We start from the raw sequence: 55,118 nt of genomic DNA on the forward strand, positions 1-55,118 counted from the left end.
GACGTATGTGTTGAATGTTAAATCGGTATCGCCCGCAAGCCGGCTCCTACAGTGCCTGGTACGCGGTGGCGGCTTCGGCCAGTTCGAGTTCGCTGAAGACTTGCACGCCATGACGTTTGAGCAGCGCCGCAGTGACGCCCTCGCCGCTGACCTTCACCCCACTGAACGTCCCGTCATAGGTCAGCACATTGCCGCAGGACGGGCTGTTGGCCTTGAGCACGGCGATGCGGATGCCGTGTTGCTGCGCCAGCGCCAGTGCCTGATACGCGCCGGACAGAAACGCATCGCTGACATCCTCGCCCTCGGTGGTGATCACCGACGCCTGCCCGTCCAACACTTCGGCGCCCTGCCCGCCCGGAATCTCTGCCGCCGCACGGGGCGTCGGCAAGCCACCGGCGACTTCCGGGCATAACGGTACGACGCGACCTTCGTCGATCCACTGCTGAAGCAGATCAAACGGCCCGCTGGCCTCGCCGTCGTAACGTACGCGGTGGCCCAGCAGACAACGGCTTACCAGGATTTTCTGCATGATCAGAACGGCTCGTTGCCACGGCGCCGGAACCAGCCGGTCAATGACAGGCGATCGCGGGTCGCGGGCAGGACTTCGTGGGGCACGTCGCCCGACAGGAACACCACCAGGCATCCGCCGGTAGGCACCACATCGTATTCGACGCCATCCTTGAGGTACATGCGCAACTGACCGCCGTGCTCCGGCAGCCAGGCGTCATTGAGGTACACCACCGCCGACACCGTGCGCCGGTCGTCGTCGCGGAAGCGGTCGACATGCTTGAGGTAAAAGGCGCCGGGCGGGTACATCGCGAAGTGGCTTTCGAAGTCTTCGAGGCCCAGGTACAAACCGCGGTTCATTGCCTCGCGCAGGCTGTCCATCAACTGCAAATAACTGTCGCAGGCCAGGGCCTGGCCCGGCTCGATCCACTGGATATGGTCGCCGCGAATGCCTTCGCGGATCTCCGATGCCGGCCCGCGGCCCACGGCGGCCGGGGCGAGTTCACCTTCGGCTGCACGTTTACGGCACTCAGCCGCCAACTCCCGGGTCAGACCCAGAGGCAGGAAAATATTCTGCTGCGACCAGCCGTGTTCAGCCAGGTCGTCGACGATACGTAACAGCAGCGGGTGATCAGAGGGTATTTGCATGGCGCGCATAGTATTCCTGCGCCAGCAAATCCGACAGAGCCGCGCAGCGGCTTGATACGAATTCTCGACAAGTCTGTATGCCACACGGAGAATAGTCGCCTGCTGACAGGAGTCCCTATGCGCCGTTTGCTTTTCTCACTGCTGATGTTCTGCGTTTTGCCCGCCTGGGCAGACGGCCACGACCAGTTGTACAAGGTCGCCGGCTGGCCGGAACAACGCGCGCATTTCAACGATGCCCTCTCCGCCGCTCAGCAGCGCTACCAGAACAGCTTGCCGCCCGCGGTGTTTCAGGCGCTGGTGAACAACAGCAACCAGCGCTTTGCCCCGCAGGCCGTCGACCAGCGTGCCGAAGCGCAGTTGCGCAAGACCCTCGCCGATCCGCAACCTGCACTGACTTTTTTCCAGTCGCCCCTGGGCAAGAAGATCGTGGCCGCCGAGTTGCTGGCGACCCGCCGTGATCAATTGGCGAAGAACGCCAAAGGCTTGCCGAAGATTGAAGCCAGTGACAGCCGCATGCTGATCATCGGTCACCTGGCCCAGGCGCTGCCGGCGCGTGAAGCCGGGGCAGAAGTGAGCCTGGCGATTGCCGGCGTCGCGGCGGACAGCTTGAGTTCGATGATCCCCGGCCTGCTCGGTGGTGGTCAGGCGCAGGGCATGTTGAATGGTCAGCGCCAGCGTTTGATGGACCAGATCGGCAGCGACCTGAACAACACGCTGCTGTATGTCTATCGCGACCTGTCGGATAACGAACTGGAAGAATTCGCCACGTTTGCCGAGTCGGCGGAGGGCAAAGCGTATTACCAGGCGGCGTTGGCGGCGATTAGGGCGGGGTTGGCGGTGGGGCAGAGTCCTTCGAACCTCAGCCAGTAATTTTTGGTTCCTGTTAAATCGCCATCGCGAGCAGGCTCACTCCTACAGGGGAATGCATTTCAATGTAGGAGTGAGCCTGCTCGCGATGGGGCACTGACTGGCGCTAAAGATTCCGGCCGTTGATCCGCTTCGTCAAAAACCCGAAATACTCCCCGCGCAACGCCACCGACTCATTCGCCAGATGATGCCTCGCCTCGGGCAACATCAACACCTGCGGCCGATCAAACTTGGCCTTCAGCACCTCAAGGTTGTGCTGCCAATCCACCGTCATGTCTGCCTGCCCCTGCACAATCAGCGGTCGCCGGAAGCTGCGCGGTGACGATTCGATGTACTTGATCCAGCGCGCCAGCGCGCCGACCCAGGCGGTGGGCAAACGCAGCGGCTGCAACGGATCGGCCTGCAGGAACGGCAGGAAATCCGGGTCGTTGGAGTTCTCGCTGAATCGCCGGGCAATGCCTTTGACGAAAGGCTTGAGCAGGTAATAACTGAGCTGCGACCAACCCCAGGCGCGCGGCCGTACCAGCGGCGACAACAGGATCACCTGCCCCTGCGCCGGGCTGCCCGCGCCCGCGTTGAGCACATGATCAATCACAATCGCACCGCCGGTGCTCTGCCCGCACAGGTGCCACGGCTGCGGCAGACCGAGGGCGCGCGCCTCGATGAACAAGCCATGCAGCGTGTCCTGATACTCGGAAAAATCCTTGATGCTCGCCCGTTCGCCGCTGGACAGCCCGTGGCCCGGCAAGTCGCAGGCGATCACTGCAAACCCCTGATCCAGCGCCCACTCGATCACATGCCGGTACAAGCCGGTGTGATCATAAAAACCGTGGAGCAGAAACAGCGTCGCTTTCGCCCGCTCGGGCCACCAGACCTGGCTGACCACTTGATAACTCTCCACATCGAACCGCCCAAGCCCACTGCGCAGCAGACGCCCCGGAAAATCCAGCCCGTAGAACCGTCGATACGCCAGCGCCTCCTCGGACAGCGGCTGCCACTCGACCAAAGGCCGCAGGCTGGCACGCAGATGATCAGGGTCGAAAGTGGCAGACATGAGCAATTCCAAAACACCAAACAGACTTTATGGGCCTGCGATATTCATCTGTCGAGGCAAGCATGGCAAGCTGGGCGACCTTCGAGGATCGAAACCCATGCGTTCGCCCTACCGCGCCACACTGCTCGCCAGCCTGCTCGCCCTCGTGTGTGCCGGTGTGTTGTGGGCGGCTTATGACTGGTTTCAGGGACGCTACCTGCGCGCATACAGCGAGCATACCGCCGTGTTTTCCGGCGACCCGTTGCGCCTGCCTGACGACCTCGCCGGCCCCGGTGCCATCCGCCTGGTGCACTTCTGGGACCCGGCCTGCCCGTGCAACGTCGGCAACCAGCAACACTTGAGCGAACTGGTCGAGCAGTATGTCCCGCAAGGCGTCGAGTTCTACGCCGTGCAAAAAACCGGCAGCCACGGCCAATTGCCGAGCACATTGAGCAGCCTGAAACCCATCACCGTCCTGCCAGGTTCGGATCAGATTCCGGCCAGCCCGGCCGTGGCGATCTGGGACCGCAGCGGCAAACTGGCCTACTTCGGCCCCTACAGTGAAGGCCTGACCTGCAATTCGAGCAACAGCTTTATCGAACCGATCCTGCAAGCGTTGAACGAGGGCCGCGCGGTGAGCGCCACGCACACACTGGCCGTGGGGTGTTACTGCCCGTGGCCGGTGGATACGACGAAGTAACGACAAGCCCGGCCATACGAATCCCTCCTACGGGCGATGGGCCGCTGTGTTGAGTCGTGGTAAACAGTGACGCCAGGGAATTGCTGCCACTCATAACAAGAACAAGGAATCACCATGAAACGTCTCCTGATCGCGTTCGTCCTGCTGATTGCCGTAGCCGCTGCAGGCGCCGGCTGGTACGTCTACAGCAAGCAGCCGACACGCCAGGGCATGGTGGAGCTGCAACATCTTCAAGGCTCCGTCACCGTGCGTTACGACGAGCGCGGCATCCCGCACATCCGCGCCGAAAACGAAACCGACCTGTACCGCGCCCTCGGTTACGTGCATGCCCAGGATCGGTTGTTTCAGATGGAAGTCCTGCGCCGTCTCGCTCGCGGCGAGCTGGCCGAAGTGCTGGGGCCGAAACTGCTCGACACCGACAAACTGATGCGCAGCCTGCGCATTCGCGAACGTGCCGAAACCTACTTCGCCAGCCTGGACAAACAGTCGCCTGCGTTCATCGCCATGCAGGCCTATCTGGATGGCATCAACCAGTATCAGGACAGCCATGCAAAACCCGTGGAGTTCGATGTGCTGGGCATTCCCAAGCGCCCGTTCACGGCGCAGGACACCATCAGCATCGCCGGTTACATGGCCTACAGTTTTGCCGCGGCGTTTCGCACCGAGCCGTTGCTGACCTACGTGCGTGACCAGTTGGGTGCCGACTACCTCAACGTCTTCGACCTCGACTGGCAGCCCAAGGGCGTGCTGGCGAAAAACAGCCACAACCCCGCGCCGCCCCTCGCCAGTGCCGACTGGAAAGACCTCAATGCCCTCGCCCGCCTGAGCGAACAAGTGCTGGCCGACAACGGCTTGCCGCAGTTCGAGGGCAGTAACGCCTGGGTCGTCTCCGGCACCCGCACCAAGAGCGGCAAGCCGTTGCTGGCGGGTGACCCGCATATCCGCTTTTCCGCACCGTCGGTGTGGTACGAGGCGCAGCTCTCGGCGCCGGGCTTTGAACTCTATGGGCACTACCAGGCGTTGATGCCGTTCGCCTCGCTGGGGATGAACCGCGACTTCGGCTGGAGCATCACCATGTTCCAGAACGATGACCTCGACCTGATCGCCGAAAAGGTCAACCCGGACAACGCCAACCAGGTCTGGTATCGCGGCAATTGGGTGGACATGACCACCAGCGAACAGCAGATCGCGGTCAAGGGCCAGGCACCGGTGACGCTGACACTGCGCCAGTCCCCCCACGGGCCGATCGTCAACGATGCACTGGGCAGCGCCGCCGGCAAGACGCCGATCGCCATGTGGTGGGGGTTTCTGGAAAGCCAGAACCCGATCCTTGAAGGTTTCTACCAGCTCAACCGCTCCGACACCCTGGCCAAGGCGCGCACTGCCGCCGCGAAAGTCCAGGCACCGGGGTTGAACATCGTCTGGGCCAATGCCAAGGGCGACATCGGCTGGTGGGCGGCGGCGCAATTGCCCAAGCGTCCGGCGGGCGTACGTCCGTGGTTCATCCTCGACGGCAGCACCACCGAGGCGGACAAGGACGGTTTCTACCCGTTCAGCGCCAACCCGCAGGAAGAGAACCCGGCGCGGGGCTACATCGTCTCGGCCAACTTCCAGCCCGTGTCGCCGACCGGGATCGAGATTCCGGGTTACTACAACCTAGCCGATCGCGGACAGCAGCTCAACCGCCAGCTCAGCGACAAAAACGTGAAGTGGGACCTGGAGGCCAGTCAGAAACTGCAACTGGGCACCACCACGGCCTACGGTCCACGGTTGCTGGCGCCGTTGTTGCCGGTGTTGCGTGAAGTGGTGAGCGATCCGGCTGAACTGAAACTGGTGGAGCAGTTGGCCGCCTGGAAGGGCGACTATCCGCTGGAGTCCACCAGCGCCACCGTGTTCAACCAGTTCCTGTTCAACCTGGCTGACGCGACGATGCACGATGAGCTGGGCAATGACTTTTTCGAAACGCTGTTGTCGACACGGGTGATCGACGCCGCGTTGCCGCGCCTGGCGGCGAACGCCGACTCGCCGTGGTGGGATAACCGCAGCACGCCCGCCAGGGAAACCCGTGCCGATACGGTCAAGATGGCGTGGCAGGCGAGCATGGCGCACCTCAAGACCACGCTGGGCGCGGATTTCGCCCAATGGCAATGGGGCACGGCGCACACCCTGACCCATGGTCATCCGTTGGGGCAGCAAAAGCCGCTGGAGCGGATTTTCAACGTCGGGCCGTTCGCGGCGCCCGGCTCGCACGAGGTGCCGAACAACCTCTCGGCCAAGATCGGCCCGGCGCCATGGCCAGTGACTTACGGGCCGTCGACCCGACGCCTGATCGACTTCGCCGACCCGACGCACAGCTTGACGGTCAATCCGGTGGGGCAGAGTGGCGTACCGTTTGACCGTCACTATGAGGATCAGGCGGAGGCGTATGTCGAAGGGGTCTACTTCCAGGCGCATCTGAATGATGAAGAGGTGACGGCGAATACGCGGAGTACGTTGAAGCTGTTGCCGGCGCGTTAGATTTTTGTTGGCCGGGCGGGCGCTTTCGCGAGCAAGCTCGCTCCCACAGGTCTGCGGTGATCTCCCAATCAACGCATAACCTGTGGGAGCGAGCTTGCTCGCGAAGAGGCCCGCAATCCCCACACAACTTCATGCCTCAAACCATCGCCGCAAAATTCAACCTGAACTGCTGCGGCGTCACACCCAGCCGGCGATTGAACACGCTGCGCATATGCTGGGCATCGCGAAACCCGCACTGATATGCCACGGTCTTCAGCGGCGCCGCAGTGCTCTCCAGCATCACCCGCGCCGCGTCCACCCGCGCTCGCTCGACGAATTCCGCCGGGGTGACTTTCGCTTCCTTGGCAAACACCCGGGAGAAGTTGCGGGCGCTCATGTTGGCGGCGTTGGCCAGGTCGGCAATGGTCAGGTCGCCGGTCAGGTTGGCCAGCACGTAGCGCTGGACCAGCGCCACCGCCGAGGTCGGCTCCGCGTGGGGCGTCAGGAACGGGCTGAACTGTGATTGCCCGCCCGAACGCTGGGTGAACACCACCAGCCGTTTGGCCACGCTGAGCGCGACTTCCGGGCCGTGATCCCGGGCCAGCAGGTACAGCGACAAGTCGATCCCCGCCGTGACCCCGGCCGAGGTGTAGAGCTCGCCGTCCTGCACGTACAGGCGATCAGCTTCGACCTGAGTCGAAGGACACAACGCCGCGAGCGCTGCTGCATCGCCCCAATGCGTCGTCACCGTTCGCCCTTCGAGCAATCCGGCCCGGGCCAGCATGAACGCGCCGTTGCAGATCGAGCCGAAACGTTGCGCCAATGCGCTGGCATCCCGCAGCCAGGCATCGAAAGCTGCGCCGAAATCCATGAACGGCAACTGCGGTCCTCCCGCCACCAGCAACAAGTCGTACGCCTCCAGCGCCTCGCTGAAATGCCGATGGGCATTGAGCGACAACCCGTTGGAGCACGCCATCACCCCGCGCTCGACGCCGATCACGTCCAGCCGGTAGTGGTCTGCAGGCGGCAGGAAGCGATTGGCCTCGGAAAACACATCCATGGGACCGGTGACGTCCAGGGACTGAACGCCGGCGAATACCACGATGGCAACGGTTTTACTCATGGTACGAACGCCTCTAAAGATCACCTATACCTGTGGCGAGGGAGCTTGCTCCCGCTCGACTGCGTAGCAGTCGCAAACCCGTCGGACGCCGTGTGCCTGGCAGAATTCGGTTGCGGTTTTTTGGGGCCGCTTCGCAGCCCAGCGGGAGCAAGCTCCCTCGCCACAAAAGCATATTCACCGGCAGCAAACTTAGCCAATCCGCGCCCAACAAGCGAGGTTGGCGCGATATGCATGCTCATTGGCAAGGATCGCAGCCATGGATCGATTGTTCGGTTTCGGGGGCGGGAACAGACTGGCTCCATCAGCGCCGCCACGGCGTTCCCAACGAGGACAGCACCATGAGCAGCACCATCGCCGGTATCAAAATCCCTGACAGCGCCTTGGCCCGGGCCACCACCGAATACATTCGCGACGTCGAATCAGACCTGCTTTACCACCACTCGCGCCGGGTGTTTCTGTTTGGCGCATTGAGCGGGGAACGCAAGCAACTGGCCTACAACCCGGAGTTGCTATACGTGGGCGCGATGTTCCATGACCTGGGCCTGGTGGAAGGTCATCGCACGGACGACGAGCGCTTCGAAGTGGACAGCGCCAACGCGGCCAAAGCGTTTCTCAAGCCTTACGGTTTCAGCGACGACGACATCGAGCAAGTGTGGTTGTCGATTGCCCTTCACACCACACCGGGCGTGGTGCACCACCTGCGTCCGAACGTGGCGCTGGTAACCGCGGGAGTTGAGATGGATGTGCTGGGGATTGATTACGCCGCGTTCCCTGCCGCGCAGCGCGAGGCGGTGGTGCATGCGCATCCACGGGGTGACGGGTTCAAGGAATGCATTCTGTGTGCGTTTGCCAACGGCTTCAAACACAAGCCCGATACCACGTTTGGTACGGTGAATGCCGATGTGCTGGTGGACAGCGAGCCAGGGTTCAAGCCGATGAACTTTGTCGAGATCATCCGCAAATCGCCTTGGGCTGCGTAGATCCTTGTAGGAGCCGGCTTGCTGGCGATGGTGTGTCAGTCGACATCAACGTTGCTGACATACCATCGCCAGCATGCCGGCTCCTACAATGGGATTGGGGTTGATCACAAAGATGTGATCAACCCATCAGGCTCAAGCCGCTTCCGGCGCCGGTGCGCGGCGCACGTCCGGTTGCTTCCACGAATCGGCAGCGCTTTCTTCGATGGCTTGCTGGATAGCACGCTTGCGCGCTTCTTCGGCACGACGGCTGAAGAACCAGACCAGGAAAGTCATCAGCGACACCGCCAGCAGAATCAGGCTGGCCACGGCGTTGATCTCGGGCTTCACGCCCAGACGCACCGCCGAGAACACTTCCATCGGCAAGGTCGTCGAACCCGGGCCCGACACGAAGCTCGCCAGCACCAGATCATCCAGCGACAGGGCAAACGACATCATGCCGCCCGCACCCAGCGACGGCGCGATCATCGGTATGGTGATCAGGAAGAACACCTTCCACGGCCGCGCGCCAAGGTCCATGGCCGCTTCTTCGATGGACAGGTCCAGCTCACGCAAACGCGCCGACACAACCACCGCCACATACGCCGCACAGAACGTCGTGTGGGCAATCCAGATGGTGATGATGCCGCGCTCCTGTGGCCAGCCGATCATCTGCGCCATTGCCACGAACAGCAGCAACAGCGACAGACCGGTGATCACTTCCGGCATCACCAACGGCGCAGTCACCAGACCACCGAACAACGTACGCCCCTTGAAGTGGGTGATACGGGTCAGCACGAAGGCCGCCAACGTACCCAGTGCCACCGCCGCCACTGCCGTGTAGCAGGCGATTTCCAGCGAGCGCACCACCGAGCCCATCAGTTGGGTGTTGTCGAGCAGGCCGACGTACCACTTGATCGACCAGCCGCCCCACACTGTCACCAGCTTCGAGGCGTTGAACGAGTAGATCACCAGGATCAGCATCGGCGCATAGATGAACAGCAGGCCAAGTACCAGCATCAAGGTAGAGAAACGGAAGCGTTTCATTCTTTGCCCTCCATTTCTATGGCCTGGCTACGGTTGAACTGGATGATCGGCTCAATCAGGATCGCCAGCATCACCACCGCCAGGGCAGAAGCCACCGGCCAGTCACGGTTGTTGAAGAACTCTTGCCACAGCACTTTACCGATCATCAGGGTTTCCGGACCGCCGAGCAGTTCCGGGATCACGAACTCGCCCACCACCGGGATGAACACCAGCATGCAGCCGGCGACGATGCCGTTTTTCGACAGCGGGATGGTGATTTTCCAGAAGCTGTTGAAGGTGCTCGACCCCAGGTCCGAGGCAGCTTCCAGCAGACTGTTGTCGTGCTTCACCAGATTGGCGTAGAGCGGCAGGATCATGAACGGCAGGTACGAATAAACCACGCCGATGTAAACCGCCAGGTTGGTGTTGAGGATCTGCAGCGGTTCGTTGATCCAGCCCATGCTCATCAGGAAACCGTTGAGCAGGCCGTTGTTGCTGAGGATGCCCATCCACGCGTAGACGCGGATCAGGATCGCGGTCCAGGTCGGCATCATGATCAGCAGCACCAGCACCGTTTGCAGCTCTTTGCGGGCGCTGGCGATGGCGTAGGCCATCGGGTAACCGATCAGCAGGCAGAGGACGGTGCTGATCAGCGCCATCTTCAACGAGCCGAGGTAGGCGGCGATGTACAGCTCGTCGTCGCCGAGCATCGCGTAGTTGCCGAGGTTGAGCAGCACCTGCAGCTTCTGGTCAACGAAGTTGTAGATCTCGGTGTACGGCGGGATGGCCACGTCGGCTTCGGCGAAGCTGATCTTCAGGACGATGAAGAACGGCAACATGAAGAACATGAACAGCCAGATGAACGGGACCCCGATGACCAGCTGACGGCCACCGGGAATTATTCGATTGAGGCGGCGTTTGAATTTGCGCATGTTCATGAGCGAAGTACCACGCCGCTGTCGTCTTCCCAGTACACGTAAACCTGGTCACCCCAGGTTGGGCGCTGGCCGCGGCGCTCGGCGTTGGCGACGAACGACTGGACGATCTTGCCGCTCGGCAATTCGACGTAGAACACCGAGTGACCGCCCAGATAGGCAATATCGTGCACCTTGCCGCTGGACCAGTTGTATTCGCAGGTCGGCATGGTCGGGGTCACCAGCAGTTTTTCCGGACGAATCGCGTAGGTCACGGATTTGTCCTGCACCGAGGTGCTGATGCCGTGGCCGACATAGATCTTCCGGTCGAGGTCCTTGCACGTGATGATCGCGTGACCCTCGGCGTCGTCGATCACTTCACCGTCGAAGATGTTGACGTTGCCGATGAATTCGCAGACCAGGCGACTGGTCGGGGTTTCGTAGATGTCGATCGGGCTGCCGATCTGGGCGATCCAGCCCAGGTGCATGATCGCGATACGCTCGGCCATGGTCATGGCCTCTTCCTGATCGTGGGTCACCATGACGCAGGTTACGCCGACGCGCTCGATGATCTCGACCAGCTCCAGTTGCATCTGCGAACGCAGCTTCTTGTCCAGTGCACCCATCGGTTCGTCGAGCAGCAACAGCTTCGGCCGCTTGGCCAGCGAACGCGCCAGCGCCACACGCTGACGCTGGCCACCGGACAACTGGTGCGGCTTACGCTTGGCGTACTGGCTCATCTGCACCAGCTTGAGCATTTCAGCCACGCGGGCATCGACTTCAGCCGCCGGAATCTTGTCCTGCTTGAGGCCGAAGGCGATGTTCTGCGCCACGGTCATGTGCGGGAACAGCGCGTAGGACTGGAACATCATGTTGATCGGCCGCTCGTACGGCGGCATGTCGGTGATGTCCACACCGTCGAGGTAAATTCGCCCCTCGGTTGGTCGTTCGAAGCCTGCAAGCATGCGCAGCAGCGTGGACTTTCCTGAACCCGAGCCGCCGAGCAAGGCGAAAATCTCGCCTTTGTTGATCTGCAAGGACACATCGTCCACAGCAATCGTCTCGTCGAACTTCTTCGTGACCCGATCAATTTTGACCAGCACCTGTTTAGGCTGCTGATCAGCTTCGAGGGCTTTCTTATAGGCGCCGGAGGCAACTGCCATGTGGTGAGACTCCCAACAAAATTTAAAACCCGACCACTACGGCCGGGCCTGGATTCTTCATTTACCCGACTTGACCTTGGTCCAACTGCGGGTCATCAATCGCTGTACCTTGGGTGGCAACTCCGCGTTGACGTAAAGCTTATCAAGAACCTCTTGCGATGGATAAACCGCAGGGTCGGTACGTACCTTCTGCTCCATCAATCCGTCAGCCTTCGGGTTCGGGTTGGCGTAACCGACAGCGTCACTGACCTGAGCGATTACCTCAGGCTTGAGCATGTAATTAATGAAGGCATGGGCTTCTTTGACATTTTTTGCATCACGGGGGATCGCCAGCATGTCGAACCACAAGTTGCCGCCTTCTTTCGGAATCGTGTACGCGATTTTCACGCCTTTACCTGCTTCCGCCGCACGCGCCCGTGCCTGGAACACGTCACCGGAAAAACCTGCGGCCACGCAGATATCGCCATTGGCCAGGTCGGTAATGTATTTCGACGAGTTGAAGTACGTCACATAGGGCCGTACGGCAAGCAACTTGGCTTCTGCTTTAGCGTAGTCCTTAGGGTCTTCGCTGTTGGGTGGCAGCCCCATATAGTTAAGAACGGCAGGAATCATTTCATCGGCAGAATCGAGAAAGGCAACCCCGCAGGTTGCAAGCTTTTTGATATTTTCCGGTTCAAATAACATGGCCCACGAGTCGATCTTATCGACGCCAAGCACAGCTTTGACTTTCTCGACGTTGTAACCAATACCGTTAGTGCCCCATAGATAAGGGACGGCGTATTGATTACCTGGATCGTTTTTCTCCAGACGCTTTAGCAGCGCCGGATCGAGATTCACGTAGTTGGGTAGCTGAGTCTTGTCGAGCTTCTGAAACGCCCCGGCCTTGATCTGTTTACCCAAGAAGTGATTTGACGGCACGACCACGTCATAACCGGTATGCCCAGCGAGCAGTTTGCCCTCTAAGGTTTCGTTGGAATCAAAAACGTCGTACACCGGTTTGATCCTGGTGGCCGCTTCAAAGTCCACCAGCGTGGTTTCGCCGATGTAATCCGACCAATTATAAATATGCACAGTGGGAGCCGCATAAACACTGACCGCCAGGGTCACGCCCAGTCCCGCCAGCAAGGTGTTGCGAAATAAAATAATACGCATTGGAGGGTCCTTTCCAGTGAGGCCTTCAAACTCTGTAGCAGCCAACTTGTTGGCGAGGTTTCAAGCGGTCTGTCTGACACGCCGCCTCGCCAACAAGTTGACCCTACAGAAAGTCGTTATTTACCGGACTTGATGGTGGTCCAGCTGCGAGTCAGCAAACGCAGCGTTGGCGCTGGCAAATCGCTGATGGCGTACAGTTTTGCCTGGATTTCTTCAGGTGGGTAAACGCCTGGGTCACTGGTGATGTCTTTATCAACCAATGGCGTGGCTGCCGCATTGCCATTCGGGAAGTGCACGCTGTTGGTGATGGCTGCCATAATTTCTGGCTTCATGATGAAGTTCATGAATTTGTAAGCGCCTTCAACGTTTTCGGCGTCCTTAGGAATGGCGACCATGTCGTAAAAGCTGCCAGCGCCTTCTTTCGGAATGTTGTAACTGATTTTGACCTTGTCGCCAGCTTCAGCTGCGCGGGCTTTGGCCTGATACACGTCACCCGAGTAACCGACTGCTACGCAGATGTTGCCGTTGGCCAGGTCCGAGATGTACTTCGAGGAATGAAAGTAAGCCACGGATGGACGAACTTTGAGAAACAGCTGTTCAGCTTTTTTGATTTGGTCTTTGTCTTGCGTGTCGGTAGGGAAACCCAGGTAATGCAAGGCGACCGGCATCATTTCGGTTGGCGAGTCGAGGAAGCTGATGCCACAGCCTTTAAGCTTGGCAGCGTTCTCTGGCTTGAAGATCAAATCCCATGAATTCACCGGAGCGTCTGCGCCCAGTGCGGCTTTGACCTTTTCAGCGTTATAGCCGATACCGATCGAGCCCCACATGTACGGGAACGCATGTTTGTTGCCTGGGTCACTGGCTTTGCCGACAGTCGCCAGCAACTTCTCGTTAAGATTTTTCCAGTTCGGCAGCTTGGACTTGTCCAGCTCCAGATACACACCAGCCTTGATCTGCTTGGCGAGGAAGTTGTTGGACGGCACTACAACGTCATAACCCGACTTACCGGCGAGCAACTTGGCTTCGAGGGTTTCATTACTGTCAAACACGTCGTAGACGACCTTGATACCCGTCTCCGCCGTGAATTTTTCGATGGTGTCCGGCGCGATGTAGTCGGACCAGTTGTAAACGTGCAGCACTTTATCATCGGCCTGAACAGCTGCGGCCACGATGCCCATAAGGGATAAGGCGAGGAGAGTCTTGCCAAATAGCTTCATGCGTGGAGCTCCATTGTTTTAAACCCTAACGGTTGGGTAGCGGTGACTGGAAAGCTGAAACAGTCGCTAGTCTGGCGATATCCCGGGCGGGTTTACAAGACCACTAAGCCCGCCTTGCTCAATCTTTATTATTTGTGCCGCCTGGCCCCTAGCCTTGTAGCGCTTGCAACGTCAGGTCCAAACAGGTGCGCGCCTTTTCTACCAACTCGTCAATTTCAGCAAAGCTGATTACCAACGGTGGCGAAATAATCATCGTGTCGCCCACTGCACGCATAATCAGGCCGTTATCAAAGCAGAACGTTCGGCAGATCATTCCCGCTCCTTTGCCGACATAACGCTCCCGCGTGGCTTTGTTCTTCACCAGCTCAATTGCACCCAATAAGCCGACGCCGCGAACTTCACCTACCAGCGGGTGATCGTTCAGTTCACGTAACCGCTTTTGCAAATAAGGTGCCGTTTCGGCTTTTACCCTCTGGACGATTTTTTCATCGCGCAAGATTCGAATGTTTTCCAGAGCGACCGCAGCCGCCACCGGATGCCCTGAATAGGTGAAGCCGTGGTTGAAATCACCGCCTTCGTTGAGCACCTTGACCACTTCATCGCTCACGATCAGGCCGCCCATGGGGATATAGCCGGAGGTCAGGCCTTTGGCAATGGTCATCATGTCCGGTTTGAGGTCGTAAAAATCGGAGCCAAACCACTCACCGGTGCGCCCAAACCCGCAGATCACTTCGTCAGCGACGAACAAGATGTCGTATTTGGCGAGGACTTCTTTGATCTTCGGCCAGTAGCTATCAGGCGGAACGATCACCCCCCCAGCGCCTTGAATCGGCTCGGCAATAAACGCACCGACGGTGTCGACGCCCAGTTCGAGAATCTTTGCTTCCAACTGTTCGGCAGCCCAGATACCGAACGCGTCCGGGGTCATGTCACCGCCTTCGCCGAACCAGTAGGGCTGCGGGATGTGCACGATGCCAGGGATCGGCAAATCGCCCTGTTCATGCATGTAGGTCATGCCGCCCAGACTGGCGCCGGCTACCGTCGAGCCGTGATAACCGTTGACCCGGCTGATGATTACTTTTTTATTCGGCTGGCCCTTGATCGCCCAGTAGTGGCGGACCATACGCAACATGGTGTCGTTGCCTTCAGAACCCGAACCCGTAAAAAACACATGGTTCATGCCCTCCGGCGCGATCTCGGAAATGGCCTTGGCCAATTCCAGCACTGGCGGGTGAGCGGTCTGGAAGAACAGGTTGTAATAAGGCAGTTCGCGCATCTGTTTGCTGGCGGCATCGGCCAGTTCTTCGCGGCCATAACCTATGGCTACGCACCAGAGGCCGGCCATGCCGTCGAGGATCTTGTGGCCTTCGCTGTCCCACAGATAAACGCCCTGGGCCCGAGTGATGATGCGCGGGCCTTTTTCCTGCAACTGCTTGTAGTCACTGAACGGCGCCAAGTGGTGATCGCGGCTCAAGGCCTGCCATTCGCGGGTTTGTGTCGTGTTGTTGCCCATACTGGGTTCTCCGTATTTATCAGACCGCGAACAGCAGGAACTCACGTTCCCAGGAGCTGATCACGCGCTTGAAATTCTCGTGTTCGGCACGTTTGACGGCGACGTAGCCGACGATGAATTTCTTGCCGAGGTATTTCTCGATGGTCTTGCTGTTTTCCATCCGCTCCAGTGCGTCTTCGATGGTCAACGGCAGACGCAAATTACGTCGCTCATAACCACGGCCAACCACGGGCGCGCTGGGATTGATCGCTTCGACCATGCCGATAAATCCACACAGCAAGCTGGCGGCAATCGCCAGGTACGGGTTGGCGTCGGCGCCCGGTAGACGGTTTTCCACGCGACGGTTTTGTGGCCCTGCGTCTGGCACGCGCAAACCAACGGTACGGTTCTCTTCGCCCCATTCCACGTTCACCGGCGCCGAGGTATCAGGCAGGAAACGCCGGAACGAATTGACGTTCGGCGCAAACAACGGCAACAGCTCAGGAATGAATTTTTGCAGGCCTCCGATGTGGCACAGGAACAATTCGCTCATTGTCCCGTCGTCGTTGGAAAAGATGTTTTTTCCGGTGGCGGTATCGATCACGTTCTGGTGCAAATGCATGGCGCTGCCCGGTTCGCCGGTCATCGGCTTGGCCATGAACGTCGCGGCCACGTCGTGCTTGAGGGCGGCCTCGCGCATGGTCCGTTTGAACACCAGAATCTGGTCGGCCAAATGCAGGGCGTCACCGTGACGGAAGTTGATTTCCATCTGCGCCGTGCCGTCTTCGTGGATCAGCGTGTCGAGGTCTAGGTTCTGCAACTCACACCAATCGTAGACGTCCTCGAACAATGGGTCGAATTCGTTGGCGGCTTCTATAGAGAAGGATTGACGACCTGTTTCCGGGCGACCGGAACGGCCAATCGGAGGCTGCAACGGGAAGTCCGGGTCTTCGCAGCGCTTGGTCAGGTAAAACTCCATTTCCGGCGCAACAATGGGCTGCCAGCCCTTGTCAGCATAGAGTTTCAAGACTTTTTTCAATACGTTGCGCGGCGACAACTCAATGGGGTTGCCTTGCTTGTCGTAGGTATCGTGAATCACCTGAGCAGTGGGTTCTATGGCCCATGGGACAAGGAATACGGCGTTCTGATCGGGACGGCAGATCATGTCAATGTCCGCCGGGTCCAGCAGTTCGTAATAGATGTCATCTTCGACATAATCGCCGGTGACCGTCTGCAACAGCACACTCTCGGGAAGGCGCATGCCTTTTTCGGCGATGAATTTGTTGGTGGGTGAAATCTTGCCGCGGGTGATCCCGGTGAGGTCGCTGATCATGCATTCGACTTCGGTGATCTTGTGCTCTTTCAACCAATCCGTGAGCTGATCGAGGTTGCTACTCATAAATACCTCAGGAGGTAGAACCCGAGCGCCGTTATGGGCTCAGGCAGTTTTCGACGCATCTGCGTCGCGTTGTGTTGCCCGCGTTCGGCAGGCGTCGCCGAACGCCTGGAAAATCGCCAGATAATGGGGATTAGAAGTGACTTGCCATTCCGGGTGCCATTGCACACCTAAAGCAAAACCTGCGCCCGCCTCGACCGAAACCGCTTCAATCAGCCCGTCGGGCGCCAGCGCTTCGATGCGTAAGCCCGGTGCCAGACGCTCGACACCCTGCCCGTGAATCGAGTTGACTTCGATTTCACTCGGCAAGCCAAGGCCCGCAAGCACGCCGCCTGGCTGGATATGCATCGTGTGGCTGGGCCCATATTGGACCTCGACTGGCTCGTTGCTATGCTCACGATGGTCCATGAACGTTCCAACCTCATGAACCTGCTGATGCAGACTGCCACCAAACGCTACGTTCATCTCTTGAAACCCCCGGCAGATGCCCAATACCGGGACGCCCGCCGCTACGGCTGCACGAATCAACGGTAAGGTGGTGCGGTCGCGTTCGGGATCATGAGCAGTGCCTGACACACTCACTGCACCACTATAGTGGTAGGGTTCTATATTCGAGGGTGAGCCGGTCAGCAGGAGTCCATCAAGGCTGGCGAGGAGCTCGGCAGGATCGAGCAGTTCAGCCAGTGAAGGCAGTATCAGCGGCAGACCCTTGGCAGCAACAGTGACTGCTCTAAGGTACTTGTCGCCACTGATGTGATAACTGTGCAGACCGATCTGCCTGGTGCAGGCGGTCACGCCGATTAACGGCAGGCGAGACATGGGACCCCCGGTATTATTGCTGTTTTGGGTTGCAATCGAGCTTAGCCTTGTTCATTTTTTTACACAACACCCCCGTAAAAAATAGAACACAGCCTGCTCAAGCCCGCAGGCCCCAGGATCGTAGATACGTTTTTTTTGCCCTAAATTGCCGCAAAAAGCCCCCTACAGTGCTTTTTTGGGGCAAAAAAGGCTCTATTGACTTCATCATGGCTTTCGGATTGACTGAATCCTGAAAAGATCAATGATTGATATTTTTAACAACAAAGGTGTTTCATCATGTCGGTACCCCCGCGTGCCGTTCAGCTTAACGAAGCGAACGCGTTCCTTAAGGAACATCCTGAGGTTCTTTACGTTGACCTTCTGATTGCAGATATGAATGGCGTGGTGCGCGGCAAGCGCATAGAACGCACCAGCCTCCATAAGGTTTACGAGAAAGGCATTAACCTGCCGGCCTCATTGTTTGCCCTGGATATCAATGGCTCAACGGTGGAAAGCACCGGCCTGGGTCTGGACATCGGTGATGCTGACCGAATCTGTTATCCGATCCCCGGCACTCTGTGCAATGAACCCTGGCAAAAGCGCCCTACCGCGCAATTGCTGATGACCATGCACGAAATCGAAGGCGAACCCTTCTTTGCCGACCCTCGCGAAGTTTTGCGACAAGTCGTCAGCAAGTTCGATGAAATGGGCCTGACTATTTGCGCCGCATTCGAACTCGAGTTCTACCTGATCGATCAGGAGAACGTGAATGGTCGTCCCCAGCCACCGCGCTCGCCGATTTCCGGCAAACGCCCTCATTCGACACAGGTTTACCTGATCGATGACCTGGACGAATACGTCGACTGCCTCCAGGACGTTCTGGAAGGTGCCAAGGAACAAGGCATTCCGGCTGACGCTATCGTTAAAGAAAGTGCCCCGGCGCAATTCGAAGTGAACTTGCACCATGTCGCCGACCCGATCAAGGCATGCGATTACGCGGTACTGCTCAAGCGACTGATCAAGAACATCGCGTACGACCACGAAATGGACTCGACCTTTATGGCCAAACCCTATCCGGGTCAGGCAGGCAATGGTCTTCATGTCCACATCTCGATTCTTGATCGCGATGGCAAAAATATCTTCACCAGCGAGGATCCCGAGCAGAACGCCGCGTTACGTCACGCGATCGGCGGTGTGCTCGAGACCCTACCGGCATCAATGGCGTTCTTGTGCCCGAACGTCAACTCCTACCGTCGTTTTGGCGCACAGTTCTATGTGCCTAACTCGCCGTGCTGGGGCCTGGACAACCGGACTGTCGCCTTGCGCGTACCGACCGGAACTCCAGACTCGGTACGTATCGAACACCGGGTAGCCGGTGCCGATGCCAACCCCTACTTGCTGCTGGCCTCGGTCCTGGCGGGCGTGCACCACGGCTTGACCAACAAGATCGAGCCAGGCGCCCCGGTAGAAGGCAACTCCTACGAGCAGAACGAACAAAGCCTGCCCAACAACTTGCGTGATGCCCTGCGCGAGCTGGACGACAGTGAAATCATGGCGCGCTATATCGACCCGAAATACATCGATATCTTCGTCGCCTGTAAGGAAAGTGAGCTGGAAGAGTTCGAGCATTCCATCTCTGACCTTGAATACAACTGGTATTTGCATACTGTTTGATTAGTGTGCTGAAAATAGAGCGCCGTCGGCTTGGGCTGACGGCGTTTTTTTATGGCCGCTGCGCGAGTGATTTCGCTGCAGCAGAAATACACAAACCCACCGCCCCAAACTGGATAACCCTTCATGACCCGCCCCGCCACCACTCGCAAACCTCGCGCTGGCAGCCAATCCCGGATCGATTCGATTCTTGATGCGGCGCGTACGTTGTTGGCTGCCGAGGGTGTGGCCAGTTTGTCGATTTATCTGGTGGCGGAACGCGCGCAGATTCCGCCGTCGTCGGTGTATCATTTTTTCGCCAGTGTCCCGGCCCTGCTTGAAGCATTGACGGCGGATGTCCATGCAGCCTTTCGTGCGTGCCTGCAAGCGCCCATCGAGCACGGGCCGCTCGGCAGTTGGCGCGATCTGTCGAGGGTGGTTGAACTGCGCATGCTGAGCATTTACAACGCCGACGCCGCCGCACGCCAGTTGATCCTGGCACAACACGGATTGACCGAAGTCACTCAGGCTGATCGGCAACACGATATCGAGCTGGGTCACTTGATGCATGAGGTCTTCGACCGGCACTTCCAGCTCCCGGCCCTGCCCGATGATATCGATGTGTTCGCCTTGGCCATGGAGCTGGGCGACCGGGTTTATGCGCGCTCGATGCAGCTGCACGACGAAATCACCCCACGCTTGGCCGAAGAAGGCATGCGTGTATTTGATGCGTATCTGGGGCTGTACCTGCCGCCTTATTTGCCGAAACGCGAACTCGCCGAGAATCCCTAGCTCAATAACCGCGCGGGATCAGCGGCTGTGCGACGACAGAACGGGTAAAGCCAATCGCCTCGCCAACTTGTTGGCGAGGCGATTGAGCAGGCACACCGCACACGGCTTCTCGCCAACAAGTTGGCTCCTACAGATTGATTGCAACTCGCCCTAAATCACTGCCCCGCTTTATGAAACGCCTCATCGAGATCGGCTGAGGCTTTGGCCAGTTTCTGCTGCTGGGTTTTGACCCAGTTTTGATCGTCGATCAAGCTGGCCTTTTCCGCTGCCAACATCCGTTCGACCTCTGCACGCTGTGGGCCGCCGAGACCTTTGCTGGAATCGATCATGTTTTGCGCGGTCAGCGAGGTCCGAAATTGAGCCTGGGTCAACGGGAAGTGCGCGCCCTCAATGTTAAATGCTTTCAGCGCCTCGCCGTAAATCCTTTGCACCTCCGGGAACGGGATGTCCGCAGGTTTCATCTTGTTCAAGCGACCGTAGGTCACCAGATCCGACGCAAAATGGTGGCCCACACGGAACGGTACATCAGAGTCCCGTTGCAGCATGTCGGCCAGTTCAGTCGTGGTCGAATAATCGGCGTCCACCTCCTCAAGCGCGCGGTTTTTATCAATCTGCAAATTGCTCAGCAAATCGGCCAGCATCGTGAACGACGTCGCCGTCTGATCCAGGGTTTTTTCCACTTGATCGCGTTTGTAATCAGGCATGCCTGGCGTTACGTTGTGTGCTTCCAACTGATAGGTCATGGCGCCACCGACCACATCGCTGGCCTGCAAACGCAGCAGGTTCAGGCCATACGGATTGCGCTTCTGCGGCATGATGCTGCTGGTGCCTGTCAGCTTGCCCTCGGTGATCATGATCCATGGATAGGGCTGGTGGTACTGGGTGTGAATGTCCTGAACCAGCAACCCAATCGTCAGCGCGGCATTGCTGGAAATGCCCGTGAGTTCAATACCGGTATCAAGCGCGCCAAGCTGCGCCGCGTCGTAGGAATTTTCCACAACGCCATCGAACCCCAACAGCTGAGCCAGCTGCTTTCGGTCAATGGGAAAGCTTGAGGTGCCTAATGCGCCGGAGCCCAGCGGACTCATGTTCAAGCGGGCATAAGCTTCTTTGAAACGGGTCGCGTCGCGATCAAAGACCGAAGTGAACCCGAGCAAGTAATGCGCATAGGTGGTCGGTTGCGCCTGCACGCCGTTGGTGTACGCCGGCACGATGGTGTCGAGATTGTCTTCGGCGAGCTTCAGAAACTCGGCCTTGGATGTATTCATCTCATTCAGCACATTCAACACGCGCTCGCGCTGCATCAGGCGTCGGGTGGTAGACAAGATATCCTGGCGGCTGCGGCCCGAGTGCATCCGCGATCCATCGGGCCCGGCAATGGCAAGTATCAGCGGCTCGTATTTCAAGTAATCCGCAGGACGTTCGGCGCCCGGTTTATTGCCATTGATGATCACTTGATCCACCGCCGCAACAATTTTCCTACCCAGTTCTGGCGGGACAATTTTGGTGTCGATGACCATCACCGTGGAGGCCTTGTTCATCTCGCCCAAAAAGTAAAAATTATCGTGGGGCTCTTGCTTGTCTGCCGCTTGCGCAATGCCCGCTGCCAACATTAGCAGGGGGATCATCGCCAAACGAAAAGAAAAGATCGGCAGTACGCGCTTGTCTGTTTTCATTATTATTTCGCTCTGGGTGCAGAAGCTCTTAATGCGCTGAGAGAAGCGATGCAGCGATGTGCGGTGATCCTAGCAGGATGGTTATAGGATGAAAAATATCTGATAGTTGGCGGCTCGATACTTAAAAAAATGAAGATGCGTTGGCTGGTTTTCTCGCCAACACGTTGGCTCCTACGGGCCCGGTTCACAGCCTCTTACACCCATAAAAAAAACCCCGAAGGGCTTTTAACCGTTCGGGGTTGTCTGCTGCGCATTGCTCACAGCTTGGCGATGGAAACCTCGGTGGATTTCACGAAGGCAATAACTTCGCTGCCTACGACCAGTTCCAGCTCTTTTACTGAGCGGGTGGTGATCACGGATGTCACGATGCCCGATGGGGTTTGAACATCGATTTCCGACAATACCGGGCCTTCGAGGATTTCTTTGATGGTGCCTTTGAACTGGTTACGGACGTTGATGGCTTTGATAGTCATGATGATATTTCCTGTGTGGGTTAGGTTTTAGATGACACAAACGCGGATCGGCTATTGGGCCCAACGCAGTTGCGTGGGCAACGGTGAAACAGGTTCGGGTTCAGGTGGGGTGCCCGGTATCAGCAACACCCTGTTCAACACTTCGGTTTCCAGCGCGGCCTGACGATGCGAGCCACGGACCCGGGGGCGCGGCAGCTCTACCAGCAGATCCAGACCGACTTGGCCGTCTTCGATCAGGATCACTCGATCAGCAATGGCCACGGCCTCGCTGACGTCATGGGTCACCAGCAAGACGGTGAAGCCATGCTTTTTCCAAAGCCGCTCAATCAGCTGCTGCATCTCGATTCGGGTCAGTGCATCCAGCGCACCCAGCGGCTCATCGAGCAACAGTAAACGAGGCCGGTGAATCAACGCGCGGGCCAGGGCCACTCGCTGTTTTTGTCCTCCCGATAACGCGGCAGGCCACTCATTAGCGCGTTCGGCCAGGCCCACCGCCTCCAATGCTTCCAGTGCCTGTAGACGCCAGTTGCCATGCAGACCAAGACCGACGTTATCGATGACTTTCTTCCACGGCAGCAAACGGGCTTCCTGGAACATTAAACGCGTGTCTTCACGGGCGTCGCTGAGGGGCGCAGAACCCGCCAACAGCTCGCCGCCCGTAGGTTTGTCGAGCCCGGCCAACAACCGCAGCAAGGTACTTTTGCCACATCCGCTGCGGCCAACCACCGCCACGAACTGACCCGCTGGAATGTGTAGATCGATTTCCTTGAGCACTTCGCGCTCATCGAAGGTCTTGCGTAATTTGCGCACCGCCAGCGGAATACCGCGCAGCAGATGTGCCGGTTGCACTGCTTGTTTGAGACTGCTCATACCGCACCGCCCTTGATCGCTTGATAGGCCGGGTGCCAACGCAACCAGACACGTTCCAGGCCGCGCGCCGCAAGGTCTGCCAACTTACCCAGCACGGCATACAGAAGGATCGCCACGACCACCACGTCGGTCTGCAGAAACTCCCGGGCGTTCATCGCCAAATAGCCGATGCCGGAGCTGGCGGAGATAGTTTCAGCCACGATCAAGGTCAACCACATCAAGCCCAGCGCGAACCGCACGCCCACCAGAATCGAAGGCAGTGCGCCGGGCAGAATTACCTGACGGAACAGCGAGAAACCCGACAAACCGTAACTGCGCGCCATCTCGACTAGCGCTGGGTCAACGTTGCGAATTCCGTGATAGGTGTTCAGGTAAATCGGAAACAACGTACCCAGCGCCACCAGGAATATCTTTGCCGACTCATCAATGCCAAACCACAAGATCACCAGCGGTATCAGCGCCAGGTGCGGCACGTTACGAATCATCTGCACCGAGCTGTCCAACAGGCGCTCGCCCCAGGTCGACAAGCCGGTGATAAAGCCCAGCACCAGACCAAGGCCACCGCCGATGGCAAAGCCAAGTCCGGCGCGCCACCCACTGATAGCAAGGTGTGTCCATATTTCACCGCTGCGAACCAAGGCCACACCGGCCGAGATAACTGCACTTGGTGCAGGCAGGATTCGCGTCGACAGCCAGCCGGCTGACACCGAAAGCTGCCATACCGCTAACAACAAGACTGGAAGTGCCCAAGGCGCCAGTCTGTGGAGGATTCTTTGCGAAGCGCTCAGGCTCATGGAGTTGTCTCCTCAAAGGGCCAGTGATTTACGGAGCCTTAGCCACGGTTGCGGAGGGCATCCAAATGACGTCTTTGATGCTTAACGGCTTGGGAATCAATTTGAGCTGATAAAAGCTGTCCGCTATTTTTTGTTGTGCCGCCACCACTTCAGGGGTGATGAACAGTGCGCCGTAACCTTGGCGTTTCACTGAAATCCGAGTGATGTCGGCTGATAAACCGAGCAGCGGCGCGACCTGTCGGGTGACGTCATCCGGGTTGGCTTTGGACCATTCGCCTACGGCGCGCACTTCTTCGATCAGTGCCTTTATGACTTCAGGATGCTGTTGCGCATAAGGCTTGGTCGCCAGGTAAAACTGGTGGTTATCGACGATGCCCGTGCCGTCGCGCAGGGTGCGCGCTTGCAGCTGTTGCTCGGCAGCTGCCTGGTACGGGTCCCAGATAACCCAGGCATCAACACTGCCACGTTCAAATGCCGCACGCGCATCGGCGGGTGCCAGGAATATAGTTTGGATATCGGTATATTTCAGGCCGGCGTCTTCCAACGCTTTCACCAACAAGTAGTGAACATTGGAGCCTTTGTTCAGCACGACTTTCTTGCCTTTGAGGTCTTTCACCGAGGTGATGGGTGAATCCTTGGGCACCAGGATCGCTTCACTGGTGGGGGCTGGCGGTTCGTAGGCGACATACAGCAAATCAGCCCCGGCCGCCTGAGCGAACACGGGCGGTGTTTCGCCGGTCACGCCGAAGTCGATGGAGCCTACGTTCAATCCCTCAAGCAATTGCGGGCCGCCGGGAAACTCGGTCCATTGCACCTGCACACCTTGGGCGGCGAGTCGTTTTTCCAGCGAGCCCTTGGCTTTGAGCAGCACCAATGTGCCGTACTTCTGGTAACCGATGCGCAAGGTTTCTGCCTGAGCAGCGGTAACGGCGCCGAAGGTAACTGCCGCAGCAAACAGGGCGACCAGGCTTCGACGCAAAATAGCAGTGCGCATGGCGCGCTCCTTTGCTGTAACGATTTAGGGTGCACCCGCTTGCCTGTTATCAGGCGAGTAAGGTGAGGCTAGCGATTTCGCTAAGTGGGACAGACCTTAACAGGTGTTTTTTATATCTATAAATCTCTTTTATTCATTTGTTTATTCTTAAATCGAATAAGCGCAAATATAAGATTACGCACATAAAAAAGGACCGCATAAACGGCCCCTTTTTTTGGCAAAGGCTATTAACGATTGGGTTGTGGCGTCAGGCGCAAGTACGGAGTGACGGCGGTGTAACCCTTGGGGAAGCGCCGCTTGATTTCATCTTCATCCTTGATTGACGGCACGATGACTACGTCTTCGCCATCCAGCCAATTGGCTGGGGTGGCGACTTTGTAATTGTCAGTCAATTGCAGCGAATCAATCACTCGCAGAATTTCGTGAAAGTTACGGCCGGTGCTGGCGGGATAGGTAATGGTCAGGCGAATCTTCTTGTTCGGGTCGATCACGAACAACGAGCGTACGGTTAATGTGTCGCTTGCATTGGGGTGAATCAGGTCATACAGGTCCGACACTTGACGGTCAGCGTCAGCCAGGATTGGGAAGTTGACGATGGTGTTTTGCGTACGGTTGATGTCATCGATCCATTTGACGTGTGAATCCACCGGGTCCACTGACAGCGCGATGGCCTTGACGTTGCGTTTGGTGAATTCATCCTTGAGCTTGGCGGTGAATCCCAACTCAGTGGTGCATACCGGAGTGAAGTCCGCGGGGTGGGAGAACAGCACGCCCCAACTATCACCTAACCACTCATGGAAGCGAATATTCCCTTCGCTGGATTCCTGCTCGAAATCGGGGGCGATGTCGCCGAGTCTTAGGCTCATGGTGCGGGTCCTTGGAGTTAAGGTTGGTCTGACACTGTGCCTTCGGTTTATGAAATTTAATAAGAACGAATAGCGCTTTAGGTAGTTGGTTATGGAATAAAACACAGCAGAGGTAGCCGTTTGGAAGGGTATACCGTCGGAACGTTAATGAAATTTTCACAAATGTCATCAAACCGGCCCCTATTTTTCACACTTGTTTCACCTTCCGTTTACGTCTGTCTCGACATAATCATTCCAACGCTGATAAAGCCGGACTCCTCTCCCGTGTTTTATCAATCTGACCGTTGATTCACGTTTCCTTCATACGATCCAACTTTTCGTCATCGATCCAAACGTGGCGCCTGTAGTTAGCGTCGCAGGAGCAGTTCAATGGAGTACCGGCTATGGCTTGCCCGGACCCGGGGTTCGGTAAGCCTTGCCGATCTCTCAAAGTATAAATCCCGCTGGACTGCGCTGCTCTGTGTAGGGGTGGTTGCGTGCGCGGGCGCTGTTTTATCACGCCCCGCCATCCTTCCGAATCTGGCTAAAGCCACTGCCGCCAATCTCATTGACTTCAAAGCGCATTGGGCCAAGGGCGACATGATCGTTCTGGTTCGGCATGCGGAGCGCTGTGACCATTCCTCCGCCCCATGCCTGGGACCTCTCGATGGCATTACAGAGAGAGGCAAAAGCGCCGTTCAAAACGTGGGCCTGCAATTCCAGAAGCTCGGTATGCAAAACGCTGACATCTACAGCAGCCCCCTGACCCGCGCAGCACAAACTTCTGGCTTCATGTTCAATTACGCCAGCGTTGATCAGGGCTGGCTATTCAACTGCAAAAAAACCATGTTGACCGACACCCTTAGCCACAAGGTGAAGGGCCGCAATTTGGTATTGGTTACTCATAGTGAATGCTTTGCTGCCCTTGAAAAGCTCATGGATTTACCCGCTTCCAAGACCCGTGATTACGGCTACTCGTTATTTCTGACGGCAAGCAACGACGGGGGGCGGCCTGTAGTTACCGGCTTTGTCGACGCTACTGACTGGCAGAGCGTGGTCGGTAAGTAATCTCGAATCCCACGCCTTAGAAATCGTAAGCATTAAAAAGCCCCGTACAATGACGGGGCTTTTTTTCAACTCAACTCAGCTATCAAAAGAAAGCGTAGGTGTAGTTGAAGATCAAACGGGTCTGATCGGTGCTGCGGGTGGTGCCGTTACCAACGTGGTCGCTCACGTGGTAGCTACCGGTACGCAGAGTAGTACCGAAGCCTTTCATGACGCCGGTCTGGATTACGTAATCGATACGCGCATCACGTTCCCACTCACCGAACGTTTTATTGCTATTCGCTACCGAACTCTCAATATTCGTACCTTTCAGGTAAGAAATTGCACCGGTCAGACCAGGTACGCCGACACGGCCAAAGTCATAGGAATATTGAGCAAACTGGGTCTGCTCACCTGCACGAATGAAGCTGTTAACCACTGAGTCAGTGAAGAGGTAAAAGCTAGTACCACCGTTGTCTTCGCTGTTGCTGCCATTTGTAGCCGCAGGTTTACCGTCTTTAGTCACGTTACCTTGGTTCAACAGAACAAAGCCGCCGTCCTTACTTACGCTTTGATAGCCGACCAGAAACTTCGAGCCGCCCAATTGGTAGGTGAAGATGCTGGACCAAGTGTTGTTGTCGATTTCACCGCCATTCGCACCGTAACCGCCGTTCTGACCGAAATTATAGCCAGCATCACCGCTACTATTCGCACCATCGGATCGGCTGCGGAAATAACGAAGGTCGGTCTTGAACGACTGGTCGTCACCAAGAGGTAAAACGTGTACCAGACCGAAGAAATCTTGTTTGTAGAAGTCTTCCAGGTTGGCATGGTAGTACTGCAAGGTCAGGTCTTTAGTGACCTTCCAATCTGCGCCACCGAACCGGAACTGGTTGCTGCCTTTAAAAGCACCCGAACCAGAAACGCCCAGCGCAGTACTGTTCGTTGACGCACGACCGGTGGAATGTTCCAGCTGACCAGCAACGAAGGTTACGTTGTCCAAGTCTTTGGAGGTCAGGATGCCACCGTCAAAGTTCTGCGGCATGGCACGGCTGTCGTTTGCCAACAGAATCGGCAATTGCGGGGCCAAGGCACCACCAAGGTGAAATTCGGTTTTCGAGTAGCGGAACTTCACGTTGGCATCGCCCCGCGCCAAGTCGTCCTGGGCACTGCCGTCGCTGTCGCTAGGCCAGAAAGAGTTGCCGGTAGCAACGTGGTGGCCAGGGCCGCCATCGAGTTGCAGGCCGTAGAGTACCTGAGCATCGACACCGACACCGATGGTGCCTTGGGTAAAGCCGGAGAGGTAATCAAGTTTTAGAACTTCGGCCGTTTCGCGTTGGTTGAAACCGCCCGCGTTATGAGCATCGTTCTCGTAGTAAAAAGTACGAGAACTGAGGTTCAGTTTGCTGTCTTCTAGGAATCCTGCAGCGCCTGCTTGTTGAGCGAGTACGCCCAAAGCGACAGCCAGTGCCAAGCTTGACTTGTACATGTTTTGCTCCTCAGTGTTTCTAATTTTTGTCTTCCAGAGCTTGGGGATCTGACGCCCTTTCCACCTGGATGTGCGAATAGCACTAAAGTGTGACCACCAAGTCAACACATTACTGTCACATACCGACCTTGGTCTAATGTCGTCCCAAATCTTGGAAAGAGATTAAATAATATTTCATAATTCGAAAAAGAATTGTTTCATCGTTTTTCAGACGATTATGGAATATTAAATCCTTTTTTCCAAACCAATAGCCTTTTGCCGCCATTTTTATCGCTTTTTATTCGTAAAAGCTATAGAAACGATATTTTTTATTTCCAAATGACTAATTTTCTGTTGAAAACCATGATCCGACTGTTATTCATGGCCACGCATCCAAGTCGCAGCCGGGGGTACATCAAACGTCATCGGCGGGAATTTCTCAAAATTAAGTTACAGTTTGTGTATCTCGTCGAAAAATATGTTTCCAAATTGGTCAGCATCAACAGCTCGCAGCGGTCCCGGATTGGGGCGCATTTCCGCTCATAAGCTAATACCAAAACGTTCTTTATTTACTGGTTCTTAGATCATTTAGTCTTCATTTCCGCCGAGTTTCGGCTGCCTGATTTGGAGCTTCATGATGAAACGGAACACCCCATTACGCGTGCTGGCGGCCATGTCGTTGGCGGCCGCCAGTTTCTTCGCCCAAGCTGCAGACTTCACCGTTGCCTATCAAACCACCGTCGATCCAGCCAAGGTCGCACAGGCCGACGGTGCTTACGAAAAAGCCACTCAGTCGAAAATCGACTGGCGCAAGTTTGATAGCGGTGCCGATGTGATTACCGCCATCGCCTCCGGTGACGTACAAATCGGCTACCTTGGTTCGAGCCCGCTCACCGCCGCTGCAACCCGCAAGTTACCGGTTGAAACCTTCCTCATCGCCACCCAGATCGGTGCCGCCGAAGCCCTTGTCGTACGCAACGGTTCAGGAATCAATTCGCCACAGGACCTCATCGGCAAAAAAATTGCGGTGCCGTTTGTTTCCACCGGTCATTACAGCCTTCTGGCCGCGCTGAAGCACTGGAATATCGATCCATCGAAAGTCACCATTCTCAACCTCGCTCCACCGGCCATTGCCGCTGCCTGGAAGCGTGGCGATATCGACGCTACCTACGTGTGGGACCCCGCACTGGGCGTTGCCAAGGAAACTGGCAAAGTGCTGATCACCTCAGGCGAACTGGCCAAGCTCGGCGCTCCAACGTTTGATGCGTGGATCGTGCGCAAAGACTTCGCTGCCAAGCACCCGGACATTGTCAGCGCGTTCGCCAAGGTCACCCTTGACGCCTACGCCGCTTACCGCAAAGACCCGGCGGCCTGGATCGCTACCACCAGTAACGTCGACAAGCTGGTGAAGTTGTCCGGTGCCAAAGCCACCGACATCCCGGTGCTGCTGCAAGGCAACGTCTACCCGTTGGCTGCCGATCAGGTTGTGGCCCTGGGCGCACCCACCATCGAAGCCGTGACCAAAACCGCTGCGTTCCTCAAGGAGCAAGGCAAGGTCGACGCGGTGCTGGCCGACTACTCGCCGTACGTAAGCGCCAAGTTCATCACTCAGTAATCAGCCGCCACTTCGGAGCGTTTGCCATGGCTTTGCTACAGTTGGAGCGTATCGGCGCACAGTATCCCGGTGCAGTTGAGCCGGTGCTGTCCGATATATCCCTGACCCTGGGGCCGCAACAGCTCTTGGTAGCGCTGGGGCCTTCGGGCAGCGGCAAAACTTCGCTGCTGAATTTGATCGCCGGTTTCGTTGAGCCCAGTGCCGGGCGTATCACTCTGGACGGTGTTCCCGTCAAAGGCCCCAGCGCCGAACGTGGCGTGGTGTTTCAGGATGATGCGTTGCTGCCGTGGCAGGATGTGTTGGACAACGTCTGCTTCGGCCTCCAGCTGGCTGGCATGCCTCGGGCTCAGCGTGAAATCAAAGCTCGAGAGATGCTGGCGCTGGTCGATCTGGCTGACTTTGACCATCGACGCATCTGGCAACTGTCCGGGGGTCAGAAGCAGCGTGTCGGACTGGCCCGCGCATTGGCCGCCGATCCGCGAGTCCTGTTGATGGACGAACCTTTCGGCGCCCTCGATGCGTTCACCCGCGAACAAATGCAGGAGTTACTGCTGCAAGTGTGGAAACGCACCGCCAAGCCGGTTTTTCTGATCACCCACGACATTGAAGAAGCGGTGTTTCTGGCCACTGACCTGATCTTGCTCGCGCCCAATCCAGGGCAAATCGTCGAGCGGCTGAAGCTGGATTTCGGCCAACGTTATGCGCAAGGCGAGTCGGCCCGCGCCATTAAATCCGACCCGAGCTTTATCGAGACCCGTGAACATGTGCTGTCTAAGGTCTTCTCTCAGCGCAGCGTCTCGGTCCGGGAGCAACGCCCATGAGTAGCTACGAACTACAGGCAACCGCTAAAGCGGCTGCAAACAAGCCTTCGGTCATGCCAGTACGGCGCAGCGTGAGTACGCGCTGGATTAGCGTACTGACCTTGATCACCCTCCTCGCGATCTGGTGGGCAGTCACAGCCGCCGAATGGATTGAGCCGCTGTTCTTGCCGCCACCGGCCGCTGTGCTGGAGAAAGGCTGGCTGCTGGCGACCAAGGGTTACATGGACTCAACCTTGTGGCAGCACCTCGGTGCAAGCTTGCAACGCATTGGTCTGGGTCTGTTCTTTGCGGTGATAACCGCCGTGCCGGTGGGTATCGCCATTGGGCATAACCGCATCGCACGGGGCATCTTTGATCCGTTGATCGAGTTTTACCGACCCATTCCGCCGCTGGCGTATTTGCCTCTGATCGTGATTTGGTGCGGCATCGGCGAGCTGTCGAAAGTGCTGCTGATCTATCTGGCGATCTTCGCCCCGGTGGCGATTTCTACCGCTACCGGCGTACGCACCGTGGACCCGGCAAAAATCCGCGCGGCGCAGTCGCTGGGGGCAACACGCTGGCAATTGATTCGCCATGTGATCCTGCCGAGCGCGTTGCCGGACATTCTGACTGGCGTGCGAATCGGCCTGGGCGTGGGCTGGTCAACGCTGGTGGCCGCCGAATTGATCGCCGCCACCAGTGGCCTGGGCTTTATGGTTCAGTCGGCAGCGCAATTTTTGGTTACTGACGTGGTGGTGCTGGGGATTTTGGTGATTGCGCTGATTGCGTTTGCCATGGAGATGGGACTCCGCGTGCTGCAACGTAAGCTGGTGCCTTGGCATGGCCAAGCCCATTAGCCCTGAAAATGCATCACTTTGGTGTCCCGCACCCTTTTAATGCGCAAATTGTGTGCAGGGATTTCGCTATACCCGGAAAGTGAAGTTTTCCGCGCAAGCTCCGAAAAAATTCGAAAACCCCCAAGACGCCATAGCTAAAGGGCTTCTCCAGAGAAAAAGCCTCTATTTACGCTGGAATTTAAAAACTGGCACGCAGCCTGCAATAGGTTATGTAACACCAGTTTTGGGGACCTTGGTACAGGCAGGCCGGGGATTCCCCTCTTTTATTCCTCTCGGAGGCTGACCTCCAGTCTCCAGCGCCCGTCCACTTTTGCACCGTGCCAGTCACCGTGCAAAGGGCGGGCCGCCAGTAGATTAAGCAACAAACCCCCATCCGCGTGTTGCACCCTCCAGCGAACATCTTTGCCGTTGAGTTTGAATTCGCCTTTTTGCGTTTCGCCTTTTGCGTTGAATAGCATTGCCAGCGAACCCGACACTTGCTCACCCAAGACTTTTGGTTCCTGGTTGAACCACAGCACCAGACCGTCCGCGCCAGGTTCAATCTGCTGCAGTTCCAACGGGTCGGGAGCGGTAAGGCGACCGATCATCAAGCCGACCATCACTCCTACAATCGCCATCGAGCCCAATACCTTCGGCCATAGTTTCGGCCTCGGGTCTTCTTCAGGGGTAGAATGCAGCCCGTCTTTCAATTCGGAGCCGTGCATGTTTCACGTCATCCTTTTTCAACCAGAAATTCCGCCGAATACCGGCAATATCATCAGGCTGTGCGCCAACAGTGGCTGCACCCTGCATTTGATCGAGCCGCTGGGTTTCGAACTGGACGACAAGCGCTTACGTCGTGCCGGGCTCGATTACCATGAGTACGCCAGCCTTAAAACCCACGCTGACTTGCAAAGCTGCCTGGAAACCCTCGGTCAGCCACGCCTGTTTGCTTTTACCACAAAAGGCTCTCGGCCTTTTCATGACGCGCGCTTCGAAAAGGGCGACGCCTTTCTGTTCGGGCCGGAAAGCCGTGGCTTGCCCGCCGACATCCTTGATTCGCTTTCAAGCGACCACCGCTTGCGCCTGCCCATGCGCGAAGGCTGCCGCAGCCTGAACCTGTCGAATACGGTCGCAGTGGCGGTGTACGAGGCGTGGCGACAGCTGGATTTCGCTTAGACGGCCCTACGCAGGTCTGTGAAGTAGACTTGCGCACCAAACAAAAAAAGCGCCCCAAAAGGCGCTTTTTCACTTCCGACGTGCCGCTTATTGCACAGTCGGGGCTTCGCCGGACGCTTGCAGGCGGGACAACTCTTGCGCGTACAGCGCGTCAAAATTGACCGGGGCCAGCATCAGCGCAGGGAACGAACCGCGTACAACCAGGCTGTCGATGGTTTCGCGAGCGTACGGGAACAAAATGTTCGGGCAGAACGCGCCAAGCGTGTGGCTCATGCCTGCTGGGTCGAGGCCTTTGATCAAGAAGATGCCAGCTTGCTGCACTTCAACGATGAAAGCCACTTCGTCACCGTTATTCACGGTAACCGACAGTGTAAGAACCACTTCGTAGAAATCGCCTTCCAGCGGCTTCTGGCGTGTATTCAGGTCCAGCGCAACGCTTGGCGTCCATTCCTGGCGAAAAATCGCCGGGCTTTTCGGTGCTTCGAACGATAAGTCACGGACGTAGATGCGCTGCAAGGAAAATTGCGGAGCTTCGGCGTCTTCTGCAACAGCGCCGTTGGTCGATTGGTCAGTCATGTCAGGTCCTTCTTATAAGGTTCTGTAGGATTTCGGATTCAAGCCTGAAGCAGCGCGTCGAGCTTACCGGCGCGCTCAAGGGCAAACAAATCATCACAACCACCGACGTGGTTTGCACCGATCCAGATTTGCGGAACAGAGGTACGTCCAGCTTTCCGGGTCATTTCAGCGCGAAGCTGTGGCTTGCCATCGACCCTGATTTCTTCGAAGGCAATGCCCTTGCTTTCCAGCAATTGCTTGGCACGGATGCAGTACGGGCACCAGTCGCTCGAATAGACGATGACGTCAGCCATTTCACTTCACCAAAGGAAGATTGTCGGAGCGCCAGGCAGACACGCCGCCGGACAGCTTGGCGGCGGTGAAGCCAGCCTTGAGCAATTCCCGAGCGGTAGCGCCAGCGTGCTGACCTTGGGCGTCAACGATGATCAGCGTCTTTGCCTTGTGTTTTTCCAGCTCGGCAACGCGAGAAATCACTTTGTCTTGCGGAAAGCTCAGAGCGCCAACGATATGACCAGCCGAGAAATCCTTGGCCGAACGGACGTCGATAACTACGCCCTGATCACTGTTGACCAGCGACGTCAGCTCACGGGTGCTGAGGCTGCGGCCACCTTTGCTGATTTCTGTCGCGATCAACAACGCGAGCAGAATGGCGAAGGCGCCAGCCAGCAAATAGTGGTTAGTGGCAAATTCAATCAGATGAGCAACCATCAGTAGGTTCCAGGGCGTTAAAATGGCGGCCAGTATACACAGCACCCAAGGTCGGCCAAAGCCCGTACGGCAGTGACGCCGTTTGAACTTGGCCTTAATATGCCGATCTGTTTTTTTACTTCGTTCATTAGCCGCGAGTGGAATCTATGACTGCCACGCCAAAACCTCTGGTTCTGATCATCTTGGACGGCTTCGGCCACAGCGATAGCCATGACGGGAATGCTATTTACGATGCCAAGATGCCGGTCATGGACCGCCTGTACGCGACCCAGCCCAACGGGCTGATCTCCGGTTCCGGGATGGACGTCGGCCTACCGGACGGGCAGATGGGCAATTCTGAGGTGGGGCACATGAACCTCGGCGCTGGCCGTGTGGTTTATCAGGACTTTACCCGCGTCACCAAGTCAATCCGGGACGGCGACTTCTTCAAAAATCCGGCGATCTGCGGCGCAGTCGATAAAGCCGTCAGTGCCGGCAAAGCGGTGCACATTATGGGCCTGTTGTCCCCTGGAGGTGTACACAGCCATCAGGATCACTTGGTCGCCATGGCTGAGTTGGCCGCCCAGCAAGGCGCAGAAAAAATTTACCTGCACGCTTTCCTCGACGGCCGTGACACCCCGCCACGCAGTGCCAAAGCCTCCCTTGAACTGATGGATTCGACGTTCGCCAAACTGGGCAAGGGCCGCACCGCCACGATTATTGGTCGCTACTTCGCCATGGACCGCGACAATCGCTGGGACCGTGTGGCGTCCGCTTACAACTTGATCGTCGACGGTACTTCCGAGTTTCAGGCAGACACCAGCGAAGCAGGCCTGGCTGCTGCTTACGAACGCGGCGAGAACGACGAATTCGTCAAAGCCACCAGCATTGGTGACAAGGTCAAGGTTGAAGACGGTGACGCCGTGATCTTCATGAACTTCCGCGCCGACCGTGCACGGGAGCTGACCCGGGTCTTCGTCGAAGACAATTTCAAGGACTTCGAACGCCCTCGCCAGGCAAAGCTGGCCGGCTTCGTCATGCTCACTCAATATGCCGCCAGCATCCCTGCCCCGTCGGCATTTGCCGCTGGCAGCCTGAAAAACGTGCTCGGTGAATACCTGTCGAACAATGGCAAAACCCAGCTGCGGATCGCCGAAACCGAAAAATACGCCCACGTGACCTTCTTCTTCTCCGGCGGTCGTGAAGAACCGTTTCCCGGCGAAGAGCGCATCTTGATTCCGTCGCCAAAAGTCGCCACCTACGATTTGCAGCCGGAAATGAGTGCGCCGGAAGTCACCGATAAAATCGTCGACGCCATTGAAAATCAGCGTTTTGACGTCATCATCGTCAACTACGCCAACGGCGACATGGTCGGCCACAGCGGGATTCTGGAAGCCGCGATCAAAGCCGTCGAATACCTTGACGTGTGCATTGGTCGGATTGTTACCGCGCTGGATAAGGTCGGTGGAGAAGCGCTGATTACTGCTGACCACGGCAACGTCGAACAAATGTCCGATGAAAAGACCGGCCAGGCTCACACGGCGCACACATCGGAGCCAGTACCGTTTATTTATGTGGGCAAACGCGACCTGAAAGTTCGTGAAGGTGGGGTTCTGGCCGATGTGGCGCCAACTATGTTGCAGCTTCTGGGCATGGAAAAGCCGCAAGAGATGACCGGTCATTCGATCCTGGTCGCTAAATAAATCGCGCTAAACAGCGCAAAACCGGTGCTCTGAAAATCTTCGGCACCGGTCAATTATCCGACTCGCCCCAAAGCAGTAGCCCTGGGGCGTTTTTTTTGCGGCGCGCGGCGGGCATACTAGGCTCTGTTCACTCTTCCTTGGTGTCGCCCGCCCCATGCTTCGCGTCCTGATCGCCCTAGTTTTGATGTGTCTGCTCACTCCAGTGTTCGCCGATGAGCGCGCGCAAACCCAACAGCAGTTGGAGGCAGCCCGAAAAGACATCACCGAGCTGAAGAAACGCCTCGGTGAATTGCAGCAGGAAAAATCCGGCGTGCAGAAAGACCTGCGCGGCACAGAAACCGAGATGGGTAAGCTGGAAAAGCAGGTGGAGGCCCTGCAGAAGGAACAAAAAAAGACTGAAGTCGAGCTGCAACGGCTCGACCAGGAAAAAAAGAAGCTCCAAAGTTCTCGCGTTGAACAACAACGGCTGATCGCGATTCAGGCCCGTGCCGCTTATCAGGGTGGCCGCGAGGAATACCTGAAATTACTGTTGAATCAGCAGAACCCGGAAAAATTCGCCCGAACGCTGACCTATTATGATTATTTAAGCCAAGCCCGCATGGCGCAAATACGCAATTTCAGCGAAACCCTGAGCAAGTTGGCCGGCGTCGAAAAAGACATCGACCTGCAACAAGCTCAATTGTTGGTGCAAAAAAGCAACCTTGAGGACCAGCATCAAGAGTTGGACAAGGTTCGCCAGGAACGCCAGCAAGCACTGGCCAAACTCAATGTCGACGTAAAAGCCCGAGACGTAAAGCTGCAGACCCGCCAGCAAGAACAAAGTGATCTGGCCAATGTGCTGAAAACCATTGAAGAAACCTTGGCCCGACAGGCCCGCGAAGCTGAAGAGGCCCGGCAAAAAGCGTTGATTGCCCAGCAAGAAGCGGAAAAACAGCGTCAGCGTGATGAACAGGCTCGCGCCCTGGCGAAGAACAGCAGCAAAGAAAACGGCCGTGATAACGATGACGAAGCGCCGGTAAAGCGCCCCGTCAAAGCGCCCGGCGTGCTGGTTTCCAGCGCCGGAGTTTCGTATGGCGGGCCTTTTGAGCAAGCAAAGGGAAAACTTCCTTGGCCGGTTGATGGTCGACTACTGGCGCGTTTCGGTGAAACACGCGGTGATGACGCTCGTACCAAGTGGGATGGCGTGATGATCAGCGCCCCTGCAGGCAGCCAGGTACATGCGGTGCACGGTGGTCGCGTGGTGTTTGCCGACTGGTTGCGTGGCGCTGGCCTTCTGGTCATTCTCGACCACGGCAACGGTTTTTTGAGTTTGTATGGGCACAACCAGAGTCTGCTCAAGGACGCTGGCGATATTGTTAAAGCGGGTGAGGCGATTTCCACGGTAGGTAACAGTGGTGGTCAAGAAACACCGGCGTTGTATTTCGCTATACGTCAGCAGGGTCGCCCTAGTGACCCGGCGCAATGGTGCCATGTTCAAGGATAAGCTGGCGCCAACCTCAGGTTTAGGAGTTCGTTCGATGCTGCATTTGTCCCGCCTCACTTCGCTGGCTCTGGCTATTGCGATCGTTATCGGCGCTCCTCTGGCAACCGCCGCAGAAGCTGTCAAACCTGCAGCACCGGCTTCCGCCGCCGCAACCGTCCCAGCCGCCAAAGCGCCTTTGCCGCTAGAAGAGTTGCGCACGTTCGCCGAGGTCATGGATAGGATCAAAGCCGCCTACGTCGAACCTGTAGATGATAAAACCCTTCTTGAGAACGCCATCAAGGGCATGCTCAGCAACCTCGACCCGCACTCCGCTTACCTCGGCCCGGAAGATTTCCAGGAGCTGCAGGAAAGCACCAGCGGCGAATTCGGCGGGCTGGGTATCGAAGTCGGTATCGAGGACGGGTTCATCAAAGTCGTCTCGCCTATCGATGACACGCCTGCGTCCAAGGCTGGCGTTGAAGCCGGTGACTTGATCGTGAAGATCAATGGTGCGCCTACCCGCGGCCAGACCATGCAGGAAGCGGTCGATAAGATGCGCGGCAAGCTCGGTGAGAAAATCACCCTGACACTGGTGCGCGACGGCGGTGCTCCGTTTGACGTGACCTTGGCTCGCGCGACGATTCAGGTCAAAAGCGTCAAGGCGCAAATGCTCGAAAACGGCTACGGTTATATCCGCATCACACAGTTCCAGGTCAAAACCGGCGAAGAAGTCGGCAAGGCGCTGGCCAAACTGCGCAAAGACAACGGCAAGAAAATGAGCGGGCTGATTCTTGACCTGCGCAACAACCCGGGCGGCGTGTTGCAAGCGGCCGTGGAAGTAGCCGACCACTTCTTGACCAAAGGCCTGATCGTATACACCAAAGGCCGCATCGCCAACTCCGAGCTGCGCTTCTATGCCGACCCGGCCGATGCCAGCGAAGGCGTGCCATTGGTGGTACTGATCAACGGCGGCAGTGCTTCGGCATCGGAAATCGTGGCGGGTGCTTTGCAGGACCAGAAACGCGGCGTGCTGATGGGCACAGAGAGCTTCGGTAAAGGTTCGGTGCAAACCGTGCTGCCGCTGGCCAACGACCGCGCCATCAAAATTACTACCGCGCTGTACTACACACCTAACGGCCGATCGATTCAGGCCCAGGGTATCTCGCCCGACATCGAGGTCCGCCGCGGCAAGTTCACCACCGATGTGGACAGCGAGAATTACAAGGAAGCGGATTTGACCGGGCACCTGGGCAACGGCAACGGTGGGGCGGACAAGCCAACCCTATTGACCAAAGCTGCCGCTGCGAAGGCACGTCCCCAAGATGACGACTACCAGCTGAGCCAGGCTCTGAGCTTGCTCAAAGGCCTGAGCGTTACGCGCGGCAACTGACATGCGCTTATGGTTGCCTACGTGGCTGTGGGCGCTTTCGTACAGTTTGATTGGCGTTGCCCAGGCGGCGCCCGTTGAACCGGTCAATACCGGCAATGCGCTCCACGTTGCGTATCTCAGCCTGGTCATCGACGATCTAGGGCAAAGCCCTTCCGGCGACAGTCGTGCCCTGGCCCTACCTGGCCCGGTCACGCTGGCGATAATGCCGGACACACCTCACGCAACAGAATTTGCTCGCGAGGCTCATCGAGCGCGCAAGACCGTCATTCTGCATATGCCCATGGACCCTGCAACCGGGCCATTTGCCTGGCACCCTGAGCTTCCCCTTCCAGAACTTGAAAAGCGTTTGAACGCGGCGTTGCTTGCCGTGCCGTACGCAGCGGGCATCAACAACCACATGGGCAGCCGCATGACGGCGGAACCGGTAGCGATGACGTGGCTGGTGGCTGAATTGCAGCGGCGCCATCTGTTTTTGCTCGACAGCCGCACCAGCGCTAAAACCGTGGCCGCCGCTGAGGCTCAGCGCATCGGTCTGGCAAGCTTGTCCCGGGATATTTTTCTCGATGACGAGCGCACGACAGCGGCCATCACTGGGCAGCTGAATGCGGCCATCGCATTGGCTCACAAACAGGGGTCGGTGGTTATGATCGGCCACCCCTACCCCGTCACCCTCGACGTGCTTGAACGGGAGCTGCCGCGCCTCAAGGCCCAAGGGGTCGTCTGGATAGAGCTGCGCCAGATGATTAGCCTGCGCGGCAACCAGGCAATGGCTGGGCATGGCAAGAATGGCGTTTATCGCTGACTACAGAAGATTAAATTTTCCGTAGGAGGGTTGCAGCGACACTACAAATACCGACCCAATATCTCGTCGACCTTGCCCTCGGCGCGCATCTGGTCCAGGGCTTTTTGCAGTTTCGCGACTATTTCATCCGGTACGTCTTTGTTCAGCGCAAGGAACAACTGGTCACTGTTAAAACGCAGCACGGTTTTGAGGCCGGTGACGCCCTCCTGACGGGCCAGGTAGCGGCCTGCGGGATCACCCGTCGCCCACAAATCAAGCTGACCATCGGCCAGCTTTCTCGCGTTGTCCTGATCACGCAGCACCAACACCGGTTTTAGCCCGTCGGCAGCTAGCTGATCGGCAATGCGATCGCCTTTGTAAGCGCCGATTCGGTATTTTTTGGCCTGTTCAAGGCTGCTTAGCTCGATGCCGCTGCTGGCCTTCGCCAGCATAATCCAGTCGTCCGCGCCAAGCGGGCCTACCCACTTGAAGAGCTTCTCCCGATCAGGCGAGCGCGCCGTAGAGAAAACGCCGTAGCCCGGAGTGTCCATCGCCAGTTTGTAGATACGGTCCCAAGGGAAACGCAAGGTCATGCTATAGCCGACCCCGGCTCGCTTGAAGGTTTCGCGCAGTATCTCGGCCGAGATACCTGCAATCTTCTGGTCTGGAGCAAAGTTTTTGCCGTCAGTCGCCATGTTGTAAGGCGGAAAGTTTTCCGTCAGCAACACCACCGAATAACCTGACGTTGCGCCCACAACAGGCGTATCGCTATCAGCGTTCGCACCATGGGCTACGCCTAGCAGCAAAAAACCAATACCCGTTAGTACAATAAGAACACGCTTAAACATGCGTCAACCCCTGTCCATGACCGCCTCAGAGTGAACGTCGACGCCACCAATATCAAGTGGCCATCAATGCTTATTCAACGCATGACAATACCGCGACTGGCCATGTAGGCCTTCGCTTCAGGAACGGTGTATTCGCCAAAGTGAAAGATGCTCGCTGCCAGCACCGCACTAGCGTGGCCTTCTAATACACCGGCGGCCAAGTGCTCAAGATTTCCGACCCCGCCTGAAGCGATCACCGGAATCCCTAGCGCGTCGCTGATGGCCCGGGTTACACCCAGATCAAAACCGTTTTTCATACCGTCCTGATCCATGCTGGTCAGCAAAATCTCACCGGCCCCCAGTTCTTCCATTTTCTTGGCCCACAACACAGCGTCCAGTCCTGTCGGCTTGCGCCCGCCATGGGTGAAGATTTCCCAGCGGGGCGTTTCGCCCGGTAAAGAAACACGCTTGGCGTCAATAGCGACCACGATGCATTGCGAACCAAAGCGGGCAGCGGCTTCGCCAACGAAGTCGGGGTTGAATACTGCAGCTGTGTTGATCGAGACCTTGTCCGCTCCCGCATTGAGCAGGTTGCGGATGTCTTGCACCGTGCGCACGCCACCGCCTACGGTCAGCGGGATAAATACCTGGCTGGCCATGCGTTCGACAGTGTGCAACGTGGTATCACGGCCGTCGACGCTGGCAGTGATATCAAGAAAAGTGATCTCGTCCGCGCCCTGCTCGTCGTAGCGGCGAGCAATTTCGACCGGATCACCGGCGTCGCGTATGTTCTCGAACTTGACGCCTTTGACCACTCGACCGTTGTCGACATCAAGGCAAGGGATAATGCGTTTGGCCAGGGCCATAGGGCCTATTCTCCGAAAACGGTTGTGGACCTGTAGGAGCTAACTTGTTGGCTCCTACAGAACAGTCAAAGTCTTACGATGGCTTATAGCTGTCACAAAAAGCCTGAGCTTCTGCCACGTCCAGCGTCCCTTCGTAAATCGCCCGGCCTGTGATTGCGCCGATGATTCCGGGTGCCCTGGCATCGAGCAGCGACTTGATGTCGCCCAGGTTGTGAATCCCTCCGGAAGCAATCACTGGAATCCGAGTCGCTGCTGCCAATGCCGCAGTGAATGGAACGTTGCAGCCCTGCATCATGCCGTCTTTGGCGATGTCGGTATAAACGATGGCCGACACGCCGTCCGCTTCGAAACGCTTGGCCAGATCGATCACCTGAATCGTGCTGATCTCAGCCCAGCCATCGGTGGCGACGAAGCCGTCCTTGGCGTCCAGACCGACGATGATTCTGCCGGGGAATGCACGGCAGGCTTCGGCGACGAAGGCAGGGTCTTTCACTGCTTTGGTGCCGATAATCACGTAGCTCACGCCAGCTTTAACGTAATGCTCGATGGTTTCAAGCGACCGGATACCGCCGCCGATCTGGATCGGCAGTTGCGGGTAGCGTTTGGCAATCGCTGTAACCACGTCACCGTTGACCGGCTGACCTTCGAACGCGCCATTCAGATCGACCAGGTGCAGACGACGGCAACCGCCCTCTACCCATTTGGCAGCCATGCTCACCGGGTCATCGGAGAACACCGTGGAATCTTCCATACGGCCCTGGCGCAAACGCACACAGGCACCGTCTTTAAGATCGATAGCGGGAATAATGAGCATGCGTTTTTCCTTCGTCAAAAGAGCGGCAAGCTGCAAGCCATAAGCTGCAAGTCTGCGTATCTACCAATTCTTGCAGCCTGAAGCTTGCCGCTGCCTTTAGTTCTTCTCAAGCGCCCATAGATCGCTTTCGATGCTTTCGAACCTTTCTTTAAGGTGCGCCTGCACATCGAAAATCGCCCGATTGTAATAGTGCGGAGCAATTTCGCGGGTAAACAACTCGAGGATTTCTGCCGCTTCGAACGAACCCAGGCTCAGTTCGAAGCGGTCCTCCATGAAGCGCTTGATCTTATGGTTCGCCTCACTCTCCTGTTCAGGCGTGAGGGTCAGGATCGGCGGCTTGGCCTTCTTGGCCATTACCAGCGACCGTCCCATGCGGCGAAGTTCTGCAGCAGTTGCAGGCCATGGGTATGGCTCTTCTCCGGATGAAACTGCACGGCAAAACGCGAGCCTTCGGCCAACGCAGCAGCGAAATCCAGACCGTAATGACCGCTGCCTGCCACCTGCCGCTTGTTGGCGGCCTCGATGTAGTAACTGTGCACGAAATAGAAACGCGCCAAGTCCGGAATGTTGTGCCACAGCGGATGATCGACGGTTTGGGTGACTTCATTCCAGCCCATGTGGGGCACCTTGAGGTGCTCGCCATCGTCGTGCAAATCCTTGCCGAAAAAGCGCACCTGACCCGGGAACACGCCGATGCAATCAACGCCGCCGCTTTCTTCGCTGCGTTCGAGCAAGGCTTGCATGCCCACACAAATGCCGAGAAACGGGCGGTCCTGGCTGACTTCGCGTACCAGCTCGTCAAAGCCAAGGCGGCGGATCTCAGCCATGCAATCGCGAATAGCGCCAACACCTGGGAACACCACACGGTCCGCTTCGCGGATCACTGTGGCATCGCTGGTAATCAATACCTTGCCGGCGCCAACGTGCTCAAGCGCCTTGGCGACTGAGTGCAGGTTGCCCATGCCGTAATCGATAACCGCAACGGTTTGCATCAGAGCACGCCTTTGGTCGATGGCATTTGTCCGGCCATACGGTCATCCAGTTCTATCGCCATGCGCAGCGCGCGGCCGAAAGCCTTGAACACGGTCTCGATCTGGTGGTGAGTATTGGTCCCACGCAAGTTGTCGATGTGCAGCGTGACGTTGGCGTGGTTGACGAAGCCCTGGAAAAACTCCTGGAACAAGTCCACGTCGAAGCCGCCCACGGTAGCGCGGGTATACGGCACATGCATTTGTAAACCTGGGCGGCCAGAAAAATCGATGACCACACGGGACAGCGCCTCATCGAGCGGCACGTAAGCGTGGCCGTAACGACGAATGCCTTTTTTATCGCCAATTGCTTCGCTAAAGGCTTTGCCCAAGGTAATACCGACATCTTCCACCGTGTGGTGGTCGTCGATAGCCAAGTCGCCTTTGCATTCGATATCCAAGTCGATCAGCCCGTGCCGGGCAATCTGATCGAGCATATGCTCAAGAAAAGGAACGCCGATATCAAATCGGGCCTTTCCGGTGCCATCCAGGTTGATCGAGGCTTTGATCTGGGTTTCCAGAGTGTCGCGCTCGACGGACGCCTTACGTTCGGCCATCACCAACTCCGCAAATCATTGGGCGAAAAAGGCGAGCATTATAGGCCTAGAACAGGCTGGCATGAAGTATCAGATATGCCGCACATCCAGTGGGGCCAAATTCCTTGGCGAAGAGGCCCGGGTCTGGGTCAGAAACATAGTCTGTAGGAGGTTCCTCCACGTCTCCGACGCCGCGCTGTTGCGCAGCTCCAGATTATTTTTAAGCCAATAATTTATGCGTTGTTTGATAAGAGCCAACACGTTGGCTCTTACCGAGGCCGTGAGCTGTTCGTCAGTGAAACAACACTGCGGTTTTCAGCAAGGTGATCCAAACGCCCCACGCCAACGGGATACCCACAACCAACCAGGCCGCGATCACCCATGGTTTGCTGGCGGCGGATGCTTTCCACTCCAGCACGGTGGTGTGATCTGCACCCACGTCGTGCCCGTAAGATTGCTCCACGGCCAACTCGGCGTCCGTCATGAAGTATTTGTCGGCCACCGGACGAACCAGCAGGTTGCAGATAAAGCCCAGGATCAACAGGCCCGCGAGGATGTACAGCGTGATGTCGTAAGCGTCGGCACGTGCTACACCGATGCTTAGTTGATACTCGCGCAAGTAGTTAACTAGCACTGGACCCAATACGCCTGCCGCGGCCCATGCCGTTAACAACCGGCCGTGAATCGCGCCGACCATCTGTGTTCCGAACAAGTCTGCCAAGTAAGCCGGAACAGTTGCGAAGCCGCCGCCGTACATCGAAAGAATCACGCAGAACGCTGCTACGAACAGCGCGACGCTGCCGGAGTGACCCAGGCTCGGTACCGACGCGTAAAGGATAAAACCCAGCACAAAGAACACGAAGTACGTGGCTTTACGGCCAATGTAGTCCGAGAACGTTGCCCAGAAGAAACGCCCGCCGATGTTGAATAAGCTCAACAGACCGGTGAAGCCCGCTGCAATGGCTGCGATCTGGCCCAACTGACCCGCGTCAAGTTGACCGAACGACAGGCCGTTACCCAGCAACTTGCCGGCGAAGACTTCCTGCAACAGCGGCGAAGCCATGCCAAGAATACCAATACCGGCAGACACGTTCAGGCACAGCACCAGCCACACCAGAACGAACTGAGGTGTTTTCCAGGCCACACTTACGTGCACGTGACGGTGAGTAATCATCGCGTTGTTGGCTTTTTTCGCCGGGGCGGTCCAGCCTTCAGGTTTCCAGCCGGTTGGCGGAACGCGATAAGCCAAGGCACCGCCGATCATGAAGACGAAATAAATCGCCGCCATGGCCAAAAAGCTCTGCCAGACGCCCACACCAGTTGGCGAAGCGAAATGACCCATCAGGGCCGCAGCCAGTGGCGCGCCTACCATTGCGCCGCCACCGAAACCCATGATCGCCATGCCGGTCGCCATGCCGCGCTTGTCCGGGAACCATTTGATCAAGGTCGACACGGGCGAGATGTAACCCAAGCCCAGACCGATACCGCCGATCACACCGGAACCCAACCACATCAGCCATATCTGGTGGGTATAAATACCCAACGCAGAGATCACCAGCCCGCCGCACCAGCACAGTGCCGATACCACACCGGCCTTGCGCGGACCCGCATGTTCCAGCCATCCGCCCCAGATCGCCGCAGAGCACCCCAGGAAAATGAAGAACAGGGTAAAGATCCAGCCCAACATCGAAATGGGCCAATCACAATTAGAGGAAAAAACCTGTGTTACAAAGCTCGTGTCCGGCGCGCAGGCAACGGCGGCGCTAATGCCGAGTGCTTTAGACAATGGCAGCCAAAAGACCGAGAAGCCATACGCCATACCGATGCACAGGTGAATAGCTAAAGCGGCAGGTGGAACTAACCAACGGTTGAAACCAGGCTTTGCAATAATGCGCTCTTTAGATAAGAACGCAGGCTGTGCGACGGAGCCGCTCAGCATGGCACTTTGATTCATTATTATTACCCTCAAATGGATACAGCACCCGCAGGTGACATCTAACTACGCCACCAACCTTCCATGCCGGGAGACGTTATTGTTTTTATCGGCAGCAATTCCGAACACACGACAAAAAGACGCAGCAGAACCTGCTGGTTTACAGAGGTTAGCATTCGGCACCAAGATAGAAAGCACTGTGCCATTACTTATTTTGTTACAAATATTTAGCCTGCTACGCTCATGCCAGACGAAGACTGAGGAAACCCAATGCCCATCGTTATCGAACCAATACACTCAGCGACCTATCAGGATCAAGAAGACTTACAGAAGATTTACGGCGACGCCCCCGATTGGCTTTTGGCACCCTTTGGCGATGGTCAGGCGCTCATCGAATCCTGCCTGAGCGAAGGCACATTGTTGGCGGCGCGCTTCAATGATCGACTGCTGGGCGCTGCGCGCGTTCAACGCCAAAGCACCATTTGGCACCTGTCGCAGCTATGCGTTAGAAAACTTACCCGTCGCCGCGGAGTCGCTGAACGCTTGCTGGTCGAGGCGCAGAAAATGGCCCGGCTAGCAGGCTGTGAACTGCGCCTGGTGGCGCCTGTCGGACATCTTGAGGCCCAAGCATTGGCGGCCAAATTCCATCTGATTCTCGATCCCCAGCAGGCTCAAAGCTGAGGAAATGTGACAGCAAAAAAAAAGCGCCCGCGTCACGATTCCGATCTAGAACGTTATACTCGCGGGCTAAATATTGAATGAATCAATCACAAGGATTCGCCCATGAAAGCGTTCGGCAAAATCCTGGGTCTGGTTATTCTCGGGTTGTTGCTGATCATCGTGGCTCTTGGCTTTGCCCTGACCCATTTCTTTGATCCCAACAATTACAAAGACGAGATTCGCCAATTGGCCCGTGACAAGGCCCACCTGGAGCTGACTCTAAAAGGCGATATTGGCTGGAGCCTGTTTCCATGGCTTGGCCTAGAGCTGCACGACGCCAGCGTCGCCACTCTGACTGCCCCGACCAAACCTTTCGCCGATCTGCAAATGCTCGGATTGTCGGTTCGCGTGCTGCCGCTGTTGCGCCGCGAAATCCAGATGAGTGATGTGCGCGTTGAAGGCCTCAACCTGACGCTGAACCGTGACGAAAACGGCCACGGCAACTGGGAAGACATCGGACGCCCAGCGCCGACTACCCCCGCATCAACTCCGGAAAGTGCGACTGCAGACGCCAGCAAACCAGCGCCCGTTGCGTCAGAAAAATCTTCACAACCGCTCAAGCTCGACATCGACAGCCTGACTATCAACAACGCCCATATTGACTACAGCGACGCCAAAAGTGGCCGGCAATTTACCGCCGAGAGCATTCAGTTGAGCACCGGGGCCGTGCATGAAGCGACCAATATTCCCATAAAACTGACTTCGTTCCTCAGCACCAACCAACCTGTGATGCGCGCCAAAACCGAGCTGGTCGGCCAATTACGCTTCGACCGTGCGCTCAAACGCTATCAATTCGAGGACATGCGTCTGTCCGGAGAGACATCAGGCGACCCACTGGACGGCAAGACCTTGACGTTTGCCGCACAAGGCCAATTGCTGGTCGACCTGGCAGCCAACGTTGCGGACTGGAACGGCCTGAAATTTTCGGCGAACCAGTTACGCGCCCTGGGCGAACTGCATGTGCGAGATCTGGACAAGACGCCTCAGGTTAGCGGCGGTCTTTCCATCGCCCAGTTCAGCTTGCGAGACTTCATCGACGGCATCGGTCAGACCTTGCCCGATATCTCGGAAGGCAGTTTGAGTAAAGTGGAACTGGTTGGCCGCTTCACGGGCAGCCCGAACAGCTTCGCCGTCGAAGACCTCAATATGAAAGTCGACGACAGCACCTTCACGGGTCGCGTTGCCGTCGATGACATTGCCAAGCAAGCGATTCGCGTCCAGCTAAAAGCCGATACTTTTGACGCCGATCTTTATCGTCCGGCCAAAAGCGAAGTCGCCAAGAGCGCGGGCGCGGCACGCAAATCTGAAGTAACCGGCACGGAAAACCAGGCGTTCGCCACCGTGGGCGGCACCACGCCGTTGCCCAATCCACCGACCCAGGTCGCGTGGAGCACCGAGCGACTGCTGCCGGTGGAGCGCCTACGCAAACTCGACGTTCAAGCTGACCTCAGCTTTGGCCAACTGACCGTCGACAAATTGCCGATCCAGAATGCCGTGCTTAAAACTCAAGGCGTCGGCGGGCAAATCAGCCTGGACAGCCTGCGCGGTAACATCAATAACGGTGATTTTGAAATCAAAGGCACACTTGATGTGCGCCCCGATGTGCCCTTGGTGAGCCTGCAAACGCGCATCAATAAAATCCCGGTGGAACGCTTCTACCGCAGCGAAGGTAATTCTCCTGTGAGGGGGTTGTTAACCTCGCACAGCGACATGACCAGCAAAGGTAACAGCCAGAAAGTGTTGATCGACGGGCTCAACGGCACCGCCAGCTTCATGTTGAACAACGGTGTGCTGGTCAACGCCAACCTCGAACAACAACTTTGCGTGGGCATCGCCAAGCTCAACCGCCAAACCTTGAGCGGCGAACCCCACGGTAAGGACACGCCCTTCCAACAGCTCAACGGCAATTTGGTTATCCGCAACGGCGTTGCCAACAATCCTGACCTGAAAGTGCAAATCCCTGGGTTGGCCGTCAATGGCAACGGCGATGTCGACCTGCGAGTGTTGGGTATGGATTACCGCATCGGCATCATCGTCGAAGGCGACAAGGGCGACATGCCGGACCCTGCCTGCCAAGTCAACGATCGTTACGCCAATATCGAATTCCCTGTGCGCTGCCGTGGCCCGGTTGAATTGGGCGCCAAGGCTTGCCGTGTCGACAGCGAAGCGCTGGGGGCAGTCGCGGCCAAGCTGGCAGGCGACAAGATCGAACAGAAAATAGATGAAAAACTGGGCGACAAAGTTAATCCACAGCTCAAGGAAGCGCTAAAAGGTTTGTTGAGACGATGAAAGCTGAGCAATTTTCAACGGCAGTACTCGAATGGTACGACCGCCACGGCAGACATGATCTGCCTTGGCAACAGGGGATCACGCCGTACCGGGTATGGGTGTCGGAGATCATGCTGCAACAGACTCAAGTCAGCACTGTTCTGAACTACTTTGATCGCTTCATGGAAGCCCTGCCAACCGTGCAGGCGTTGGCTGAAGCGCCAGAAGACGAAGTCCTGCACCTGTGGACCGGGCTTGGTTACTACACCCGCGCGCGCAATTTGCAGAAGAGCGCAAAAATTGTCATGGCTGAGTACGCTGGCGAGTTTCCCCATGCCGTCGAAAAGCTCATCGAACTGCCCGGTATTGGCTTGTCCACCGCCGGCGCCATCGCCAGTTTGAGCATGGGCTTGCGCGCGCCGATCCTCGACGGCAACGTCAAGCGCGTGCTGGCGCGTTATACCGCCCAGGAGGGCTACCCCGGCGAGCCCAAAGTGGCCAAACAGCTATGGGCGAACGCTGAGCGCTTCACGCCGCATAGCCGAGTCAACAATTACACCCAGGCGATGATGGACCTGGGAGCGACGCTGTGCACCCGCAGCAAACCCAGTTGCCTGCTCTGCCCGCTGGAAAAAGGCTGCGAAGCGCACCTACTCGGTCTGGAGATTCGCTACCCGATTCCTAAACCGCGTAAAACCGTCCCGCAGAAGCGCACGCTGATGCCAATGCTTGCCAACCGTGATGGCGCTATTTTGCTTTACCGACGCCCTTCTACCGGGCTCTGGGGCGGATTGTGGAGCTTGCCGGAGCTGGATCAGTTCAGCGACCTGGAGCATCTGGCCAGCCAGCACGCGCTGGAACTGGGCAAACATCACGAACTGCCGGGGCTGATCCACACCTTCAGCCACTTCCAACTGTCCATCGAACCCTGGCTGGTGCGGGTCGAAGAGTCCGCCCACCACGTGGCCGAGGCCGACTGGCTCTGGTATAACCTCGCCACCCCGCCGCGCCTGGGCCTCGCTGCCCCGGTGAAGAAGCTGCTGAAACGCGCAGCCGACGTATTGAACGCAGGAGAGTTGTGATGACCCGCACCGTAATGTGCCGTAAGTACAAAGAAGAATTACCCGGCCTGGAACGCGCCCCGTACCCTGGCGCCAAAGGCGAAGACATCTTCAACCACGTTTCACAAAAAGCCTGGGCCGACTGGCAGAAACACCAGACCCTGCTGATCAACGAACGTCGCTTGAACATGATGAACGCCGAGGACCGTAAATTTCTTCAGACGGAAATGGACAAGTTCCTGTCCGGCGCCGATTACGCCCAGGCAGAAGGCTACGTCGCCCCCGAGAAATAACCCTTTGCAGGCACTGTGGGTCGTAAGCGACGGTAATAACTGAATATTTTTAAAAACACGCTTGACGACCCCCCGAAAAACAAGTCTAATGCGCCCCGTTGCCCAGATAGCTCAGTCGGTAGAGCAGGGGATTGAAAATCCCCGTGTCGGCGGTTCGATTCCGTCTCTGGGCACCATAAATACCGAAAAACCTCTGCGTCGAAAGGCTCAGGGGTTTTTTATTGGCCGTCGTTTGACCACATCCCGCTTGGCTATTCAAAACGTATGCGTTTCAATAGCGCCCATTAGCAGCATCCGCCTGCAAGGACTTACGCTTATGGCTTCGCCAGACAAACAGCAAAAACGCGCCAAGCGAGCGAAATCCAAAGCCAAACAGAACCGTTCGGGCAAACCGGCCCAAGGGCTGTTTCATCCGGTTCTCGCGTCGCCGCTGGTCAATGAACCGTTCGATGACGTTGAGATTGACCTGTCGACGTTCGATTTCGAAGACGTGCTCGCCAATGGTTTCGACCCGGCCGACTTCGACGATCTGTTCCAGGCCATGAAAGCCGCCGAGTTCATTAGCCAGTTGGCGATGTGTGTGGTGTTCTTGCAATATCCGGTTCTGGAATTGGTAATCGCCGAGGAAGAAGAAGAGAACGCTACCGACTTCCTCATGAGTTTACTCGTCGCCTACCGTGCGAATTTTTACGACGAAGACGAAGACACCGCCGTTGCGTGGATGGAAAGCAAGGCTTTCCAGGCTGACTACAACGAGGCGTCACGTATTCTTGTAGGCAAGAACAACCAGCAGTCGCGCTGAAGTTTTTTTTACCGACTCACACCGTGAGTCGTCGTATTTCCTCTGCATTATTCTTTTTGAGGTTCGTGACATGCGTACAACTCTTTCGGCCCTGACCCTTGCTTTGGGATTGCTTGCGGCTCAAAACGCGTCGGCTGGCGATGCACTCACCTCGGCCCTAGGTGGCGGCGTCGGTGGCGCACTGGGTAACGTTGTAGGTCAAAAAATGGGCGGCGGCAGCACCGGCGCGGCGTTAGGCGCTGGTGTCGGTGGCGCAGCTGGCGGCGCGTTGACCGCCAAGAAAGGCCACAAGACCAAAGCAGCATTGGGTGGCGGCCTCGGCTCAGCCGGCGGTTCGTTGCTGGGTAACAAGTTGGGCGGCAACGGCACCCTCGGTGCGGGCCTCGGTGGCGCAGCAGGCAGCGCATTGATGGCTAAATAACACTGAATGAAAACACGTCCGGACAGCGCAAGCCGTCTTGGATATCAATAAAAGACCCGCCCCGTGCGGGTTTTTTATTGCCGGGATTGCGATGCTACCGCGAACATCAGCATTTGAGATAATGTTGCGCTATTCCATAGCCGGACCCCGCTCACGGAGCAACCGAATGCAGATGTATAAAAAATTTCTTCTGACCGCGATGGCCACCTTGGTGTTCGCGACCGGTGCGGTTGCTGCAGACAAACTGAAAATGGGCGTCCAGGCTGCCTATCCGCCGTTCAACAGCAAAGACGAAAGCGGTCAGGTCGTGGGCTTTGATGTCGACATCGGCAACGCCCTGTGCGCAAAAATGAAAGTTGAGTGCGAGGTAGTCACTTCCGATTGGGACAATATTATCCCCGCACTTAACGACAACCAGTTCAATTTCCTCGTGTCGTCGATGTCGATCACCGAAGAGCGCAAACAACTCGTCGACTTCACCGACCCGTACTATTCCAACAAGCTGCAGTTCGTGGGCCTGATCGCGGCGGGCTCGGACGAATCAATTCCGTTCAAGGACACCCTGGACGGTAAAACCATTGGCGCAGCGCGCGGCACGCTGGCGGCGGCCTGGCTGAAAGACAATCTTGCCCCAGGCGCCACTATTCAGCTGTATGACACCCAGGCAGATGCCTACGCCGATCTGAACGCCGGAAATCTATATGCAGTCCTCGCCGACAAATTCGTCAGCTACGAATGGCTCAAAAGCGAAGCCGGGATCCCTTACGAATTCAAAGGCGAGCCTGTCGTCAACAATGACAAAATCGGCATCGCCGTGCGCAAGGGTGATCCACTGCGCGAGCAATTGAATACTGCGTTAAAAGACATCATCAGCGACGGCACCTACAAGAAAATCAACGACCGCTACTTCCCCTTCAGCATTCTTTGACTTTTGACCAACGTTCTACAGGGCGAGCAGATTGGCAAACGGTTCCGGGAACTCGACGCTTTCCTGATCGCCCATCAAACACTCTGGCGCCCACGTCCTTTTACTCACCGCCTACTGCCGTGGGAGCCTGAGCACGCCGAGTTGGCTACCTGGCTGCGTTCACGCTCACTGGAAAACGCCGAAGCCGCTCACAACCAACCATACTCGCTGCAAGCGCCTGCCCCTTTCACCCAACTGGCGGCGCAGTCCGCTGCACTGAGTGTTTTGGGAGATCTACCCAGCGTGGCACGCGGTGCGCTGCCAACGCGCATGAACACAGACGTGCCGGGCCGCAAACAGCAACAGATCCAAGCATTCGCCGCATCCCTGAACTTTCAACGAGAGCCCAGGCACTGGCTCGACTGGTGCGCTGGCAAAGGTCACCTAGGGAGACATCTGGCTCACGGTGGCCAAGCATTGACCTGCCTGGAAAACGATTCGCAGTTGGTCGACGCGGGCGCCCAACTCAGCCGCCGGATGGGCATTAGCGCCCATCACCTGCAACAGGATGTCCTTGCCGCCAACGCTATTGATCGGATTTACCCTCGGCATACGCCCGTGGCCCTGCATGCGTGCGGCGATTTGCACGTGCAACTGATGCGCCTCACCGCTGACGTCGGTTGTACTCAGTTGGCCATTGCCCCGTGCTGTTACAACCGCACCCGCGCTACGGCTTATCAGCCACTATCATCCCAGGGGAAGGCTTCGGCCTTGCGCCTGTCCCTTGAAGACCTGAGCCTGCCGCTCAGCGAAACCGTCACCGCAGGCGCTCGCGTCCGGCGCCAGCGCGACCAGTCGATGGCCCGACGCCTCGCGTTCGATGTGCTTCAGCGCGACCTGCGCAGTGTTGACGAGTATCTGCCCACGCCTTCCCTGCCCGTCAGTTGGCTGAATAAACCGTTCGTCGATTATTGCCGCGACCTTGCCGCACTCAAGCACCTACCTGCGGTGGGCCAGCAAGACTGGAAAACGCTTGAACACGCCGGCTGGCAACGCTTGGCCGAAGTGCGCAATCTCGAACTAGTGCGCGGATTGTTTCGGCGCCCGCTAGAACTGTGGTTAGTTCTCGATGGTGCTGGCTATTTGCAGGATCGCGACTACTCTGTCCAACTCGGTACATTCTGCACGACCGACATCACGCCACGTAATCTGATGCTTCTCGCTGAGCGCCAACAGGGTGAAATCAAACCACCGCCCTGTGGATAACTCTGTTGATGAAAATCCGACCAGTGCGATAAAAACATAGCTAGCTAGCTAAACGGCTTTGCCGTGTTTTTTTTAGGGGGCATTAAATCTTCCAAAAAACAGCCACTTGCAGCGACCTGAGAACAGCTTCACAAATTTGATGGTTTTTGCTCCAATTCCGACTCCGCTTGTGCATAAGCGTCACAGCGAATCCGAATAACGGCCGCGTTTTTGGTGTGTCCCATTGACCAAATTGGGCGCAGCTGCTGCGCTGTCCGATTTGGAATCGCGCCATCTTTCGCCCGCTACTTAGTTGTGCCTGTACTAATAACAACCAGTAACGCCTCCGCGCTCGATAGCCATCGCGCCACTGGTCGGTGACTTTCTTTTCGCACCACTTCGCCCTCAGTCTCGGGAGAAACCGTCAATCCTCAACGTCGGTTCGCTGGCGAACACCTCAGCCAAAAAATCGATGAACACTTTCACCTTGCCGGACACACGACGCCCACCCGGCCAGACGGCATTCACCGGAAACGCCGGCGGAACGAACCCTGGCAAAACCTTGACCACCCTGCCCTCGGCAATATCGGCGGCGAACAGCCAGGTCAAAGTGTGGGCGATCCCCAACCCGGCTAACACCGAAGCACGCAGATGTTCGGCATCGTTGGTACTTACCTGCGCTTTCGGCGCGATGGTCACCGGCCCGGACGGCGTACTGAACTCCCACGCACGCTGCGCACCGCGAAACATGTAAGCAATGCACTTATGCTGCTCTACATCGCCCGGCACCATCGGCGTGCCGAACGTCTCTAGATAAGCCGGCGACGCCACGCTGCCGTACTCCACACGACCAATCCGCCGCGCCATCAAACTCGAGTCCGACAGATGCCCAATGCGCAGCGCGACATCGATGCCGTCCTCGATCAAACTCACATGCCGCTCAGAAATATCCAGTGCAAGACTGACATCCGGGTACCTGGCAAAGAATTCGGGAAGCCTGGGGATGACGTACAGACGACCAATCCCCGGCGACATCGCCACCCGCACCAACCCCGAAGGCGCGATCTGACCATGACCGATCCGCGATTCAGCCACCTCGACATCGTCCAGCAAACGCACCGCCGACTCGTAATAATCTTGCCCCGCGCTGGTCAGACTCATCCCACGCGACGTCCGACGCAACAACTGCGCCCCCAACCGCGCCTCCAACGCCGCAACCTGCTTGCTGGCCGTCGGCTGACTGATCCCGGCAGCCGACGCCGCCTTGGAAAAACTTCCAGTGTCCGCGACACGGATAAACAGCTGTAGCACGTCAAGCCGATCCATCTTGCTCATCACCCGGCATCAGAAAATGGGCGCCACCGAGGGCGTCTGAAGGGGAAGATTAAACCGAAAACAGGAATTGGATATTTTTCTATGGGAATCAGCTAGCTAGGGGTTTACATCGTAAGAAAACTGGATATACTCTGCGCCCATTAGCCGGTATAGCTCAGTTGGTAGAGCAACTGACTTGTAATCAGTAGGTCCCGAGTTCGACTCTTGGTGCCGGCACCATACAAAGTTCCAGAGAAGGCTTTCAACATCTCTGAACTCCCGAAAAACCCGCCTTCTGGCGGGTTTTTTCGTTTTGGGGTTCCGTCGGATTCCCGTGGATCTTGGTGGATTCCAACCGGTTTAAGGATAGAGCTTGGGGTGAAGGTCACTTCGATAAAAGGGAGTACCTTATGTCGCGCACCACAGCTCCACTCTCTGATTCGGCTTGCCGCTTGGCAAAACCTATGGACCGCGCCTACAAGCTTTTCGACGGCGATGGCCTCTATCTCCTAGTCCAACCCAATGGCCGCAAAGGCTGGCGGCTCCGTTACGTCAAACCTGACGGACGGAAGGACTGACCTCGTTCGGCAACTACCCCGTCATTGGCCTCGCCGATGCGCGCCGCAAGCGCTTGGAAGTCAAGCGAATGCTGGCGGATGGCGTTGATCCCATAGAGACCAAGCACCAAGCCAAGGCGGAAGCCGTAATCAAAGGCAGAACCTTTGAAAGCGTTGCGCTCGACTGGCATACGGAAATGTCGGCCAAGTGGGCACCAGGCCATTCCAAGACAGTGATGAGCCGCCTCAAAACCCACGTATTCCCGCTGATCGGCGCCCGCGCCATTGTTGATCCCGACACCCATGACCTTATGCAGCCCTTGGACGCGATCAAGAAGCGCGGAACGATCGACGTTGCTTTAAGGGTACAACACTACCTGCAGAGCATCATGCGCGAGGCAAA

General features: G+C 57.2%; 54 protein-coding genes, 2 tRNA genes and 1 pseudogene. 26 read left to right on the forward strand and 31 right to left on the reverse strand.

Annotated elements, in window-relative coordinates; translation table 11 throughout:
• Positions 1–46: 46 nt before the first annotated feature.
• Positions 47–529 carry a DUF523 domain-containing protein gene (locus tag JWR17_RS16655; RefSeq protein ID WP_299833036.1) on the reverse strand — a complete coding sequence of 161 codons (483 nt, stop codon included), beginning with the start codon at positions 527–529 and terminating at the stop codon, positions 47–49.
• A 2-nt stretch (positions 530–531) separates the two neighbouring features.
• On the reverse strand, positions 532–1,164 hold the full coding sequence (locus tag JWR17_RS16660) for a 2OG-Fe(II) oxygenase (protein ID WP_299833037.1): 633 nt from the start codon (positions 1,162–1,164) through the stop codon (positions 532–534).
• A 108-nt stretch (positions 1,165–1,272) separates the two neighbouring features.
• Here JWR17_RS16660 and JWR17_RS16665 point away from each other — a divergent pair, with 108 nt between their 5' ends.
• Entirely contained in the window at positions 1,273–2,025 is a 753-nt protein-coding gene (locus JWR17_RS16665; RefSeq protein WP_299833038.1) for a DUF2059 domain-containing protein, read from the forward strand.
• 103 nt (positions 2,026–2,128) lie between these two features.
• Here JWR17_RS16665 and JWR17_RS16670 read toward each other — a convergent pair whose 3' ends face one another.
• Positions 2,129–3,076, reverse strand: a complete 948-nt coding sequence (locus JWR17_RS16670) for an alpha/beta hydrolase (RefSeq protein WP_299833039.1) — start codon at positions 3,074–3,076, stop codon at positions 2,129–2,131.
• 97 nt (positions 3,077–3,173) lie between these two features.
• Between JWR17_RS16670 and JWR17_RS16675 the strand changes: the two genes are divergently transcribed.
• The gene (locus JWR17_RS16675) at positions 3,174–3,755 is read left to right on the forward strand and encodes a DUF6436 domain-containing protein (RefSeq protein ID WP_299833040.1); all 582 of its coding nucleotides are present in this window, start codon (positions 3,174–3,176) and stop codon (positions 3,753–3,755) included.
• Positions 3,756–3,869: 114 nt separating this feature from the next.
• A complete protein-coding gene (locus tag JWR17_RS16680) occupies positions 3,870–6,272 on the forward strand; it encodes a penicillin acylase family protein (protein WP_299833041.1) in 2,403 nt (800 codons plus the stop codon).
• A gap of 136 nt (positions 6,273–6,408) precedes the next feature.
• Here JWR17_RS16680 and JWR17_RS16685 read toward each other — a convergent pair whose 3' ends face one another.
• Positions 6,409–7,374 (reverse strand): DJ-1/PfpI family protein, encoded by a 966-nt coding sequence (locus JWR17_RS16685; RefSeq protein ID WP_299833042.1) that lies wholly within the window; start codon positions 7,372–7,374, stop codon positions 6,409–6,411.
• Between the two features lie 338 nt (positions 7,375–7,712).
• On the opposite strand from JWR17_RS16685, the gene JWR17_RS16690 reads away from it, so the two are divergent.
• On the forward strand, positions 7,713–8,354 hold the full coding sequence (locus JWR17_RS16690; protein ID WP_299833043.1) for an HD domain-containing protein: 642 nt from the start codon (positions 7,713–7,715) through the stop codon (positions 8,352–8,354).
• 132 nt (positions 8,355–8,486) lie between these two features.
• Here JWR17_RS16690 and JWR17_RS16695 read toward each other — a convergent pair whose 3' ends face one another.
• The 8 genes from JWR17_RS16695 to JWR17_RS16730 all read right to left on the reverse strand — a co-directional run bounded on the left by JWR17_RS16695 (position 8,487) and on the right by JWR17_RS16730 (position 17,509).
• Entirely contained in the window at positions 8,487–9,377 is an 891-nt protein-coding gene (locus tag JWR17_RS16695; RefSeq protein ID WP_299833044.1) for an ABC transporter permease subunit, read from the reverse strand.
• Positions 9,374–10,255, reverse strand: coding sequence for an ABC transporter permease subunit (locus tag JWR17_RS16700; RefSeq protein ID WP_299833087.1), 882 nt, complete (start codon positions 10,253–10,255; stop codon positions 9,374–9,376). Before JWR17_RS16700 ends, JWR17_RS16695 begins: the two co-directional genes overlap by 4 nt.
• Before the next feature lie 35 nt (positions 10,256–10,290).
• Positions 10,291–11,433 carry a polyamine ABC transporter ATP-binding protein gene (potA, locus tag JWR17_RS16705; RefSeq protein ID WP_299833045.1) on the reverse strand — a complete coding sequence of 381 codons (1,143 nt, stop codon included), beginning with the start codon at positions 11,431–11,433 and terminating at the stop codon, positions 10,291–10,293.
• 57 nt (positions 11,434–11,490) lie between these two features.
• Complete coding sequence (locus JWR17_RS16710; RefSeq protein WP_299833046.1) at positions 11,491–12,585, reverse strand: polyamine ABC transporter substrate-binding protein; 1,095 nt, start codon at positions 12,583–12,585, stop codon at positions 11,491–11,493.
• Between the two features lie 116 nt (positions 12,586–12,701).
• Positions 12,702–13,802, reverse strand: a complete 1,101-nt coding sequence (locus tag JWR17_RS16715; RefSeq protein ID WP_299833048.1) for a polyamine ABC transporter substrate-binding protein — start codon at positions 13,800–13,802, stop codon at positions 12,702–12,704.
• A 148-nt stretch (positions 13,803–13,950) separates the two neighbouring features.
• Positions 13,951–15,315: an aspartate aminotransferase family protein gene (locus JWR17_RS16720; RefSeq protein WP_299833049.1), complete on the reverse strand. Its 1,365-nt coding sequence runs from the start codon at positions 15,313–15,315 to the stop codon at positions 13,951–13,953.
• 19 nt (positions 15,316–15,334) lie between these two features.
• On the reverse strand, positions 15,335–16,693 hold the full coding sequence (locus tag JWR17_RS16725; protein ID WP_299833050.1) for a glutamine synthetase family protein: 1,359 nt from the start codon (positions 16,691–16,693) through the stop codon (positions 15,335–15,337).
• A 39-nt stretch (positions 16,694–16,732) separates the two neighbouring features.
• Complete coding sequence (locus JWR17_RS16730; protein ID WP_299833051.1) at positions 16,733–17,509, reverse strand: gamma-glutamyl-gamma-aminobutyrate hydrolase family protein; 777 nt, start codon at positions 17,507–17,509, stop codon at positions 16,733–16,735.
• A gap of 276 nt (positions 17,510–17,785) precedes the next feature.
• Here JWR17_RS16730 and JWR17_RS16735 point away from each other — a divergent pair, with 276 nt between their 5' ends.
• Both JWR17_RS16735 and JWR17_RS16740 read left to right on the forward strand, forming a co-directional pair.
• Positions 17,786–19,162 carry a glutamine synthetase family protein gene (locus JWR17_RS16735; RefSeq protein ID WP_297845848.1) on the forward strand — a complete coding sequence of 459 codons (1,377 nt, stop codon included), beginning with the start codon at positions 17,786–17,788 and terminating at the stop codon, positions 19,160–19,162.
• 123 nt (positions 19,163–19,285) lie between these two features.
• Entirely contained in the window at positions 19,286–19,930 is a 645-nt protein-coding gene (locus tag JWR17_RS16740; RefSeq protein WP_299833052.1) for a TetR/AcrR family transcriptional regulator, read from the forward strand.
• Positions 19,931–20,085: 155 nt separating this feature from the next.
• Here the strand turns inward: JWR17_RS16740 and JWR17_RS16745 are convergent, their stop codons facing one another.
• The 6 genes from JWR17_RS16745 to JWR17_RS16770 form a co-directional block, all read right to left on the reverse strand.
• The gene (locus tag JWR17_RS16745) at positions 20,086–21,606 is read right to left on the reverse strand and encodes an argininosuccinate lyase (protein WP_299833053.1); all 1,521 of its coding nucleotides are present in this window, start codon (positions 21,604–21,606) and stop codon (positions 20,086–20,088) included.
• Between the two features lie 257 nt (positions 21,607–21,863).
• On the reverse strand, positions 21,864–22,079 hold the full coding sequence (locus tag JWR17_RS16750; protein WP_297842014.1) for a molybdopterin-binding protein: 216 nt from the start codon (positions 22,077–22,079) through the stop codon (positions 21,864–21,866).
• A gap of 51 nt (positions 22,080–22,130) precedes the next feature.
• Complete coding sequence (gene ssuB / locus JWR17_RS16755) at positions 22,131–22,949, reverse strand: aliphatic sulfonates ABC transporter ATP-binding protein (RefSeq protein ID WP_299833054.1); 819 nt, start codon at positions 22,947–22,949, stop codon at positions 22,131–22,133.
• Positions 22,946–23,737, reverse strand: a complete 792-nt coding sequence (gene ssuC / locus JWR17_RS16760) for an aliphatic sulfonate ABC transporter permease SsuC (RefSeq protein ID WP_299833088.1) — start codon at positions 23,735–23,737, stop codon at positions 22,946–22,948. Before ssuC ends, ssuB begins: the two co-directional genes overlap by 4 nt.
• A 34-nt stretch (positions 23,738–23,771) precedes the next feature.
• Entirely contained in the window at positions 23,772–24,737 is a 966-nt protein-coding gene (locus JWR17_RS16765; RefSeq protein WP_299833055.1) for a sulfonate ABC transporter substrate-binding protein, read from the reverse strand.
• Positions 24,738–24,964: 227 nt separating this feature from the next.
• Positions 24,965–25,603 carry a peroxiredoxin gene (locus tag JWR17_RS16770; protein WP_299833056.1) on the reverse strand — a complete coding sequence of 213 codons (639 nt, stop codon included), beginning with the start codon at positions 25,601–25,603 and terminating at the stop codon, positions 24,965–24,967.
• Between the two features lie 369 nt (positions 25,604–25,972).
• Between JWR17_RS16770 and JWR17_RS16775 the strand changes: the two genes are divergently transcribed.
• Positions 25,973–26,650 carry a histidine phosphatase family protein gene (locus JWR17_RS16775; RefSeq protein WP_299833058.1) on the forward strand — a complete coding sequence of 226 codons (678 nt, stop codon included), beginning with the start codon at positions 25,973–25,975 and terminating at the stop codon, positions 26,648–26,650.
• An 82-nt stretch (positions 26,651–26,732) separates the two neighbouring features.
• Here JWR17_RS16775 and JWR17_RS16780 read toward each other — a convergent pair whose 3' ends face one another.
• Positions 26,733–28,115, reverse strand: a complete 1,383-nt coding sequence (locus JWR17_RS16780) for an OprD family outer membrane porin (protein WP_299833059.1) — start codon at positions 28,113–28,115, stop codon at positions 26,733–26,735.
• Positions 28,116–28,731: 616 nt separating this feature from the next.
• Here JWR17_RS16780 and tauA point away from each other — a divergent pair.
• Genes tauA through tauC form a run of 3 tightly spaced genes read left to right on the forward strand, consistent with a single transcriptional unit; the run spans position 28,732 to position 31,366 of the window.
• Positions 28,732–29,709, forward strand: coding sequence for a taurine ABC transporter substrate-binding protein (gene tauA / locus JWR17_RS16785; RefSeq protein ID WP_299833060.1), 978 nt, complete (start codon positions 28,732–28,734; stop codon positions 29,707–29,709).
• Between the two features lie 26 nt (positions 29,710–29,735).
• A complete protein-coding gene (tauB, locus tag JWR17_RS16790; RefSeq protein WP_299833061.1) occupies positions 29,736–30,530 on the forward strand; it encodes a taurine ABC transporter ATP-binding subunit in 795 nt (264 codons plus the stop codon).
• Positions 30,527–31,366, forward strand: a complete 840-nt coding sequence (gene tauC / locus JWR17_RS16795) for a taurine ABC transporter permease TauC (RefSeq protein WP_299833063.1) — start codon at positions 30,527–30,529, stop codon at positions 31,364–31,366. Before tauB ends, tauC begins: the two co-directional genes overlap by 4 nt.
• 263 nt (positions 31,367–31,629) lie before the next feature.
• Here tauC and JWR17_RS16800 read toward each other — a convergent pair whose 3' ends face one another.
• Positions 31,630–32,070, reverse strand: a complete 441-nt coding sequence (locus tag JWR17_RS16800; protein ID WP_299833064.1) for a hypothetical protein — start codon at positions 32,068–32,070, stop codon at positions 31,630–31,632.
• On the opposite strand from JWR17_RS16800, the gene trmL reads away from it, so the two are divergent.
• Entirely contained in the window at positions 32,069–32,524 is a 456-nt protein-coding gene (gene trmL / locus JWR17_RS16805; RefSeq protein WP_299833065.1) for a tRNA (uridine(34)/cytosine(34)/5-carboxymethylaminomethyluridine(34)-2'-O)-methyltransferase TrmL, read from the forward strand. The genes JWR17_RS16800 and trmL overlap by 2 nt on opposite strands.
• Positions 32,525–32,611: 87 nt before the next feature.
• Here trmL and secB read toward each other — a convergent pair whose 3' ends face one another.
• Genes secB through JWR17_RS16820 form a run of 3 tightly spaced genes read right to left on the reverse strand, consistent with a single transcriptional unit; the run spans position 32,612 to position 33,808 of the window.
• A complete protein-coding gene (secB, locus tag JWR17_RS16810; protein ID WP_299833066.1) occupies positions 32,612–33,100 on the reverse strand; it encodes a protein-export chaperone SecB in 489 nt (162 codons plus the stop codon).
• Positions 33,101–33,138: 38 nt separating this feature from the next.
• Positions 33,139–33,393, reverse strand: coding sequence for a glutaredoxin 3 (gene grxC, locus JWR17_RS16815; protein WP_299833067.1), 255 nt, complete (start codon positions 33,391–33,393; stop codon positions 33,139–33,141).
• A gap of 1 nt (position 33,394) precedes the next feature.
• Positions 33,395–33,808, reverse strand: a complete 414-nt coding sequence (locus JWR17_RS16820) for a rhodanese-like domain-containing protein (protein WP_299833068.1) — start codon at positions 33,806–33,808, stop codon at positions 33,395–33,397.
• A gap of 146 nt (positions 33,809–33,954) precedes the next feature.
• Between JWR17_RS16820 and gpmI the strand changes: the two genes are divergently transcribed.
• From gpmI to JWR17_RS16840, 4 genes are all read left to right on the forward strand, one after another.
• Entirely contained in the window at positions 33,955–35,490 is a 1,536-nt protein-coding gene (gene gpmI / locus JWR17_RS16825; protein WP_299833069.1) for a 2,3-bisphosphoglycerate-independent phosphoglycerate mutase, read from the forward strand.
• Positions 35,491–35,644: 154 nt separating this feature from the next.
• Complete coding sequence (locus tag JWR17_RS16830) at positions 35,645–36,973, forward strand: murein hydrolase activator EnvC (protein ID WP_299833070.1); 1,329 nt, start codon at positions 35,645–35,647, stop codon at positions 36,971–36,973.
• A gap of 34 nt (positions 36,974–37,007) precedes the next feature.
• Positions 37,008–38,342 carry a S41 family peptidase gene (locus JWR17_RS16835; RefSeq protein WP_299833071.1) on the forward strand — a complete coding sequence of 445 codons (1,335 nt, stop codon included), beginning with the start codon at positions 37,008–37,010 and terminating at the stop codon, positions 38,340–38,342.
• 1 nt (position 38,343) lies between these two features.
• Positions 38,344–39,144 (forward strand): divergent polysaccharide deacetylase family protein, encoded by an 801-nt coding sequence (locus tag JWR17_RS16840; RefSeq protein ID WP_299833072.1) that lies wholly within the window; start codon positions 38,344–38,346, stop codon positions 39,142–39,144.
• 41 nt (positions 39,145–39,185) lie between these two features.
• On the opposite strand, the gene JWR17_RS16845 is transcribed toward JWR17_RS16840, so the two are convergent.
• The 7 genes from JWR17_RS16845 to JWR17_RS16875 all read right to left on the reverse strand — a co-directional run bounded on the left by JWR17_RS16845 (position 39,186) and on the right by JWR17_RS16875 (position 45,148).
• Positions 39,186–39,971 carry an ABC transporter substrate-binding protein gene (locus tag JWR17_RS16845; RefSeq protein ID WP_299833073.1) on the reverse strand — a complete coding sequence of 262 codons (786 nt, stop codon included), beginning with the start codon at positions 39,969–39,971 and terminating at the stop codon, positions 39,186–39,188.
• A gap of 74 nt (positions 39,972–40,045) precedes the next feature.
• Positions 40,046–40,816 carry an imidazole glycerol phosphate synthase subunit HisF gene (gene hisF / locus JWR17_RS16850; protein WP_297838643.1) on the reverse strand — a complete coding sequence of 257 codons (771 nt, stop codon included), beginning with the start codon at positions 40,814–40,816 and terminating at the stop codon, positions 40,046–40,048.
• Between the two features lie 73 nt (positions 40,817–40,889).
• Positions 40,890–41,630 (reverse strand): 1-(5-phosphoribosyl)-5-[(5-phosphoribosylamino)methylideneamino]imidazole-4-carboxamide isomerase, encoded by a 741-nt coding sequence (gene hisA / locus JWR17_RS16855; RefSeq protein ID WP_299833074.1) that lies wholly within the window; start codon positions 41,628–41,630, stop codon positions 40,890–40,892.
• Between the two features lie 96 nt (positions 41,631–41,726).
• Positions 41,727–41,984, reverse strand: coding sequence for a DUF2164 domain-containing protein (locus JWR17_RS16860; RefSeq protein WP_299833089.1), 258 nt, complete (start codon positions 41,982–41,984; stop codon positions 41,727–41,729).
• Complete coding sequence (hisH, locus tag JWR17_RS16865; protein ID WP_299833075.1) at positions 41,984–42,622, reverse strand: imidazole glycerol phosphate synthase subunit HisH; 639 nt, start codon at positions 42,620–42,622, stop codon at positions 41,984–41,986. The genes JWR17_RS16860 and hisH overlap by 1 nt, the downstream gene beginning before the upstream one ends.
• A complete protein-coding gene (hisB, locus tag JWR17_RS16870; RefSeq protein ID WP_299833076.1) occupies positions 42,622–43,215 on the reverse strand; it encodes an imidazoleglycerol-phosphate dehydratase HisB in 594 nt (197 codons plus the stop codon). The genes hisH and hisB overlap by 1 nt, the downstream gene beginning before the upstream one ends.
• A gap of 271 nt (positions 43,216–43,486) precedes the next feature.
• Positions 43,487–45,148: an OFA family MFS transporter gene (locus JWR17_RS16875; RefSeq protein ID WP_299833077.1), complete on the reverse strand. Its 1,662-nt coding sequence runs from the start codon at positions 45,146–45,148 to the stop codon at positions 43,487–43,489.
• Positions 45,149–45,397: 249 nt separating this feature from the next.
• On the opposite strand from JWR17_RS16875, the gene JWR17_RS16880 reads away from it, so the two are divergent.
• From JWR17_RS16880 to JWR17_RS16920, 9 genes are all read left to right on the forward strand, one after another.
• Positions 45,398–45,808 (forward strand): acetyl-CoA sensor PanZ family protein, encoded by a 411-nt coding sequence (locus JWR17_RS16880; RefSeq protein ID WP_299833078.1) that lies wholly within the window; start codon positions 45,398–45,400, stop codon positions 45,806–45,808.
• A gap of 102 nt (positions 45,809–45,910) precedes the next feature.
• Positions 45,911–48,136 carry an AsmA family protein gene (locus JWR17_RS16885; protein WP_299833079.1) on the forward strand — a complete coding sequence of 742 codons (2,226 nt, stop codon included), beginning with the start codon at positions 45,911–45,913 and terminating at the stop codon, positions 48,134–48,136.
• A complete protein-coding gene (gene mutY / locus JWR17_RS16890) occupies positions 48,133–49,197 on the forward strand; it encodes an A/G-specific adenine glycosylase (protein WP_299833080.1) in 1,065 nt (354 codons plus the stop codon). Before JWR17_RS16885 ends, mutY begins: the two co-directional genes overlap by 4 nt.
• A complete protein-coding gene (locus tag JWR17_RS16895; protein WP_299833081.1) occupies positions 49,197–49,469 on the forward strand; it encodes an oxidative damage protection protein in 273 nt (90 codons plus the stop codon). The genes mutY and JWR17_RS16895 overlap by 1 nt, the downstream gene beginning before the upstream one ends.
• Before the next feature lie 100 nt (positions 49,470–49,569).
• A tRNA-Phe gene (locus JWR17_RS16900) sits at positions 49,570–49,645 on the forward strand.
• 140 nt (positions 49,646–49,785) lie between these two features.
• Positions 49,786–50,271, forward strand: a complete 486-nt coding sequence (locus JWR17_RS16905; RefSeq protein WP_299833082.1) for a hypothetical protein — start codon at positions 49,786–49,788, stop codon at positions 50,269–50,271.
• A gap of 70 nt (positions 50,272–50,341) precedes the next feature.
• Positions 50,342–50,692, forward strand: a complete 351-nt coding sequence (locus JWR17_RS16910) for a bacteriocin (protein ID WP_299833083.1) — start codon at positions 50,342–50,344, stop codon at positions 50,690–50,692.
• 166 nt (positions 50,693–50,858) lie between these two features.
• Entirely contained in the window at positions 50,859–51,620 is a 762-nt protein-coding gene (locus tag JWR17_RS16915; protein ID WP_299833084.1) for a transporter substrate-binding domain-containing protein, read from the forward strand.
• A gap of 3 nt (positions 51,621–51,623) precedes the next feature.
• A complete protein-coding gene (locus tag JWR17_RS16920) occupies positions 51,624–52,865 on the forward strand; it encodes a methyltransferase (protein WP_299833085.1) in 1,242 nt (413 codons plus the stop codon).
• Between the two features lie 384 nt (positions 52,866–53,249).
• Here the strand turns inward: JWR17_RS16920 and JWR17_RS16925 are convergent, their stop codons facing one another.
• Positions 53,250–54,179 carry a LysR family transcriptional regulator gene (locus JWR17_RS16925; RefSeq protein WP_299833086.1) on the reverse strand — a complete coding sequence of 310 codons (930 nt, stop codon included), beginning with the start codon at positions 54,177–54,179 and terminating at the stop codon, positions 53,250–53,252.
• Positions 54,180–54,322: 143 nt separating this feature from the next.
• Between JWR17_RS16925 and JWR17_RS16930 the strand changes: the two genes are divergently transcribed.
• Positions 54,323–54,398 (forward strand) — tRNA-Thr (locus JWR17_RS16930).
• Between the two features lie 170 nt (positions 54,399–54,568).
• A pseudogene (locus JWR17_RS16935) lies at positions 54,569–55,118 on the forward strand (integrase arm-type DNA-binding domain-containing protein); the annotation flags it as partial.

The organism is Pseudomonas sp. (assembly GCF_028293835.1).
Lineage (GTDB): Bacteria > Pseudomonadota > Gammaproteobacteria > Pseudomonadales > Pseudomonadaceae > Aquipseudomonas.

What these genes read in the sequence shown, in the direction of transcription:
- JWR17_RS16830 (WP_299833070.1), top strand. Translation starts at nt 35,645, where the DNA reads ATGCTTCGCGTCCTGATCGCCCTAGTTTTGATGTGTCTGCTCACTCCA.
- JWR17_RS16730 (WP_299833051.1), bottom strand. Translation starts at nt 17,509, where the DNA reads ATGTCTCGCCTGCCGTTAATCGGCGTGACCGCCTGCACCAGGCAGATC.
- JWR17_RS16835 (WP_299833071.1), top strand. Translation starts at nt 37,008, where the DNA reads ATGCTGCATTTGTCCCGCCTCACTTCGCTGGCTCTGGCTATTGCGATC.
- tauC (WP_299833063.1), top strand. Translation starts at nt 30,527, where the DNA reads ATGAGTAGCTACGAACTACAGGCAACCGCTAAAGCGGCTGCAAACAAG.
- tauA (WP_299833060.1), top strand. Translation starts at nt 28,732, where the DNA reads ATGAAACGGAACACCCCATTACGCGTGCTGGCGGCCATGTCGTTGGCG.
- JWR17_RS16660 (WP_299833037.1), bottom strand. Translation starts at nt 1,164, where the DNA reads ATGCGCGCCATGCAAATACCCTCTGATCACCCGCTGCTGTTACGTATC.
- JWR17_RS16735 (WP_297845848.1), top strand. Translation starts at nt 17,786, where the DNA reads ATGTCGGTACCCCCGCGTGCCGTTCAGCTTAACGAAGCGAACGCGTTC.
- JWR17_RS16875 (WP_299833077.1), bottom strand. Translation starts at nt 45,148, where the DNA reads ATGAATCAAAGTGCCATGCTGAGCGGCTCCGTCGCACAGCCTGCGTTC.
- JWR17_RS16750 (WP_297842014.1), bottom strand. Translation starts at nt 22,079, where the DNA reads ATGACTATCAAAGCCATCAACGTCCGTAACCAGTTCAAAGGCACCATC.
- hisB (WP_299833076.1), bottom strand. Translation starts at nt 43,215, where the DNA reads ATGGCCGAACGTAAGGCGTCCGTCGAGCGCGACACTCTGGAAACCCAG.
- JWR17_RS16885 (WP_299833079.1), top strand. Translation starts at nt 45,911, where the DNA reads ATGAAAGCGTTCGGCAAAATCCTGGGTCTGGTTATTCTCGGGTTGTTG.
- JWR17_RS16665 (WP_299833038.1), top strand. Translation starts at nt 1,273, where the DNA reads ATGCGCCGTTTGCTTTTCTCACTGCTGATGTTCTGCGTTTTGCCCGCC.
- JWR17_RS16710 (WP_299833046.1), bottom strand. Translation starts at nt 12,585, where the DNA reads ATGCGTATTATTTTATTTCGCAACACCTTGCTGGCGGGACTGGGCGTG.
- JWR17_RS16780 (WP_299833059.1), bottom strand. Translation starts at nt 28,115, where the DNA reads ATGTACAAGTCAAGCTTGGCACTGGCTGTCGCTTTGGGCGTACTCGCT.
- JWR17_RS16895 (WP_299833081.1), top strand. Translation starts at nt 49,197, where the DNA reads ATGACCCGCACCGTAATGTGCCGTAAGTACAAAGAAGAATTACCCGGC.
- JWR17_RS16925 (WP_299833086.1), bottom strand. Translation starts at nt 54,179, where the DNA reads ATGAGCAAGATGGATCGGCTTGACGTGCTACAGCTGTTTATCCGTGTC.
- JWR17_RS16670 (WP_299833039.1), bottom strand. Translation starts at nt 3,076, where the DNA reads ATGTCTGCCACTTTCGACCCTGATCATCTGCGTGCCAGCCTGCGGCCT.
- JWR17_RS16655 (WP_299833036.1), bottom strand. Translation starts at nt 529, where the DNA reads ATGCAGAAAATCCTGGTAAGCCGTTGTCTGCTGGGCCACCGCGTACGT.
- gpmI (WP_299833069.1), top strand. Translation starts at nt 33,955, where the DNA reads ATGACTGCCACGCCAAAACCTCTGGTTCTGATCATCTTGGACGGCTTC.
- JWR17_RS16675 (WP_299833040.1), top strand. Translation starts at nt 3,174, where the DNA reads ATGCGTTCGCCCTACCGCGCCACACTGCTCGCCAGCCTGCTCGCCCTC.
- JWR17_RS16690 (WP_299833043.1), top strand. Translation starts at nt 7,713, where the DNA reads ATGAGCAGCACCATCGCCGGTATCAAAATCCCTGACAGCGCCTTGGCC.
- JWR17_RS16715 (WP_299833048.1), bottom strand. Translation starts at nt 13,802, where the DNA reads ATGAAGCTATTTGGCAAGACTCTCCTCGCCTTATCCCTTATGGGCATC.
- JWR17_RS16880 (WP_299833078.1), top strand. Translation starts at nt 45,398, where the DNA reads ATGCCCATCGTTATCGAACCAATACACTCAGCGACCTATCAGGATCAA.
- JWR17_RS16725 (WP_299833050.1), bottom strand. Translation starts at nt 16,693, where the DNA reads ATGAGTAGCAACCTCGATCAGCTCACGGATTGGTTGAAAGAGCACAAG.
- JWR17_RS16695 (WP_299833044.1), bottom strand. Translation starts at nt 9,377, where the DNA reads ATGAAACGCTTCCGTTTCTCTACCTTGATGCTGGTACTTGGCCTGCTG.
- JWR17_RS16800 (WP_299833064.1), bottom strand. Translation starts at nt 32,070, where the DNA reads ATGCACGGCTCCGAATTGAAAGACGGGCTGCATTCTACCCCTGAAGAA.
- JWR17_RS16720 (WP_299833049.1), bottom strand. Translation starts at nt 15,315, where the DNA reads ATGGGCAACAACACGACACAAACCCGCGAATGGCAGGCCTTGAGCCGC.
- JWR17_RS16910 (WP_299833083.1), top strand. Translation starts at nt 50,342, where the DNA reads ATGCGTACAACTCTTTCGGCCCTGACCCTTGCTTTGGGATTGCTTGCG.
- JWR17_RS16680 (WP_299833041.1), top strand. Translation starts at nt 3,870, where the DNA reads ATGAAACGTCTCCTGATCGCGTTCGTCCTGCTGATTGCCGTAGCCGCT.
- ssuB (WP_299833054.1), bottom strand. Translation starts at nt 22,949, where the DNA reads ATGAGCAGTCTCAAACAAGCAGTGCAACCGGCACATCTGCTGCGCGGT.
- JWR17_RS16770 (WP_299833056.1), bottom strand. Translation starts at nt 25,603, where the DNA reads ATGAGCCTAAGACTCGGCGACATCGCCCCCGATTTCGAGCAGGAATCC.
- JWR17_RS16840 (WP_299833072.1), top strand. Translation starts at nt 38,344, where the DNA reads ATGCGCTTATGGTTGCCTACGTGGCTGTGGGCGCTTTCGTACAGTTTG.
- hisA (WP_299833074.1), bottom strand. Translation starts at nt 41,630, where the DNA reads ATGCTCATTATTCCCGCTATCGATCTTAAAGACGGTGCCTGTGTGCGT.
- potA (WP_299833045.1), bottom strand. Translation starts at nt 11,433, where the DNA reads ATGGCAGTTGCCTCCGGCGCCTATAAGAAAGCCCTCGAAGCTGATCAG.
- JWR17_RS16915 (WP_299833084.1), top strand. Translation starts at nt 50,859, where the DNA reads ATGCAGATGTATAAAAAATTTCTTCTGACCGCGATGGCCACCTTGGTG.
- secB (WP_299833066.1), bottom strand. Translation starts at nt 33,100, where the DNA reads ATGACTGACCAATCGACCAACGGCGCTGTTGCAGAAGACGCCGAAGCT.
- JWR17_RS16685 (WP_299833042.1), bottom strand. Translation starts at nt 7,374, where the DNA reads ATGAGTAAAACCGTTGCCATCGTGGTATTCGCCGGCGTTCAGTCCCTG.
- tauB (WP_299833061.1), top strand. Translation starts at nt 29,736, where the DNA reads ATGGCTTTGCTACAGTTGGAGCGTATCGGCGCACAGTATCCCGGTGCA.
- JWR17_RS16820 (WP_299833068.1), bottom strand. Translation starts at nt 33,808, where the DNA reads ATGGTTGCTCATCTGATTGAATTTGCCACTAACCACTATTTGCTGGCT.
- trmL (WP_299833065.1), top strand. Translation starts at nt 32,069, where the DNA reads ATGTTTCACGTCATCCTTTTTCAACCAGAAATTCCGCCGAATACCGGC.
- JWR17_RS16860 (WP_299833089.1), bottom strand. Translation starts at nt 41,984, where the DNA reads ATGGCCAAGAAGGCCAAGCCGCCGATCCTGACCCTCACGCCTGAACAG.
- mutY (WP_299833080.1), top strand. Translation starts at nt 48,133, where the DNA reads ATGAAAGCTGAGCAATTTTCAACGGCAGTACTCGAATGGTACGACCGC.
- JWR17_RS16775 (WP_299833058.1), top strand. Translation starts at nt 25,973, where the DNA reads ATGGAGTACCGGCTATGGCTTGCCCGGACCCGGGGTTCGGTAAGCCTT.
- JWR17_RS16845 (WP_299833073.1), bottom strand. Translation starts at nt 39,971, where the DNA reads ATGTTTAAGCGTGTTCTTATTGTACTAACGGGTATTGGTTTTTTGCTG.
- hisF (WP_297838643.1), bottom strand. Translation starts at nt 40,816, where the DNA reads ATGGCCCTGGCCAAACGCATTATCCCTTGCCTTGATGTCGACAACGGT.
- JWR17_RS16740 (WP_299833052.1), top strand. Translation starts at nt 19,286, where the DNA reads ATGACCCGCCCCGCCACCACTCGCAAACCTCGCGCTGGCAGCCAATCC.
- hisH (WP_299833075.1), bottom strand. Translation starts at nt 42,622, where the DNA reads ATGCAAACCGTTGCGGTTATCGATTACGGCATGGGCAACCTGCACTCA.
- JWR17_RS16905 (WP_299833082.1), top strand. Translation starts at nt 49,786, where the DNA reads ATGGCTTCGCCAGACAAACAGCAAAAACGCGCCAAGCGAGCGAAATCC.
- JWR17_RS16765 (WP_299833055.1), bottom strand. Translation starts at nt 24,737, where the DNA reads ATGCGCACTGCTATTTTGCGTCGAAGCCTGGTCGCCCTGTTTGCTGCG.
- JWR17_RS16745 (WP_299833053.1), bottom strand. Translation starts at nt 21,606, where the DNA reads ATGAAAACAGACAAGCGCGTACTGCCGATCTTTTCTTTTCGTTTGGCG.
- grxC (WP_299833067.1), bottom strand. Translation starts at nt 33,393, where the DNA reads ATGGCTGACGTCATCGTCTATTCGAGCGACTGGTGCCCGTACTGCATC.